This is a genomic window from Pseudomonas sp. CCNWLW23, from assembly GCF_037095675.1.
GTDB classification, from domain to species: Bacteria; Pseudomonadota; Gammaproteobacteria; order Pseudomonadales; family Pseudomonadaceae; genus Aquipseudomonas; species Aquipseudomonas atacamensis.
Window position 1 is genome coordinate 57672 of sequence record NZ_JBAWKM010000017.1, and the last position, 57671, is coordinate 115342.

General features: G+C 61.2%; 50 protein-coding genes and 1 pseudogene (2 of these 51 cut by a window edge). 26 read left to right on the forward strand and 25 right to left on the reverse strand.

Annotation, left to right across the window (positions count from 1 at the left end):
- The 6 genes from flgJ to V8J63_RS20315 form a co-directional block, all read right to left on the reverse strand.
- Positions 1-1004, reverse strand: partial view of a flagellar assembly peptidoglycan hydrolase FlgJ gene (flgJ, locus tag V8J63_RS20290; protein ID WP_336464551.1) — the 5' portion only. Its footprint begins 313 nt before the window's first position; only the first 1004 of its 1317 coding nucleotides appear in the window; the start codon lies at positions 1002-1004; its stop codon lies beyond the left edge, outside the window.
- 11 nt (positions 1005-1015) lie between these two features.
- The gene (locus V8J63_RS20295) at positions 1016-2104 is read right to left on the reverse strand and encodes a flagellar basal body P-ring protein FlgI (protein ID WP_024012083.1); all 1089 of its coding nucleotides are present in this window, start codon (positions 2102-2104) and stop codon (positions 1016-1018) included.
- Positions 2105-2131: 27 nt separating this feature from the next.
- Positions 2132-2827: a flagellar basal body L-ring protein FlgH gene (flgH, locus tag V8J63_RS20300; protein ID WP_016771110.1), complete on the reverse strand. Its 696-nt coding sequence runs from the start codon at positions 2825-2827 to the stop codon at positions 2132-2134.
- 51 nt (positions 2828-2878) lie between these two features.
- A complete protein-coding gene (flgG, locus tag V8J63_RS20305; protein ID WP_016771111.1) occupies positions 2879-3664 on the reverse strand; it encodes a flagellar basal-body rod protein FlgG in 786 nt (261 codons plus the stop codon).
- 45 nt (positions 3665-3709) lie between these two features.
- The gene (locus V8J63_RS20310; RefSeq protein WP_016771112.1) at positions 3710-4450 is read right to left on the reverse strand and encodes a flagellar basal body rod protein FlgF; all 741 of its coding nucleotides are present in this window, start codon (positions 4448-4450) and stop codon (positions 3710-3712) included.
- 343 nt (positions 4451-4793) lie between these two features.
- Positions 4794-6356 (reverse strand): sigma-54-dependent transcriptional regulator, encoded by a 1563-nt coding sequence (locus tag V8J63_RS20315; protein WP_336464552.1) that lies wholly within the window; start codon positions 6354-6356, stop codon positions 4794-4796.
- Between the two features lie 392 nt (positions 6357-6748).
- Here V8J63_RS20315 and phhA point away from each other — a divergent pair, with 392 nt between their 5' ends.
- From phhA to V8J63_RS20345, 6 genes are all read left to right on the forward strand, one after another.
- Complete coding sequence (gene phhA / locus V8J63_RS20320) at positions 6749-7540, forward strand: phenylalanine 4-monooxygenase (protein ID WP_016771114.1); 792 nt, start codon at positions 6749-6751, stop codon at positions 7538-7540.
- A gap of 115 nt (positions 7541-7655) precedes the next feature.
- Positions 7656-8012 (forward strand): 4a-hydroxytetrahydrobiopterin dehydratase, encoded by a 357-nt coding sequence (locus V8J63_RS20325; protein WP_016771115.1) that lies wholly within the window; start codon positions 7656-7658, stop codon positions 8010-8012.
- Entirely contained in the window at positions 8012-9205 is a 1194-nt protein-coding gene (locus tag V8J63_RS20330; RefSeq protein WP_336464553.1) for an amino acid aminotransferase, read from the forward strand. The genes V8J63_RS20325 and V8J63_RS20330 overlap by 1 nt, the downstream gene beginning before the upstream one ends.
- 270 nt (positions 9206-9475) lie before the next feature.
- Positions 9476-9607, forward strand: coding sequence for a hypothetical protein (locus V8J63_RS20335; protein WP_016771117.1), 132 nt, complete (start codon positions 9476-9478; stop codon positions 9605-9607).
- Between the two features lie 70 nt (positions 9608-9677).
- Complete coding sequence (locus tag V8J63_RS20340; protein WP_039761215.1) at positions 9678-9860, forward strand: hypothetical protein; 183 nt, start codon at positions 9678-9680, stop codon at positions 9858-9860.
- Positions 9861-9972: 112 nt separating this feature from the next.
- Positions 9973-11160: an MFS transporter gene (locus V8J63_RS20345; RefSeq protein ID WP_336464566.1), complete on the forward strand. Its 1188-nt coding sequence runs from the start codon at positions 9973-9975 to the stop codon at positions 11158-11160.
- On the opposite strand, the gene arfB is transcribed toward V8J63_RS20345, so the two are convergent.
- Both arfB and V8J63_RS20355 read right to left on the reverse strand, forming a co-directional pair.
- A complete protein-coding gene (gene arfB / locus V8J63_RS20350; protein ID WP_016771119.1) occupies positions 11157-11570 on the reverse strand; it encodes an alternative ribosome rescue aminoacyl-tRNA hydrolase ArfB in 414 nt (137 codons plus the stop codon). The genes V8J63_RS20345 and arfB overlap by 4 nt on opposite strands.
- A 224-nt stretch (positions 11571-11794) precedes the next feature.
- Complete coding sequence (locus tag V8J63_RS20355) at positions 11795-13207, reverse strand: amino acid permease (RefSeq protein WP_336464554.1); 1413 nt, start codon at positions 13205-13207, stop codon at positions 11795-11797.
- An 893-nt stretch (positions 13208-14100) separates the two neighbouring features.
- Here V8J63_RS20355 and V8J63_RS20360 point away from each other — a divergent pair.
- Positions 14101-14238, forward strand: a complete 138-nt coding sequence (locus V8J63_RS20360) for a hypothetical protein (RefSeq protein ID WP_003222780.1) — start codon at positions 14101-14103, stop codon at positions 14236-14238.
- Positions 14239-14309: 71 nt separating this feature from the next.
- Positions 14310-15275 carry a leucyl aminopeptidase gene (locus V8J63_RS20365; RefSeq protein WP_130887181.1) on the forward strand — a complete coding sequence of 322 codons (966 nt, stop codon included), beginning with the start codon at positions 14310-14312 and terminating at the stop codon, positions 15273-15275.
- A 291-nt stretch (positions 15276-15566) separates the two neighbouring features.
- Here V8J63_RS20365 and rluB read toward each other — a convergent pair whose 3' ends face one another.
- The 6 genes from rluB to V8J63_RS20395 all read right to left on the reverse strand — a co-directional run bounded on the left by rluB (position 15567) and on the right by V8J63_RS20395 (position 20571).
- Positions 15567-16787, reverse strand: coding sequence for a 23S rRNA pseudouridine(2605) synthase RluB (gene rluB, locus V8J63_RS20370; RefSeq protein WP_110645046.1), 1221 nt, complete (start codon positions 16785-16787; stop codon positions 15567-15569).
- A 142-nt stretch (positions 16788-16929) separates the two neighbouring features.
- Entirely contained in the window at positions 16930-17121 is a 192-nt protein-coding gene (locus V8J63_RS20375) for a DUF1289 domain-containing protein (protein WP_073472829.1), read from the reverse strand.
- Between the two features lie 144 nt (positions 17122-17265).
- Positions 17266-18231 (reverse strand): SMC-Scp complex subunit ScpB, encoded by a 966-nt coding sequence (gene scpB, locus V8J63_RS20380; protein ID WP_110602024.1) that lies wholly within the window; start codon positions 18229-18231, stop codon positions 17266-17268.
- An 11-nt stretch (positions 18232-18242) separates the two neighbouring features.
- Positions 18243-18941, reverse strand: coding sequence for a segregation and condensation protein A (locus V8J63_RS20385; RefSeq protein ID WP_172828192.1), 699 nt, complete (start codon positions 18939-18941; stop codon positions 18243-18245).
- 123 nt (positions 18942-19064) lie between these two features.
- Positions 19065-19694 (reverse strand): L-threonylcarbamoyladenylate synthase, encoded by a 630-nt coding sequence (locus tag V8J63_RS20390; protein ID WP_016771124.1) that lies wholly within the window; start codon positions 19692-19694, stop codon positions 19065-19067.
- A gap of 13 nt (positions 19695-19707) precedes the next feature.
- Positions 19708-20571 (reverse strand): PHP domain-containing protein, encoded by an 864-nt coding sequence (locus V8J63_RS20395; protein ID WP_016771125.1) that lies wholly within the window; start codon positions 20569-20571, stop codon positions 19708-19710.
- A gap of 87 nt (positions 20572-20658) precedes the next feature.
- Here V8J63_RS20395 and V8J63_RS20400 point away from each other — a divergent pair, with 87 nt between their 5' ends.
- From V8J63_RS20400 to V8J63_RS20415, 4 genes are all read left to right on the forward strand, one after another.
- Positions 20659-21255: a septation protein A gene (locus V8J63_RS20400; protein ID WP_024012071.1), complete on the forward strand. Its 597-nt coding sequence runs from the start codon at positions 20659-20661 to the stop codon at positions 21253-21255.
- A 1-nt stretch (position 21256) separates the two neighbouring features.
- Positions 21257-21556, forward strand: a complete 300-nt coding sequence (locus tag V8J63_RS20405; RefSeq protein ID WP_016771127.1) for a YciI family protein — start codon at positions 21257-21259, stop codon at positions 21554-21556.
- Between the two features lie 326 nt (positions 21557-21882).
- Positions 21883-22293 (forward strand): translation initiation factor 2, encoded by a 411-nt coding sequence (locus tag V8J63_RS20410; protein WP_016771128.1) that lies wholly within the window; start codon positions 21883-21885, stop codon positions 22291-22293.
- A gap of 7 nt (positions 22294-22300) precedes the next feature.
- Entirely contained in the window at positions 22301-22978 is a 678-nt protein-coding gene (locus V8J63_RS20415; RefSeq protein WP_016771129.1) for a response regulator transcription factor, read from the forward strand.
- Positions 22979-23127: 149 nt separating this feature from the next.
- Here V8J63_RS20415 and V8J63_RS20420 read toward each other — a convergent pair whose 3' ends face one another.
- Entirely contained in the window at positions 23128-23601 is a 474-nt protein-coding gene (locus tag V8J63_RS20420) for a hypothetical protein (protein WP_207808742.1), read from the reverse strand.
- 265 nt (positions 23602-23866) lie between these two features.
- On the opposite strand from V8J63_RS20420, the gene V8J63_RS20425 reads away from it, so the two are divergent.
- Both V8J63_RS20425 and V8J63_RS20430 read left to right on the forward strand, forming a co-directional pair.
- Positions 23867-24319 carry a Spy/CpxP family protein refolding chaperone gene (locus V8J63_RS20425; RefSeq protein ID WP_042607494.1) on the forward strand — a complete coding sequence of 151 codons (453 nt, stop codon included), beginning with the start codon at positions 23867-23869 and terminating at the stop codon, positions 24317-24319.
- A 176-nt stretch (positions 24320-24495) separates the two neighbouring features.
- Positions 24496-25836: a sensor histidine kinase gene (locus V8J63_RS20430; protein ID WP_130926721.1), complete on the forward strand. Its 1341-nt coding sequence runs from the start codon at positions 24496-24498 to the stop codon at positions 25834-25836.
- Positions 25837-26051: 215 nt separating this feature from the next.
- On the opposite strand, the gene V8J63_RS20435 is transcribed toward V8J63_RS20430, so the two are convergent.
- On the reverse strand, positions 26052-26618 hold the full coding sequence (locus V8J63_RS20435; protein WP_122505904.1) for a nitroreductase family protein: 567 nt from the start codon (positions 26616-26618) through the stop codon (positions 26052-26054).
- Between the two features lie 121 nt (positions 26619-26739).
- On the opposite strand from V8J63_RS20435, the gene V8J63_RS20440 reads away from it, so the two are divergent.
- On the forward strand, positions 26740-28194 hold the full coding sequence (locus V8J63_RS20440) for a TrkH family potassium uptake protein (protein ID WP_024012066.1): 1455 nt from the start codon (positions 26740-26742) through the stop codon (positions 28192-28194).
- Here V8J63_RS20440 and V8J63_RS20445 read toward each other — a convergent pair.
- The gene (locus V8J63_RS20445) at positions 28151-29212 is read right to left on the reverse strand and encodes an AraC family transcriptional regulator (protein WP_281119914.1); all 1062 of its coding nucleotides are present in this window, start codon (positions 29210-29212) and stop codon (positions 28151-28153) included. The genes V8J63_RS20440 and V8J63_RS20445 overlap by 44 nt on opposite strands.
- Positions 29213-29377: 165 nt before the next feature.
- Here V8J63_RS20445 and V8J63_RS20450 point away from each other — a divergent pair, with 165 nt between their 5' ends.
- Together V8J63_RS20450 and V8J63_RS20455 are read left to right on the forward strand one after the other, a co-directional pair.
- On the forward strand, positions 29378-29689 hold the full coding sequence (locus V8J63_RS20450; protein WP_336464555.1) for a DUF962 domain-containing protein: 312 nt from the start codon (positions 29378-29380) through the stop codon (positions 29687-29689).
- A 14-nt stretch (positions 29690-29703) separates the two neighbouring features.
- Positions 29704-30294, forward strand: a complete 591-nt coding sequence (locus tag V8J63_RS20455; protein WP_016771136.1) for an HD domain-containing protein — start codon at positions 29704-29706, stop codon at positions 30292-30294.
- Positions 30295-30404: 110 nt separating this feature from the next.
- On the opposite strand, the gene V8J63_RS20460 is transcribed toward V8J63_RS20455, so the two are convergent.
- Positions 30405-31220: a UDP-2,3-diacylglucosamine diphosphatase gene (locus V8J63_RS20460; protein WP_071171397.1), complete on the reverse strand. Its 816-nt coding sequence runs from the start codon at positions 31218-31220 to the stop codon at positions 30405-30407.
- Between the two features lie 135 nt (positions 31221-31355).
- On the opposite strand from V8J63_RS20460, the gene V8J63_RS20465 reads away from it, so the two are divergent.
- Both V8J63_RS20465 and V8J63_RS20470 read left to right on the forward strand, forming a co-directional pair.
- On the forward strand, positions 31356-32120 hold the full coding sequence (locus tag V8J63_RS20465; RefSeq protein ID WP_336464556.1) for an AraC family transcriptional regulator: 765 nt from the start codon (positions 31356-31358) through the stop codon (positions 32118-32120).
- A 72-nt stretch (positions 32121-32192) separates the two neighbouring features.
- Positions 32193-33086, forward strand: a complete 894-nt coding sequence (locus V8J63_RS20470; RefSeq protein ID WP_336464557.1) for a DMT family transporter — start codon at positions 32193-32195, stop codon at positions 33084-33086.
- On the opposite strand, the gene V8J63_RS20475 is transcribed toward V8J63_RS20470, so the two are convergent.
- Positions 33080-33367 (reverse strand): SelT/SelW/SelH family protein, encoded by a 288-nt coding sequence (locus V8J63_RS20475; protein WP_016771139.1) that lies wholly within the window; start codon positions 33365-33367, stop codon positions 33080-33082. The two genes, V8J63_RS20470 and V8J63_RS20475, sit on opposite strands and share 7 nt — an antisense overlap.
- 71 nt (positions 33368-33438) lie before the next feature.
- Between V8J63_RS20475 and V8J63_RS20480 the strand changes: the two are divergent.
- Positions 33439-35621, forward strand: a pseudogene (locus V8J63_RS20480) (patatin-like phospholipase family protein).
- 104 nt (positions 35622-35725) lie between these two features.
- On the opposite strand, the gene V8J63_RS20485 reads toward V8J63_RS20480, so the two are convergent.
- The 3 genes from V8J63_RS20485 to recQ all read right to left on the reverse strand — a co-directional run bounded on the left by V8J63_RS20485 (position 35726) and on the right by recQ (position 40358).
- Positions 35726-37534, reverse strand: coding sequence for a FimV/HubP family polar landmark protein (locus V8J63_RS20485; protein ID WP_336464558.1), 1809 nt, complete (start codon positions 37532-37534; stop codon positions 35726-35728).
- 127 nt (positions 37535-37661) lie between these two features.
- On the reverse strand, positions 37662-38096 hold the full coding sequence (locus V8J63_RS20490; RefSeq protein ID WP_016771142.1) for a MarR family transcriptional regulator: 435 nt from the start codon (positions 38094-38096) through the stop codon (positions 37662-37664).
- A 132-nt stretch (positions 38097-38228) separates the two neighbouring features.
- Positions 38229-40358, reverse strand: coding sequence for a DNA helicase RecQ (gene recQ / locus V8J63_RS20495; RefSeq protein ID WP_024012058.1), 2130 nt, complete (start codon positions 40356-40358; stop codon positions 38229-38231).
- Positions 40359-40770: 412 nt separating this feature from the next.
- On the opposite strand from recQ, the gene V8J63_RS20500 reads away from it, so the two are divergent.
- Both V8J63_RS20500 and V8J63_RS20505 read left to right on the forward strand, forming a co-directional pair.
- Positions 40771-41358, forward strand: a complete 588-nt coding sequence (locus V8J63_RS20500; RefSeq protein ID WP_130887188.1) for a UPF0149 family protein — start codon at positions 40771-40773, stop codon at positions 41356-41358.
- Between the two features lie 10 nt (positions 41359-41368).
- Positions 41369-41764 (forward strand): YbaN family protein, encoded by a 396-nt coding sequence (locus V8J63_RS20505; RefSeq protein ID WP_024012057.1) that lies wholly within the window; start codon positions 41369-41371, stop codon positions 41762-41764.
- Positions 41765-42062: 298 nt separating this feature from the next.
- On the opposite strand, the gene V8J63_RS20510 is transcribed toward V8J63_RS20505, so the two are convergent.
- Positions 42063-49910, reverse strand: coding sequence for a retention module-containing protein (locus tag V8J63_RS20510; protein WP_336464559.1), 7848 nt, complete (start codon positions 49908-49910; stop codon positions 42063-42065).
- Positions 49911-50442: 532 nt separating this feature from the next.
- On the opposite strand from V8J63_RS20510, the gene V8J63_RS20515 reads away from it, so the two are divergent.
- The 3 genes from V8J63_RS20515 (at position 50443) to V8J63_RS20525 (ending at position 55502) form a co-directional block, all read left to right on the forward strand.
- Positions 50443-51801: a TolC family outer membrane protein gene (locus tag V8J63_RS20515; RefSeq protein ID WP_016771146.1), complete on the forward strand. Its 1359-nt coding sequence runs from the start codon at positions 50443-50445 to the stop codon at positions 51799-51801.
- 169 nt (positions 51802-51970) lie between these two features.
- Positions 51971-54130, forward strand: coding sequence for a type I secretion system permease/ATPase (locus V8J63_RS20520; protein ID WP_197892134.1), 2160 nt, complete (start codon positions 51971-51973; stop codon positions 54128-54130).
- A gap of 10 nt (positions 54131-54140) precedes the next feature.
- Complete coding sequence (locus tag V8J63_RS20525; protein WP_039761043.1) at positions 54141-55502, forward strand: HlyD family type I secretion periplasmic adaptor subunit; 1362 nt, start codon at positions 54141-54143, stop codon at positions 55500-55502.
- Positions 55503-55616: 114 nt separating this feature from the next.
- Here V8J63_RS20525 and V8J63_RS20530 read toward each other — a convergent pair whose 3' ends face one another.
- Positions 55617-56213, reverse strand: coding sequence for a tRNA-uridine aminocarboxypropyltransferase (locus tag V8J63_RS20530; RefSeq protein ID WP_130926726.1), 597 nt, complete (start codon positions 56211-56213; stop codon positions 55617-55619).
- Between the two features lie 6 nt (positions 56214-56219).
- Positions 56220-57113, reverse strand: a complete 894-nt coding sequence (locus V8J63_RS20535) for a LysR family transcriptional regulator (RefSeq protein WP_007956593.1) — start codon at positions 57111-57113, stop codon at positions 56220-56222.
- Positions 57114-57508: 395 nt separating this feature from the next.
- Between V8J63_RS20535 and speB the strand changes: the two genes are divergently transcribed.
- Positions 57509-57671: the 5' end (the start) of an agmatinase gene (gene speB / locus V8J63_RS20540; RefSeq protein ID WP_003222717.1), read on the forward strand. The gene runs 788 nt beyond the window's last position; the window shows 163 of its 951 coding nt (coding positions 1-163); it begins with the start codon at positions 57509-57511; the stop codon falls past the right edge of the window.

Genomic DNA, 57671 nt, shown 5'->3' on the forward strand with positions numbered 1-57671 from the left:
TTGCTGCTCGCCTTGATGCCGAACAGGTTGTGGCTGCTGCTGCCATCCTGAGCGCGCATGACCGATTTGCCCCAACCGGTTTCCAGTGCCGCTTGCGCCACCAGGTAACGCGGATCGACGCCGATGCGGTCGGCGGCTTCCTTGGCCATCGGCAGCATGGTGTTGACGAATTCGTCGGCAGAACTGAAGGCCTTCTTCGCCGGTGCCAGCGGAATCTGCGCCATGGCGCGGCCGTAGACCTGCATCTGCCCGCCAGCGGCTTTCTGCTCTTCGGCACGGGCCAGCCAGTCGCCGTTGTACAAAGCGCCGGAGCCTGTGACGGCGGTAGTCGCAGCCCGTTGCGGCAAGGCGTTGGTCGCTGCGGCCGCAGTGCTGGCAGTGGCCACGCTCGGCGCCGACGGCACCAGGCCTGCGAGCAAGCGATCGGCCAGTTTCGGCGGCAATGCCAGACGCCGCTGGTTGATCAGCGCCATGTCGTTGCGATGGGAAATATCGGTCTTGTTCGGCGCATGCACCGAGCGCGATGCCCACAACGGACGCTCGCCGTTGACGCGGGACAGCGGACCGGTGGCGACGGTGCCGGCGGCAATCGGCGTCGGCACGGCGGCGGCCTTGGCCAGCGCTTCCTGCTGCTTGGCGGCGGACGCGGCGGCAGCCTCGCCCGGCGCCATCGGTTTGTTCTTCGACATCTGCCGGATCAGCACATCGGCCAGGCCGATACCACCGCCCTCGCGGGACATGGAAACCGCCAGCTGCTGGTCGTACATTTCCTGATACTGCTTGGCCGCCGGCGTGTTCAGCGGGTTGTCCTGACCAAGCGCTTCGGTGGCCGAGCGCATCGACTTGAGCATTTCGCCGAGGAACAGCGACTCGAATTCCTGCGCAACCTTGCGCATGTTCTCGTCGCTGTTCTTGTCGCCGACCTTCAGCTGGTTCAGACGATTGAGGTCGGAGTAGGAACCCGAATCGCTGCTGCTGACCAGACCGCTTTTGCGCATATCCATGGTGGCCGGCCTCAGATCACGATCAGGTCGGCTTGCAATGCGCCGGCCTGCTTCAAAGCTTCAAGAATCGCCATCAAGTCACCCGGTGCTGCGCCGACCTGGTTTACCGCACGGACGATCTCGTCGAGGGTGGTGCCCGGGCCAAACTTGAACATCGGTTTGGCTTCCTGTTCGGCATTCACCCGCGAGCGCGGTACGACGGCGGTCTGGCCGTTGGACAGCGGGCCTGGCTGGCTGACAATCGGGTCTTCGGTGATGGTCACGGTCAGGCTGCCGTGGGTCACGGCGGCTGGCGACACTTTCACGTTCTGGCCGATGACGATGGTGCCGGTACGCGAGTTGATGATGACTTTTGCCACCGCCTGACCCGGATCGATTTCGAGGTTTTCCAGGATCGACAGGTAGTCGACGCGCTGGCTCGGATCCAGCGGCGCAGTCACGCGCACCGAACCGCCGTCGATGGCTTGGGCGACGCCAGGGCCGAGCATGTCGTTGACCTTGTCGACGATGCGCTTGGCGGTGGTGAAGTCGGAACGGTTGAGGTTCAGCGTCAGGCTGTTGCCCTGGTTGAAACCGCTCGGCACCGCACGTTCCACCGACGCACCGCCAGGGATGCGACCGGCCGACGGAACGTTGACGGTGATCTTCGAACCATCACGGCCTTCAGCGTCGAAACCGCCGACCACGAGGTTGCCCTGAGCGATCGCATAGACGTTGCCGTCGATACCCTTGAGCGGCGTCAGCAGCAAGGTGCCGCCGCGCAGGCTCTTGGAGTTACCGATCGAAGACACGGTGATGTCGACCTGCTGACCAGGTTTGGCAAACGCTGGCAGATCGGCACTCACCGACACCGCCGCGACGTTCTTCAACTGCACGTTGCCCGACCCCGGCGGCACCTTGATGCCGAACTGCGAGAGCATGTTGTTGAAGGTCTGCAGGGTGAACGGGGTCTGCGTCGTCTGGTCACCGGTGCCGTTAAGCCCGACCACCAGGCCGTAACCGATCAACTGGTTGGAGCGCACGCCGGAAATGCTGGCGATGTCTTTCAGCCGCTCGGCGTGGGCGGTGAACGCCGCAGACATCAACAACGCGGCCACCATAAGGCTTTTCAGATTCAACGTAGCCACCTAGAAAGGGAACAGCGGGCTGAGGAAGAAACGGTCGAACCAGCCTGGCTGACTCGTATCGGCAAACGCGCCGGTACCCGAGTAGGTGATGCGCGCATCGGCGACACGGGTCGACGACACGGTGTTGTCGGTCGCGATGTCGTCGGCGCGGACCATGCCGGCGATGCGCACCAGTTCGTCACCGGTGTTGAGCGTCAGCCACTTCTCGCCACGCACGGCGATGATGCCGTTGGGCAGCACGTCGGCCACGGTCACGGTGATCGAACCGGTCAGGCTGTTGCTCTGCCCGGACTTGGCGTCGCCCTTGGTCGAACGGTCGGCGCTGTAGCCAGCGTTCAGGCTCAAGTCGCCACCGCCAATCGGGTTGTTGGTGGTCAGGCTGGAGCCGAACAACGAGGTCAGGCCGATCGAGTTATCGCTGTTCTTGTCCATCTGCGAGTTAGCGTTCTTGCTTGCCTGGGTGCGCTCGTTCAGGGTGATGGTGATGATGTCACCGACCCGGAACGCCTTGCGGTCGCTGTACAGGTTCTGCTCGAAGCCGGCCTGATAGATCGAGCCATTGTTGGCAGCCGCCGGCAACGGTGTGCGCGGCAACACCGGGGCGTAGTAAGGGTCATTGGGCTTGGGCGTCGGGGCGACGCAGCCCGCGAGCGAGACGACCCCACTCAATGCCAGAACAGATACAAAGCGCTTCATGACCCTACCTCACGGTGTTGCTGGCGACCTCAGGCCGCCCCAAAGACTGGATTACAGATTCTGCGTTACGAACGAGAGCATCTGGTCGGCGGTGGAGATCACCTTGGAGTTCATCTCGTAGGCGCGTTGAGTGGTGATCATGTTGACCATCTCTTCAACGGTGCTGACGTTCGAGGTTTCCAGGGTGTTCTGCAGCGTGGTACCGAAACCGTTCAGGCCCGGGGTGCCGATCTGTGGCGCGCCGGAAGCAGCGGTTTCCAGGAACAGGTTGTTGCCCACGGCTTGCAGGCCGGCCGGGTTGATGAAGTCGGCGGTCTGCAGGTTGCCGATCACTTGCGAGGCCGGGTTGCCGGCGATGGTGATCGACACGGTGCCGTCACGGCCGACGGTGAAGGTCTGCGCATCGTTCGGGATGATGATCGCCGGTTCCAGAGCGAAACCGCTGGCATTGACGATCTGGCCATTGGAATCGAGGTGGAAAGTACCGTCACGGGTGTAGGACGTGGTGCCGTCCGGCTGCAGGATCTGGAAGAAACCGCGACCGTCGATGGCCATGTCCAGCGGCTGCTCGGTGGTTTGCAGGCTGCCGGCGGTGAAGTTTTTCTGGGTGCCGACAATGCGCACACCGGTACCCACTTGCAGACCCGACGGCAGTTCGCTGTCCTGGGTCGACTGGGCACCTGGCTGACGCTTGATCTGATAGAGCAAGTCCTGGAACTCGGCACGGTCACGTTTGAAACCCGTGGTCGAGACGTTCGCCAGGTTGTTGGAAATGGTGGTCAGGTTGGTGTCCTGGGCGGACAGACCGGTTTTGGCAACCCATAGAGCCGGAAGCATTCGATTCTCCTCGTGCGCCTGTTTTACGGCGCGACGTTCTGATAATTAGCTGATCTGCAAGACCCGAGCCATGGCCTGGTCGTCGTCTTTGGCGGTGTTCATCATCTTGACGTGCAACTCGAACTGCTTGGCCAGCGCCAGCACCGAAGTCATTTCTTCCACGGCATTGACGTTGCTCGACTCGAGGAAACCCGAGACCAGTTTGACGTTGGCGTCGGCTTGCGCCGGCTGGCCGTCCTTGGTGTAAATCGAACCGTCGAGGCCTTTGTTCATGTTCTTGATGTCCGGATTGACCAGCTTGATCCGGTCGACTTCGGCCATGACGCGCGGACCTTCGCCCATTGCGCGAATGCTGATGGTGCCGTCTTCACCGACTTCGACCTGCTGCTCGGGCGGCACGGCGATCGGGCCGCCATTACCGATCACCGGCATGCCGTTGCCGGCGCGCAATACGCCGAGGGCGTCGATGTTGAGGCTGCCGGTGCGCACGTAGCTTTCACCACCGCTGGGGTTTTGCACGGCGATGAAACCGTTGCCGGATACCGCGACGTCGAGTTCACGACCGGTCTGCACCAGCGAGCCCGGCGTGAAGTCGGTGGCGGGACGTTCGCTCATGGCAAACGCACGCGCCGGAAAGCTGTCACCGAACACCGGCATCGAACGCGCCTGCTCGAGGTCGCGCTGGAAGCCGTTGGTGGAGATGTTCGCCAGGTTGTTGGCATGCGCCCGCTGCGCCAGTGCGTTCTGGCTGGCGCCGGTCATTGCCACATAAAGGTACTTGTCCACTGTGTTTCCTCTGCATGCCGGACGTTTGCCGCCCACCGCTGTACTGCTCAGCCATAAGCAATTTGCAGACCAACTTTTTATTGGCGGGCGAAGGCCCGGTAAACAGGGGGCTTGAGGGGATCGGAGGGGGAATCTCAAATGGGTCGAAGACGAAAAACCGGCGGTGTCATGCCGGTTAGTGGCAATCCTGAGTTCGGCGGGGATGGAGATCCTGTGGCGAGGGGATTTATCCCCGTTCGGCTGCGCAGCAGTCGCCAAGCCTGCAAATGAGGTCGCTGTGAAGGAAAAGCGGGGCGGCTTCGCCGCCCATCGGGGATAAATCCCCTCGCCACAAAGGCTCTATTTAGCTTTCGGAGGTTTTGCCAACCTCATACTCACGCAACTTGTTGGCAATCGTCGTGTGCGAAACCCCCAGCCGCTTGCCCAACTGCCGACTGCTGGGATGCTCGGAATACAAGCGCTCCAGCACCGCTTTCTCGAAACGCCCGACGATCTCGTCCAGACTGCCGTCGAGAGAAAAATCGCCAAGCGGCTGACGCACGCCGTAATCGGGCAGGCGAATATGTTCGGCCTTGACCGTGCCGCCGTCGCACAGGGAAACCGCCTGGAACAGCACGTTTTCCAACTGCCGCACGTTGCCCGGCCAGTGGTAATGGCTGAGGCGATCCATCGCCGCCGGGGCCAGTTTCGGCAGCGGACAGCCGATCTGCCGACTGGCCTGATCGAGGAAATGTTCGACCAGCGGCGTCAAACCGTCGAGGCATTCGCGCAGCGGCGGAATGTGCAGCGACAACACGTTCAAGCGGTGATAGAGATCCTGACGAAACTCGCCGCGCGCGCACAATTCGGACAAGTCCACCTGGGTCGCGCAGATCACCCGCACATCGAGATAGACCTCTTCATCACTGCCGACGCGACGGAAGCAACCGTCCTGAAGAAAGCGCAGCAATTTGACCTGCAAGCGCGGGCTCATCTCGCCGACGCCATCGAGAAACAGCGTGCCGCCAGCGGTCAACTCCAGCAGGCCAAGCTTGCCCTCAGCGCGAGCGCCTTCGAAAGCGCCGGGGCCGTAGCCGAACAGTTCGGTCTCGGCCATCGACTCCGGCAACCCGGCGCAGTTGAGCGCCATAAACGGTGACTGTCCACGCGGGCTGGCGAGATGGCAGGCGCGCGCGAGCAGTTCCTTGCCGGTGCCGGTTTCGCCTTCTATTAATAGCGGTGCATCCAGCGGCGCCATGCGTCGCGCTTCGCGGACCACAGCGGCCATGACTTTCGAGCTCTGGAAAATACTGTCGAAACCGCGCAGCTCTTGCTTGCGCACATTGTAGATACGCTCGCCGACGCGGTCGGCGCGGTGCAGCGTCAGTACGGCGCCGGCCATGGCCTCGCTGTCATCGTGCTCCGATTGCAGCGGCGCGATGTCGGCGAGAAAGATGTCGCCCTTGACCTTGACGCGCATGCCGTTGATCCGCGATTTGTTGGCGCGCACCAGTTCGGGCAGGTCGAAATCCTCGGCGTAGCGCGACAGCGGAATCCCCGGCACCTCATCGACGCGCACGCCGAGCAACTGCGCTGCCGCGCGGTTGGCCGCAACGATCGAGCCGCCCATGTCGATCGACAACACCGGAAACTCCAGCGCGCCGAGCAGTGCGTTCAATTCCATGTGCCGGCGTTCACTGGGCATCAGCCCGACGCGCTTGACCCCAAACACCCCGCCGATCGCCTCGAACTTGGGGCGCAACGCCTGGAACTGGATGTTGATCAGGTTCGGGCAGTGCAGATAGATCGCATTGCCATGCTCACCGCCAACTTCACCGCGGGCAACGTTGATCCCGTACGCCACCAGCAGATTGAGAATGTCGCGCAGGATGCCGATGCGGTTCTGGCAGTGGACTTTGATGCGCATAGAAAAAGGCCCGACAGGTTTGAGAGGTAAACACATTTCTCTGTGGGAGCGAGCCTGCTCGCGAAGGCGCCAGCACATCCAGTATCGATGTGTCATACAGACCGCTTTCGCGAGCAGGCTCGCTCCCACAGGGTTTGGTGGCGCGCCCGAGGCAGAGTTTCTGTCGAGGCACGCAGATAGTTGTCAAGATTATGTGACAGCCCCTGCCCTTTTCAAACCCGCCAATCACCGTAAATGCGCATTACCCGACACAGCGTAACGATAACTTTACGAAACAAGCAGAATTTTCCTACGCATTCACCGCTCAACATGCTGCGCAGGTTCGCGCTCTGGGGTATTCCTTTAGCCATCGCTGGACATAACAAAAACGAATTTCCTAGCAGGAGAGCAGCATGAAGCAGACGCAATACGTGGCTCGCGAGCCCGATGCGCAAGGTTTTATCGACTACCCCGCCGAAGAACATGCGGTGTGGAACACGCTGATCACTCGCCAGTTGAAGGTGATTGAAGGTCGCGCGTGCCAGGAATACCTGGACGGTATCGAAAAACTCGGTCTGCCCCACGACCGCATCCCGCAACTGGCCGAGATCAACAAAGTCCTCGGCGAGACCACCGGCTGGCAAGTTGCCCGGGTGCCGGCGCTGATTCCTTTCCAGACCTTCTTCGAGTTGCTTGCCAGCAAGCAATTCCCCGTCGCCACCTTCATACGTACCCGCGAAGAACTCGACTATCTGCAAGAGCCGGACATTTTTCACGAGATCTTCGGCCACTGCCCGTTGCTGACCAACCCGTACTTCGCTGAATTCACCCACACCTACGGCAAGCTTGGCCTGCAAGCGACCAAGGAAGAACGCGTGTATCTGGCGCGGCTGTACTGGATGACCATCGAATTCGGTCTGGTCGACACCCCGCAGGGCAAGCGCATCTACGGTGGCGGAATTCTGTCCTCGCCGAAAGAAACCGTTTACTGCCTGTCGGACGAGCCCGAGCATCAGCTCTTCGATCCGCTGGAAGCCATGCGCACGCCGTATCGCATCGACATCCTGCAACCGCTGTACTTCGTCCTGCCCAATCTCAAGCGCCTGTTCGATGTGGCCCATGAAGACATCATGGCCATGGTTCGCCAAGGCATGCAGCTGGGCTTGCACGCGCCGAAATTTCCGCCGAAACCCAAAGCCGCCTGAACCGCGACTTTTGCTGACAATTGCGTCTGTCCGTCGCCGCCACTTTGCTTTAGCGTGACGGCATTGGCGGCACACGCGCTTTAATAAAAAACATACTCGTTTTCAGGAATACACCATGTCGACTTTGAACCAAGCCCACTGCGAAGCCTGCCGCGCCGATGCGCCACAAGTCAGCGACGAAGAACTGCCGATCCTGATCAAGCAGATCCCTGACTGGAACATCGAAGTACGCGACGGCATCATGCAGCTGGAAAAAGTTTTCCTGTTCAAGAACTTCAAGCACGCGCTGGCGTTCACCAACGCCGTCGGCGAAATCTCCGAGGCCGAAGGTCACCACCCGGGCCTGCTGACCGAGTGGGGCAAAGTCACCGTGACCTGGTGGAGCCATTCGATCAAAGGCCTGCACCGCAACGACTTCATCATGGCTGCGCGCACTGACGAAGTGGCCAAGACCGCAGAAGGACGCAAGTAATGCACTTCGACGCCATCGGCCGGATCCCCGGCGACCCGATTCTCGGTTTGATGGAGGCCTATGCGCAGGATGCCAATCCGCGCAAGTTCGACCTTGGCGTTGGCGTCTACAAGGATGCCCAGGGCCTGACGCCAATCCCCGAGGCGGTGAAAATCGCCGAGGCGCGACTGGTCGAAAGCCAGGACACCAAGACCTACATCGGTGGCCACGGCAATCCGCTGTTCGGCAAGGTCATCAACGAACTGGTGCTCGGTAGCGACTCGGCATTGATCGCCGAACAACGCGCCGGCGCCACCCAGACCCCGGGCGGTACCGGTGCCCTGCGTCTGGCGGCGGACTTCATTGCGCAATGCCTGCCGGGCAAAGGCGTGTGGTTGAGCAACCCGACCTGGCCGATCCACGAAACCATTTTCGCCGCCGCCAAGGTCAAGGTCAGCCACTACCCGTACGTCGGCAATGACAACCGCCTCGACGTCGAAGCGATGCTCGCCGTGCTCAGGGAAGTGCCGAAGGGCGACGTGGTGCTGCTGCATGCGTGCTGCCACAACCCGACCGGTTTCGACCTGAGCCATGACGACTGGAAGCGCGTGCTTGAAGTGGTGCGCAGCCGCGATTTGCTGCCGCTGATCGACTTTGCTTATCAGGGTTTTGGCGATGGTCTGGAGCAGGACGCGTGGTCGACCCGGTTGTTCGCGGCGCAAGTGCCGGAGCTGCTGATCACCAGTTCCTGCTCGAAGAACTTCGGCCTGTATCGAGACCGTACCGGTGCGCTGATCGTCTGCGCGACCAGCGCCGACAAGCTCACCGACATCCGCAGCCAACTGGCCAACATCGCCCGCAATCTGTGGTCGACGCCGCCGGATCACGGCGCGGCAGTGGTCGCGACCATCCTTGCCGATCCAGAGCTGAAAGCGCGCTGGGCCGATGAAGTGGAAGCGATGCGCTTGCGTATCGCGCAGTTGCGCAGCGGTCTGGTCGAAGCGCTGGAACCCCACGGTTTGCGCGAGCGTTTTGCCCACATCGGCGTGCAACGCGGGATGTTCTCCTACACCGGCCTGTCGCCGGAACAGGTGAAAACCCTGCGCGAGCGGCACAGCGTGTACATGGTCAGCTCGGGCCGGGCCAACGTCGCCGGCATTGACGCCACCCGCCTCGCATCGCTTGCGGACGCCATCGCCGACGCCTGCAAATAATCCCCCCGCCCGACTGATCGTTCCCACGCTCTGCGTGGGAATGCAGCCCGGGACGCTCCGCGTCCCAACAGCGGACGCAGAGCGTCCATTGAGGCATTCCCACGCAGAGCGTGGGAACGATCAGCAAACCCAGCTCTTGCCTCCCTGCGGCCATCTGTCGCATTAATTTGAATTAAAAGTCTGATTGTCATTTTTCCTGCTGTATCCTGCGCAGGCTTTGTAAAGCGCGGAGCACCTGATCTATCAACAGACTTAGCGAGGAGCGCACCCATGCACGAGATTCCCAATCTCCCCTTCCCAAGCCTGCACGTACCTGAGCAGACGACCCCGCAACACGCCGGTGCTGAAAAGCCCGAGCCGCAAGAAGCCGCTGACAGCCGCAAAGCCGACAGCGAAGAGTAAGACCCGCCGTACAGACCGTGTGGAAAGCGCTAACATGCGCTTTCCACACTGCCTGAAACCCGAGCCCGCCATGACCGACGAATTCTCCGAAAGCCAAGCTGCCGTGCTGATCGGCGCCACCGAGAAAATGATCGAGATCTGGAATCGCCTCTCGCCCGAGAAGCAAGCTGCCCTGCTCGAACGTTTCGGCAGCGAAGAAAACGCCCTCGCCGCCCTCGTCACCACGCAACTGGTCGCCCCGGCGAAATCCTGAAAGCGCCGCCCGGCAAATAGTTTTACTTTTCCCCGCCCCTGAACGGTTCACGCCGGTATCATGAGCAGCCTATCTAATCTGCTGCTCCCGTGGATCGTTACCCATGTCGTCTATATCCGAGCCCCAGCGTCCGCTGGCGGTTACGCTGCAAGTAGTCTCCATCGTCCTCTTCACCTTCATCGGTTATCTGAACATCGGCATCCCGCTGGCCGTGCTGCCGGGCTACGTCCACAGTGACCTCGGTTTCGGCGCGGTGATCGCCGGGCTGGTGATCAGCGTGCAATACCTTGCCACCCTGCTCAGCCGCCCGTACGCGGGCAAGATTATCGACAACCAGGGCAGCAAACGCGCGGTGATGATCGGCCTCGCTGGCTGTGGCTTGAGCGGTGTGTTCATGCTGATTTCCGCGTGGACGCCGAACCTGCCACTGCTGAGCCTGATCAGCCTGTTGATCGGCCGCCTGGTGTTGGGCAGCGCCGAGAGTCTGGTCGGTTCCGGCTCAATTGGCTGGGGCATCGGCAGGGTTGGCGCGGCGAATACGGCGAAAGTGATTTCCTGGAACGGCATCGCCAGTTACGGCGCCCTGGCGATCGGTGCGCCGTTCGGTGTCTGGCTGGTGAGCCGGCTGGGGCTGTGGAGCATGGGCGTGAGCATCATCCTTCTCGCTCTGCTCGGTCTGGCGCTGGCTTGGCCAAAAACCGCTGCGCCGATTGTTGCCGGCGAACGTCTGCCGTTCATGCATGTGCTGGGCAAAGTTTTCCCCCACGGCTGCGGACTGGCGCTGGGCTCGATCGGTTTTGGCACCATCGCCACGTTCATTACCCTGTATTACGCGACCCAGCACTGGGACAACGCGGTGCTGTGCCTGAGCCTGTTCGGCGCCAGCTTCATCGGCGCGCGGCTGCTGTTCGGCAATCTGATCAACAGCCTCGGCGGCTTCCGCGTGGCGATTGCCTGTCTGTCGGTGGAAACGTTGGGACTGTTGCTGTTGTGGATTGCTCCGGATGCGCATTGGGCACTGGCCGGTGCGGCGCTGAGCGGTTTCGGCTTCTCGCTGGTGTTCCCGGCGCTGGGCGTGGAAGCAGTGAATCTGGTGCCGGCCTCCAGCCGTGGCGCGGCGGTCGGTGCCTATTCGCTGTTCATTGATTTGTCGCTGGGGATCACCGGGCCGCTGGCCGGGGCGATTGCGGCGGGGTTCGGTTTTGCTTCGATCTTTCTGTTCGCAGCCTTCGCGGCGTTGAGCGGCCTTGGCTTGAGTGTCTATCTGTACAAGCACACGGCGAAGTATCGCGAGGTTTAGAAGTCCACCTTGCCGCGCCCGGCCTTGATGCTGCCGCGCTTGGTTTTCGACTCCAGCCGACGCTTCTTCGAACCGAGGGTCGGCTTGGTCGGGCGGCGTTTCTTTTCCACTTTGGTGGCGCTGAGAATCAGCTCGACCAGCCGCTCCAGCGCATCGGCGCGGTTGGCTTCCTGGGTTCGGTATTGCTGCGCCTTGATAATCAGCACGCCGTCGCTGGTGATACGACTGTCTCGCAGCGCCAGCAGGCGTTCCTTGTAGAACTCCGGCAACGACGAGTTGGGAATGTCGAAGCGCAAGTGCATGGCGCTGGAGACCTTGTTGACGTTCTGCCCTCCGGCGCCTTGCGCGCGGATGGCGGTCAATTCGATCTCGGCATCCGGCAGATGCACATTGTTGGAAATCACCAGCATGGAAAAGCGTCCGTAATCAGAGGGTGCAGGATAACCTGATTCACTCAACCTCTGTGGGAGCGAGCCTGCTCGCGAAGGCGGTGTGTCAGTCGATGCAGATGTTTCTGATGGACCGCTTTCGCGAGCAGGCTCGCTCCCACAGGGTTCGGTGTGATGCCAGATTTTTCCATTTCAAAACAACAAACCCGGCACTCTGGCCGGGTTTGTCGTTTCTGCCTGCGAGGTTATTTCGCTGTTGCAGCCACCACCGGCTGCACACTGCGCTTGTTCTTGATCAGATAGCAGACCCACATGAACACCACCCACACCGGAATCGCATACACCGAGATCTGAATCCCCGGGATCAGCAGCATCACGCCGAGGATGAACACCACGAACGCCAGGCAGACGAAGTTGCCGTACGGATACCACAGCGCCTTGAACAGCGGCGTCTGTTTGGTCTGGTCCATGTGCTGGCGGAACTTGAAGTGCGAGTAGCTGATCATCGCCCAGTTGATCACCAGCGTCGCAACCACCAGCGACATCAGCAGTTCCAGCGCATGCTGCGGGATCAGATAGTTGAGCAACACGGCAACCAGCGTCACTGCTGCCGACGCCAGAATCGAACGCACCGGCACGCCGCGCTTGTCGATCTTCGCCAGGCCTTTCGGCGCATCGCCCTGCTCGGCCATGCCCAGCAGCATGCGGCTGTTGCAGTAGGTGCCGCTGTTGTATACCGACAGCGCGGCGGTCAGCACGACGAAGTTGAGGATGTGCGCGGCGGTGTTGCTGCCGAGCATCGAGAACACTTGTACGAACGGGCTGCCGCTGTAGGAATCGCCCGACGCATTGAGAGTTTCCAGCAGGCTGTCCCAAGGAGTCAGCGACAGCAGGATCACCAGTGCACCGATGTAGAAAATCAGGATGCGGTAGATCACCTGGTTGATCGCTTTCGGGATCACGGTTTTTGGCTTGTCGGCTTCAGCGGCGGTGAAACCGAGCATTTCCAGACCGCCGAAGGAGAACATGATGATCGCCATGGCCATCACCAGACCGCTCACCCCGTTGGGAAAGAAACCGCCGTGGGACCACAGGTTGCTCACCGACGCCTGCGGGCCGCCGTGGCCGCTGACCAGCAGGTAGCTGCCCAAGGCGATCATGCCAACGATGGCCACAACCTTGATGATCGCAAACCAGAATTCAGCTTCACCGAAGACTTTGACGTTGGCCAGGTTGATCGCGTTGATCAGCACGAAGAATGCAGCAGCGGAGACCCAGGTCGGGATGTCCGGCGCCCAGTAATGGATGTACTTGCCAACCGCTGTCAGCTCGGACATGCCCACCAGAATGTACAGAATCCAGCAGTTCCAGCCAGACAGGAACCCGGCGAAACCGCCCCAGTATTTGTGCGCGAAATGACTGAAGGAACCGGCCACCGGCTCTTCGACGATCATTTCGCCGAGCTGGCGCATGATCATGAAGGCGATGAAGCCGCAGATGGCGTAGCCGAGGATCATCGACGGCCCGGCGGATTTCAGTACCCCGGCAGAACCGAGGAACAATCCGGTACCGATCGCGCCACCGAGGGCGATCAGTTGAATATGGCGATTTTTCAGGCCGCGTTTAAGCTCGCCTGATTGCGAGGGTTGTCCACTCATGAAAAAGGTCTCACGCAAGGTTTGATGATGTTCAGTAGACGTTGCTGCAAGGTTGCGATTTCAGGCAGCCCCGATCAAACCCCAGCGCAGGCACCAGGAGTTCAGCTCATTTACAACGGTCATGCGTCACCTGTTTGTTTTTATCTGTGACGAAATCGAACCCGGCACGCTTGTGGCGCGGCGGAGTGAACAAGGCGGATAGCCTCGAGATTTTTGCGATTACGCAGAGGGTCACAGTTAAAACGCGGCGCATTGTACACCGCTAACCCCCTGCTGCCAGACCCGCCTGATCAGCGTGTCGGTTGCCGGGATTGCATGTGTCCGCCTCGACAGTCTCGAGCGGCTGCAAAATGTGAGTCAGGCCTTTGCAGGCCATCGACGGGGACGAGGAGAAAACCGTCCCACGGGGAGAAGTGGAAATCAGTCGCGGCGTACATTGCGCCTCCTTCTTGTTATTCGCCTGCACGACAGGCATGGGGCGCATAACACCCTGCCTGAAGGCTGGAAACAAGCGCGCCAGAGCCCTGCGTGGCGCACGCTCCGTCGGCTTACGGAAGCTTTTCCTTACAACGGATGGCGAGACGTGAAATCACCGGGTTGGCGGGCCAATATCGTCAGGTTTTCTTTACAATGCGTAACGAATATTTTCCGAATCAGAAATCTCTGCAGGACGTCTGCATATTGACGGTCGCTAGCTTGCTATCAATTTCACCAACCTAGTTTTTTGTTTTCAAATAAGAAAATCCATCCTGAAAAACAGAACAAAAAGTCTATTTAAAAATTAAATGGATAAATTTTTGCATTCACAAAAACGCTCAACTAGGTTCTTCACGTCTCACCGGCCACCTCGACCGGTCAGTCATAAACCGTGAAAATTCTCTAGGAGATCGACCATGCAAGCACTGGAAAAAGACCTGGATACCGAACTGCAACTGGACGAATGGTTTGAAGCGCCAACCCATGAGGCCGCTGTGGAGATGATGCAAGCCGACGCGGTGGTTCCGTTCGGCACGGCGATGTGGCCTCTGTAAGACATCCCGGGCAGGCACGGTCCGGCCGGTCGTGCCTGCCGCTTCATTTCCCGGTCAGTCAGGGAGGATTCATGGACAAGCCCCGCGCCATCTCGCATTTCCTTTACTACCTCGAACATCACCCAGCCCTCGCCGGCCTCGACTCGGCGAAGGTCATGCTCGGCCATACTGCCGACTACGAAGCCCTGACCGGCGCCATTGCCGAACAGGCCGGTGAACATCCGCGCTTCCAGTTCAGCGCCCGGCGCCTGGACCTGGAAAGTACCGCAACGCTGTCCGAGGCAATTGCCGACAGCGATCTGTACATTTTCTTCTACGACTCTTCCACCCTGCCCAACCCGCGCCCCGACGGCCCGGAATTCGTTCGTGCGCTGCAAGCGGTCATGGCGGAAAACTGGAAGAAGTCGCTGCTGTTCAAGGACTACGGCGACTATTTCTACGACACCTTCAGCATCACCCCGCAACGCATCGCCGGGCTCAACAGTCACTTGATCCAGCGCATGTCCCAGGCGACCACGCTGAGTTTCAAGGATGACCACGGCTCATGGTTCGAAACGCCGATGAGCAGCATCAAGAAGTGGACCGACATCAATGGCGTCGGCAACTTCGACCTCGCCCCCGGCGAAATTGCCACCCACAGCGAAGCCATCAATGGCCATGTGAAATTCAAGGGCACCTTCCTCAGCACCATCCCCTTCGCGCGCAAGTACGGCGTGCTGGAATCGCCGCTGGAATTGTGGATCGAGAACTCGACCATCAGCCGCATCGCCACCGACGTGCCGGGGCTGGAACATGATTTCAACAAGTACCTGGATGCCAACCCGTCGAACCGGCGAATTGAGGAGTTGGGGATTGGCACAAACGAAGGCGTCAAGGATCTGTATGCGCGCAATGCCGGGTTCGAGGAGCGGCATTGTGGGCTGCATCTCGGACTGGGCGGTGGCGCCAAGGGCAGTCATCACCTGGACCTGATCTTTTCTGGCGGGGTGTTGGCGCTGGATGACAAACCAGTCTTCGACGGACGATTCGTGTTTTAAGCGACTGGCCCCTTCGCGAGCAGGCTCGCTCCCACAGGGGATTTATGTAAGCCGCAGATGATCGTTCCCACGCTCCGCGTGGGAATGCAGCCCGGGACGCTCCGCGTCCCTTCCAAAGCCGAACGCGGAGCGTCCGTTGAGGCATTCCCACGCAGAGCGTGGGAACGATCGGTGTCAGCACAGACTTTCGCCCAGACAAAAAAAACGCCAACCCTGAGGTTGGCGTTTTTGCTTCAGCTTGTAGCTTGTAGCTTGTAGCTTGTAGCTTGCAGCTAGTAACTCACAGCTGCCTTATTCCGGCTTCTTGCGTCCAAAACCCGGACGCTGCCCGGAACCGGCCGGTGCGCCGCGACGCTTGCCCGAGGGCTTGTCGCCGTCGACCAGTTTGATCCCCGGACGCTTCGGCGCCGGTTTGGCCGGGCGCTTGTTGCTGGTGTCGGCTGGACGATCCGCCACTGGCGTACCGCGACCGGCCGGTGCACGACTTTCGCCACGCTCAGTACGGCCATTGGCCGGACGCGGTGCGCGCTCGCCGTCACGGGCAACCGGCTTGCGACCTGGACGCTCGCCTTCGATCTGCGGCTCACGGCTCGGGCGCGGTGCGGTTGGTGCGCCAGCGGCTGGACGCAGGGTACGCACGCGCTCGGTCTTGGCCATCGGCCGCGACGATTTGCGCTGCATGCGTTCGAGCTTGTCCTTGCTCTTGGCGTTCAGCTGCGGCATTGCCACCGGGGTCAGGCCGACTTCGGCGCTGAGCACGTCGACTTCGTACTGGCTCATTTCGCGCCAGCGGCCCATCGGCAGGTCGGAGTTGAGGAACACCGGACCGAAACGCACACGCTTCAGACGGCTGACCACCAGACCCTGCGATTCCCACAGACGACGCACTTCACGGTTGCGCCCTTCCATGACCACGCAGTGGTACCAGTGGTTGAAGCCTTCACCGCCCGGCGCCTGTTGAATGTCGGTGAAACGCGCCGGACCGTCTTCCAGCACCACGCCGGCCTTGAGGCGTTCGATCATCTCGTCATCGACTTCACCGCGTACACGCACGGCGTACTCGCGGTCCATCTCGTAGGACGGGTGCATCAGGCGGTTGGCCAGCTCACCGTCAGTGGTGAACATCAGCAGACCGGTGGTGTTGATGTCGAGACGGCCGATGTTGATCCAGCGGCCTTCTTTCGGACGCGGCAGCTTGTCGAACACGGTCGGACGGCCTTCCGGGTCGTCACGGGTGCATATTTCGCCGTCAGGCTTGTTGTACATGATCACGCGGCGCACCGATTCGGCGGCCTCTTCGCGCTTGATCACCTTGCCATCGATGGTAATGGCGTCGTGCATGTCGACGCGCAGGCCGAGGGTGGCGTCTTTGCCATTGACCTTGATCCGGCCCTGGCTGATCCAGGATTCCACGTCACGGCGCGAGCCGACGCCGATACGGGCGAGGACCTTCTGCAGCTTTTCGCCTGCTGGGCCGATTTCCTGGTCGTCTTTCTGATTGATGTCACTCATCTGGGCACCTCCCGGTGTGGTCTGTTCAGGCGGCGCCTGAAGTATTGAAAACTGGGTCCAGGCCGAAGGGATCGGCGAAGGGTCGCGAATCATACGCGGATGTGCGCCATCGCGCATCAGAGACTAGCTGATCGATTGCCGGTTATTTCTTTTTCCGCCGACCGGCACCACCGAGTTTGATCAGACGCAGCGCGGCTTCGGCCAGCACGGTACGCTTGTCGTCCTTGTCGAGTTTCTTCCAGGCCTTGATCTCGCGCTTGCTGCGACCGCAACCCAGGCAGATGTCTTCGGAGAATTTGCAAAGGCTGATGCAGGGGTCTTTGGTTGAGCTCATCGCAATCTCCAGAACGACATTTCACCCTGTGGGAGCGAGCCTGCTCGCGAAGGCGCAGTGTCATTCAGTATTGATGTATCTGACACACCGCCTTCGCGAGCAGGCTCGCTCCCACAAGGGTCTTCACTGGTTTCTCAATAGGCGTCAGTCTTCGAACTCGCGCCGTTCGGCTTCGATTGCCTCGGCCAGTGCGCGGGCTTCGGCTTCTTCTTCGCTGAGTTCCGGTTCCGGCTGTTCGAGGGCGGCGACAGCGGCCAGGAGCTTCTCGCGGGCTTCGGCGACACCGAGAATGTCTTCTTCCGGTTCGGCGTCAGGCGCCGCTTCAAGTTCAACTTCAGCTTCAACAACCGGCTCGATGATCTCAGGCTCGGGCACCGGCGCTTCTCCATCCGCCGCATCGCGCAGCAAGTCGTCGAAGTCGGTCTTGATCCCCTCTTCCATGCTGTCCAGCTCCAGCAACAGGGAATGGAAACTGGTTTCTTCCTTTTCCTCCTCCGGCTCGGCGCTGGCGTCGGCCAGTTCCTGCAGACTCTGCGGCACCGGCACGTCGTCGAAGTCGAGCACCGGTTCGGCTTCCATCTCGCGCAGTTCGGCCAGCGGCGGCAGGTCTTCGAGGTTTTTCAGGTTGAAGTGGTCGAGAAACGCCTTGGTCGTGGCGAACATCGCCGGTTTGCCCGGCACGTCGCGATAACCGACGACGCGGATCCACTCACGCTCGAGCAAGGTCTTGACGATGTTGCTGTTGACCGCCACGCCACGCACGTCTTCGATTTCGCCCCGGGTGATCGGCTGGCGATAGGCGATCAACGCGATGGTTTCCAGCAAGGCGCGGGAATAGCGCTGCGGGCGCTCTTCCCAGAGACGGCCGACCCACGGCGAGAACTTCTCGCGGATCTGCAAGCGATAGCCCGACGAGACTTCCTTGAGCTCGAAGGCACGGCCCTCGCAGGATTTGCCGAGCAGGGTCAGGGCTTTCTTGAAGACCGCCGGCTCCGGCCGCTCGCCTTCTTCAAACAGTTCATACAGGCGCTCAAGGGATTGCGGCTTTCCCGAGGCCAACAGAAAGGCTTCAAGCAGGGACGCCAGCTCGCGGGGTTCAGTCAGGTTCATACAGGGACTCGTTATTCGGCTCGGGCTCGCACGTGGATCGCGGCGAACGGCTCATTCTGCACCAGCTCGACCAAGGATTCCTTGACCAGTTCAAGGATCGCCATAAAAGTCACCACCACACCCAGGCGACCTTCTTCAGCGGTGAACAACTCGACAAACGGCACAAAACCGCCGCCCTTGAGCCGTTCCAGCACATCGCTCATGCGCTCGCGGGTGGACAGCGCTTCACGGCTGACCTGGTGGCTTTCGAACATGTCGCCACGGCGCAGCACCTCGGCCATGCACATCAGAATCTCTTCCAGCGCGACGTCGGGCAACAGCTTGCGCGCCCGCGCTTCCGGGGCGTCGAGCTTGGGCACGATCACATCGCGACCGACCCGGCTCAGACCATCAATACCTTCGGCAGCGGCCTTGAAGCGCTCGTATTCCTGCAAGCGGCGGATCAGTTCGGCGCGCGGGTCGTCTTCTTCATCTTCGACGGTTTCGGCGCGCGGCAGAAGCATGCGCGATTTGATCTCGGCGAGCATCGCCGCCATCACCAGATATTCGGCGGCCAGCTCCAGACGCACCGACTGCATCAACTCGACGTAGCCCATGTACTGGCGGGTGATTTCCGCCACCGGGATGTCGAGGATATTGATGTTCTGTTTGCGGATCAGATACAGCAGCAGGTCGAGCGGGCCTTCGAAGGCTTCAAGAAAGACTTCCAGCGCATCGGGCGGGATGTACAGGTCCAGCGGCATTTCCATGACCGCCTGACCATAGACCATTGCGAACGGCAGTTCCTGCTGGGCGCCGGCCTGGGGATCGACCACGGTTTCCACTGCGGACATTCAGGCCTCGACCATGAACGGCGTCGGATCGCCGCAACCAACGCGGACCACTTCCGGGTCGTCGCCGGTCAGGTCAATCACCGTTGAGGCCTTGATGCCGCCAAAACCGCCGTCGATGATCAGATCGACCTGATGCTCAAGCAACTGGCGCATTTCGTAGGGATCGCTGAGCGGGTCTTCATCGCCGGGCATGATCAGCGTCACGCTCATCAGCGGCTCGCCGAGTTCGGCCAGCAGCGCCAGCGCGATCGGATGGCTTGGCACGCGCAGGCCGATGGTGCGTTTTTTCGGATGCAGCAACAGGCGCGGCACTTCGCGGGTGGCGTTGAGAATAAAGGTGTAAGGGCCGGGTAGATGCGCCTTGAGAATGCGGAAGGTGCCGGTGTCGATCTTGGCGTAATTGCCCAGTTGCGACAGGTCGCTGCAGATCAGCGCGAAGTTGTGCTTTTCATCGAGCTGACGCAGACGTCGCACACGCTCGATGGCGGTCTTGTCGCCAATCTGGCAACCAATGGCGTAGGACGAGTCCGTGGGATAAATCACCACCCCGCCCTTGCGGATGATCTCGACCGCCTGTTTGATCAGGCGCGCTTGCGGGTTTTCCGGATGTATCTGGAAAAATTGACTCACATTCTCTACCTGTTCAGACGGCGGCAATATCTGTGTCATGTTTGAACCGACACCACAGGGGTGGAAGGTCCTCGGGAACCGGCCGGTACTGGCCGATCTCGGACCAGCCGCCAGGGCCATGGAAGTCACTGCCGGCGCTGACCAGCAGACCGAACTCACGGGCAAGGATCGCCAGGCTGCCCACCTGTTCTGCGGGCTGATGGCCATTGACCACCTCGATAGCATGCCCGCCTGCTTGAATATAGTCGGCAATCAGCTTTCGGCGCTTGCTACGGGTGAAATCGTAGTGCCATGGATGCGCCAGGCTGACCCAGGCACCGGCGGCGCGCAGGGTGGCGACGGTGTCTTCCAGGGTCGGCCAGTGCAGCTTGACGTCGCCGAGCTTGCCGGCGCCGAGCCATTTGCGAAACGCCTCGGCGCGATCCTTTACATAACCTTCACGCACCATCCAGTCGGCGAAATGCGGCCGGGCCGGCGCGTTGCCGCTGTCGCCCAGTTCCTGCTGGATCTGCCGGGCGCCGTCGAGGGCACCGGGCATCCCCTTGAGGGCGAGCTTGCGGCTTATTTCTTCCGACCGCAGCCAGCGGCCATCGTGCAATTTGGCGATCGCTTCAACCAACGGCGCGGCGTTGACGTCGAAACCGTAGCCCAATACGTGAATGGTCGCCCCGCCCCAGGTGCAGGACAATTCGACGCCGTTGACCAGTTGCATGCCTAACTCGGTGGCGGCAGTACGCGCCTCGGCGAGCCCCTCCAGAGTGTCGTGGTCGGTCAACGCCAGGACTCGCACGCCGTTTTCGAACGCTCGCGCAACCAGAACCGCAGGCGCCAGGGCGCCATCGGAGGCCGTGCTGTGGCAGTGCAAATCAACATTCACGGGGAGTTGTAACCTCAAATCAGCTGGCGCTATCGCGCGCCCATATGTTTGTTATTATGCCGCCACATCCAGCTTCTGGCTCTTACTGTGAAACAATTCATCGATTTCATCCCGCTTCTGCTGTTCTTCATCGTTTACAAACTTGATCCACGGGTCGTCGACATTGCCGGCCAGCAAGTGACCGTAGGCGGTATCTACAGCGCCACGGCGATGCTGATCATCAGCTCGCTGGTGGTGTACGGCGCGCTGTTCATCAAGCAGCGCAAGCTGGAAAAGAGCCAATGGCTGACGCTGATCGCCTGCCTGGTATTCGGCAGCCTGACGCTGGCCTTCCACAGCGAAACCTTCCTGAAATGGAAAGCGCCGGTGGTCAACTGGCTGTTCGCTGCGGCGTTCATCGGTAGCCACTTCATCGGCGATCGCCTGCTGATCAAGCGCATCATGGGCCACGCGCTGACCTTGCCAGACCCGGTCTGGACCCGCCTGAACATCGCCTGGATCGCGTTCTTCCTGTTCTGCGGCGCAGCCAACCTGTTCGTCGCCTTCACCTTCCAGAGCATCTGGGTCGACTTCAAGGTGTTCGGCAGCCTGGGCATGACCGTGCTGTTCCTGGTCGCACAGGGCGTTTACCTGTCGCGCCATCTGCATGACACCGATACCACAACGCCAAAAACCGAGGACTGACATGCTCTACGCCATCATTGCCACCGACGTTGCCAACTCGCTGGAAGCTCGCCTGTCCGCGCGCCCGGCGCATCTGGAACGCCTGCAAGCGCTCAAGGGCGAAGGCCGCATCGTGCTGGCCGGCCCGCACCCGGCCGTCGACAGCAATGATCCGGGCGCAGCGGGTTTCACCGGCAGCCTGATCGTCGCCGAGTTCGACTCCCTGAGCGCCGCACAGGCCTGGGCCGATGCCGATCCGTACATTGCCGCCGGCGTTTACGCCAATGTGATCGTCAAACCGTTCAAGCAAGTCCTGCCTTAATCCCGCTATTGAAATGCCGAAGGGATTCATGTGGCGAGGGGATTCATCCCCGCTGGGTGGCGAAGCCGCCCCAAACCCCATCCAACGCGGTGTGTCTGACACACCGCATGCTCCCATTTCAGGACTGCTACGCAGCCCAACGGGGCGGTGCGACGTTTCGCTAAACCCCTCGCCACAGAATATTCATCAGCCACAAATTATTTGTCAGCCACCAACATCACCTCCTGCGCACTGAACCTTCTTGCTTCTCACCCATCTCAATCGCTCATTATTCTCGTTTGCCTGCCGACAACCTGCCCAATATCCATTTGGAAACAGGTGTCGCGATGCGCAAGGGTCCGTTGTGTCTGATGTTGCTCACGTTGTCGATCATGGCCCCCGCCCATGGTGAGGAAACCACCGAAAGCGGCAGCTCCACACCATTGTCATTGAGCGCCGGCAGCCAGATCACCGAGCTGCAACAGCGGCTCAAGGCCAGTGAGCAGCAGCGCGAAGAACTGAACAAACAACTGCAAAATGCCGACAACACTCGCGAAAGCGCCCAGCTCGCCCGGCTGCGCCAGGAGAACCAGCGTCTGAAGCTGCAACTCAAGGAAGCCCAGGCCAGCCCGCTGCCGCGTTTGCTGACCGATCAACAGCAGTGGTTCGTCACTGGCGCCGGGGTAGCGCTATTGGCGCTGCTCTGCGGTATCTTTGCCAGTGGTGCAAGCCGAAAACGTCGGCAATGGCTAAATTGAGTGAGTCATGAGCGAGCTGTTACTGATTGATGATGACCAGGAGTTATGCGAACTCCTGAGTAGCTGGTTGAGCCAGGAAGGCTTCCAGGTGCGCGCCTGCCACGACGGCCAGAGCGCCCGCAAGGCGTTGGCCGAAACCGCCCCGGCGGCGGTGGTGCTGGACGTGATGCTGCCCGACGGCAGCGGTCTGGAACTGCTCAAGCAATTGCGCAACGACCACGCCGACCTGCCGGTGCTGATGCTGTCAGCGCGTGGCGAACCGCTGGACCGCATCCTCGGCCTCGAACTGGGCGCCGACGATTACCTGGCCAAACCCTGCGACCCCCGCGAACTGACCGCGCGCCTGCGCGCCGTGTTGCGCCGCAGCCATCCGGCCGCCGTATCGACGCAGCTCGAGCTGGGTGATCTGAGTTTCAGCCCAGTGCGCGGCGTGGTCAGCATCGACGAAAAAGAACTGACCCTGACCGTCTCCGAAAGCCGCCTGCTCGAAGCCCTGCTCAAACAGCCGGGCGAGCCGCTGGACAAACAGGAACTGGCGCAACTGGCCCTCGGCCGCAAGCTGACCCTGTACGACCGCAGCCTCGACATGCACGTCAGCAACCTGCGCAAAAAAATCGGCCCCCACCCCGACGGCCGCCCACGCATCGTTGCGCTGCGTAGCCGTGGTTACTACTACAGTTTATAAGACCTGCGCCGTGTAGAAGTGAGCCTGCTCGCGATGGCGGTGTGTCAGTCAACACACTCTTGTGCCATCGCGAGCAGCCTCACTCCAGAGGGGATCTGATCTTTTCCACGCTCTGTATGGGAATGCAGCCATCGGTGGCTTTGCAGCGGTTAATCGGGCATCGAACGAATAATGTCGGCCAAATCGTCCTTGGTTATCTCGTTGGCCTTAATGGCAGCGGCAATGTCTTTTTTGGAAAGTGGGAAACGCTTGAAAATTTCTTGCAAAGTATTCGCATCAACATTTGCCAGCCAGAGCGGATCAATGAAAGAACCGCCGTACTCAGGCTTCATCGGTACTTCTTCGTGGGCAATCGTACCCTTATGGTTGAGATACAGCACATAACGATCATGCCCTTCAGGAAAGCTCTTATCGTGATATAGCGTAGTACCCTGCGGCAGCACGTAGTAATTCTCGTTGCCGTTTGGACCCTCGATCAGCAACGGTTCCTTAGTTTTGATCATCTTCATATCGTGCCCCTGCGAACCATGATCAAAAATCAGGAATGCCAAAAAAATCGCATTGACCGATAAAGCTGCCATCAGCCATGGGCCGAGTTGCCTGGTAAACGTTTTATTAGTCATAGGGAAGCTCGGTATTCGCTTTGTTAAGGCACGCAGCCGTTGTTCTTTCGCTGAGCGACAATGTCGTCTAAATGAGTGATCACAGCCTCGGCCCGTGCATTATCCAAAAGATCGCAGCCTTCAGCATCACCTGCACTGGATATGTGTAAGGCCGGGCACGAAGCGTCTTTACCGAAGCTTTACGCTGCGCTGACCGCCGCTGACCTTGATCTGCGTAATCTGCACTCATCCGGAACGTACCGGGAACGAGACAAGGAGATACACCATGCGCAAGACTCTTATCGCTCTGATGTTCGCTGCCGCTCTGCCAACCGTGGCCATGGCCATGCCGCAGGATGGCGGTCCGCTGGGTGGTCCGCTGGATGGCCCGCGCCACGGCGGTCAGATGCACGGCGGCATGCACGGCAAAGGCCCGTACAGCCAGCTCGACCTGACCCGCGAACAGCGCGAGCAGATTCGCAAGATCATGGGCGAGCAGATGCACGAGCGTAAGCAGGTGGTCGACAAGTACCTGGAGAAACTCTCGCCGGCCGACCAGAAAGCCATGAAGGACGAGATAGCGGCCAACCACAAGAAAGCCGAGTCCGATGTCCGTGCACTGCTTAAGCCCGAGCAACAGAAGCAGTTCGACGAGATCCAGAAGAAACGCGCCGAACGCCGCGCCGAATGGGCCGAGTTCAAGGCCTGGAAAGCGCAGCAGGCACAAAAGGCGCAATAATGGCTTAACCCTGGGCCCGACGACTTACCTCGTCGGGCCTGTTCCATTCAAATCGAATGTGGGAGCGAGCCTGCTCGCGAAGGCGGTGTATCAACCAGCGATGGTTTGACTGACACTACGTCTTCGCGAGCAGGCTCGCTCCCACATTTGAACGGTGTGATTTTCGAGGATTTTCTGTGCGTTCACTGTTCTGGCGGATTCTTGCGAGCTTCTGGCTGGCCATCGCTCTGGTAGCCGGGCTGTCGATTCTGCTCGGGCACATGCTCAATCAGGACGCGTGGATTCTCAGCCGCCATCCCGGCCTCAACACGCTGGCGGCAGAATGGACGCAGACTTACGAAACCCAAGGCGAAGAAGCCGCGCAGGACATCCTCGAACAACGCAAACGCCAGTATCACATCGACGTTCAGGTGCTCAACGAAACCGGCGATCCGGTGGTGCGTGGCACTTTCCCGCGCCGCGCCGCAGCATTCGAAGCGCGCCAGAACAACGATGACCGCCGCTTGCCGTGGCGGCGTCTGACCGACGAAATCACCAGCGAAAAAACCGGTGATACCTACCTGTTCATCTACCGCATCCCGCACCCCGAACTCGACGCCTGGCACCGCGAAAGCCTGCTCTGGCCGCTGAGTGCGCTGGGCATCGCGCTGGTGGTGTTGACGCTATTCAGTTTGCTCGTGACTTTCTCCATCACCCGCCCACTGAGTCGCTTGCGCGGCGCGGTGCATGATCTGGGGCAGACCACATATCAGCAGAACAGTCTGGCGAAACTGGCCAACCGCCGTGACGAATTCGGCGTGCTGGCCACCGATTTCAACCGCATGGGCGCGCGCCTGCAAAGCCTGATCGGCAGTCAGCGCCAGTTGCTGCGCGATGTCTCCCATGAACTGCGCTCACCACTGGCGCGCCTGCGCATCGCGCTGGCTTTGGCCGAGCGTGCCAACCCTGAAGAGCGCGAAAAACTGTGGCCACGCCTGACCCGCGAATGCGACCGGCTGGAGGCGTTGATCAGTGAAATTCTGGTGCTGGCGCGAGTCGATGCCGACAACGCCAGCGCTGAAGAAGTGGACCTGAATGCGTTGCTCGCCACGCTGCAAAAGGATGCGCAGCTCAGCTCCCCCGAGCAGCCCGTGCGCCTGCAAGCCGAGCCGCAGTTGAATCTCAAAGGCTGGCCAACGATGATCGAGCGCGCCGTGGACAATCTGCTACGCAACGCCCAGCGCTTCAACCCGAGCGATCAGCCGATCGACTTGCAGGCAGCGCGGCAGGGTGAGCGGATTGTCATCAGCGTGCGCGACCACGGGCCGGGGGTGCAGACCGAACATCTGAGTCAGTTGGGCGAGCCGTTCTACCGGGCGCCGGGGCAGACCGCTGCCGGGCATGGCCTTGGGCTGGCGATTGCCAAACGCGCGGCGGAACGGCATGGCGGCACGCTGACGCTGGCCAATCATCCGCAGGGCGGCTTTGTGGCGAGTCTGGAATTGCCGTTGGTACCGGGAGTCGTGGTCCAGCCCTGAAAAAGCCCCTCACCCCAACCCTCTCCCGGAGGGAGAGGGGGCCGACCGAGTTGTCTGCCGTTGTGCATCGACCTTATGGATTCGCAGAAACTAGACGTCCGGTATCCCGACGCTGGATTCAGCGAAGGACGCTCAGGTCGGTGTAATTCCAAAGCATCCCCCCAATCAGTCCCCTCTCCCTCTGGGAGAGGGTTAGGGTGAGGGGCTTTTGATCTTCAGGCCTTACCGGGCCAGGCGCTGACGAACTCAGCCAGATCAACCTTCTCCGCCACGCGCGGCTCTTTCTGCGGCGTGCCGAGATAGAGAAACGCGATCACCTCCTCGCCTTCCACCAGCCCCAAGCCTTCGGCCACATGCTTTGAGTACGCCAGATCCCCGGTGCGCCACACTGCGCCAATCCCCTGCGCATACGCCGCCAGCAGAATCCCGTGGGCAGCACAGCCGGCCGTGAGCAGTTGCTCGGCCTTCGGGTATTTCACGTGTTCCTGCAATTTCGCGATGACCACAACCACCAGCGGCGCGCGCAGTGGGCCGTTGCGGGCCTTGTCGATCATCGCTTCGGTGACTTCGCCGCTCTGCTGGCGGGCCGCCTCGGCCAGCAACTCGCCCATTTGCTCACGCGCTGCGCCTTCGACGGTCAAAAAGCGGTACGGCTGCAAGTGCCCGTGATCCGGGGCACGCAAGGCCGCGGCGAACAGGGCTTCGCGCTGCTCGGCAGTGGGGGCCGGTTCGACCAGTCGGGGAACGGAAACACGGTTGAGCAACGCGTCGAGAGCCTGCATCGGCCACCTCCTTTGAAAAATGTGCGGCTATTCTAGCTTCATCTGCGCAGCGCCTGCCGGTTTACATGCCTTGCCCCACAGGTAGAATGGCGCCCTTCTCCCATCAGCCCGAGCGGATTTCATGGCGTTGCCGACCTTACGGATCATTGGTTTTATCATCGGCATCTTCCTGATCACCCTGGCTGTGGCCATGGTCGTGCCGATGGCCACGCTGGTGATTTTCGAGCGCACCAGCGACCTGCCGTCGTTCCTCTGGGCGAGCATGATCACCTTTGTCGCCGGCCTCGCCCTGGTGATACCCGGCAGACCGGAACACATTCACCTGCGCCCGCGCGACATGTACCTGCTGACGGTCAGCAGCTGGCTGGTGGTGTGCATTTTCGCCGCGCTGCCGTTTCTGCTGACCCAGCACATCAGCTACACCGACTCGTTCTTCGAAAGCATGTCCGGCATCACCGCCACCGGTTCCACCGTGCTCAACGGCCTGGACAACATGTCGCCGGGGATTCTGATGTGGCGGTCGCTGCTGCACTGGATCGGCGGCATCGGCTTCATCGGCATGGCGGTGGCGATTCTGCCGCTGCTGCGCATCGGTGGCATGCGCCTGTTCCAGACCGAATCCTCGGACCGCTCGGAAAAGGTCATGCCGCGTTCGCACATGGTGGCGCGGTTGATTGTGGCGGCCTACGTCGGCATCACCATTCTCGGCAGCCTGGCGTTCTGGTGGGCCGGGATGAGCCCGTTCGATGCGATCAACCACGCGATGTCGGCGATTTCCACCGGTGGTTTCTCGACCTCCGACCAGTCGCTGGCGAAGTGGACGCAACCGGCAGTTCATTGGGTGGCGATTGTCATCATGATTCTCGGCAGCCTGCCGTTCACCCTCTACGTGGCGACGCTGCGCGGCAACCGCCGTGCGTTGATCAGGGATCAACAGGTGCAGGGTTTGCTGGCGATGTTGCTGGTGACCTGGCTGGTGCTCGGCACCTGGTACTGGTGGACCACCAAGCTGCATTGGCTGGAAGCGCTGCGGCATGTGGCGCTGAACGTGACCTCGGTAGTCACTACCACCGGTTTCGCCCTCGGCGACTACAGCCTGTGGGGCAACTTCTCGCTGATGCTGTTTTTCTATCTGGGTTTTGTCGGCGGTTGCTCAGGTTCGACGGCGGGCGGCATCAAGATTTTCCGTTTCCAGGTCGCCTACATCCTGCTCAAGGCCAACCTCAATCAGCTGATCCACCCGCGCGCGGTGATCAAGCAGAAGTACAACGGTCACCGCCTCGACGAAGAAATTGTCCGTTCGATCCTGACCTTCTCGTTCTTCTTCGCCATCACCATCTGCGTGATCGCCCTGCTGCTGTCGCTGCTCGGGGTCGACTGGATGACCGCGCTGACCGGCGCCGCCAGCACCGTGTCCGGCGTCGGCCCGGGTCTGGGCGAAACCATCGGCCCGGCCGGCAACTTCGCCACCCTGCCGGATGCGGCGAAATGGATTCTGTCGTTCGGCATGCTGCTCGGCCGACTGGAGATCATTACGGTGTTTGTGCTGTGTATTCCGGCGTTCTGGCGTCATTGACTGCGTCCGGCACCTGCGTCAGGCGCAAGCGGTACTCGCCGGGCGTGGTGTCGAACCAGCGGCGAAACGCGCGAAAGAAGTTGCTCGGGTCGGCAAAGCCCAGCAGGTAGGCGATTTCCAGCAAGGTCATGCTCGGTTGCGCCAGATATTGCTCGGCCAGCTCGCGCCGGGTGTCGTCGAGCAACTGCTGAAAACTGGTGCCCTCCTCCTGCAAGCGCCGCTGCAAAGTGCGCTGCGACAGGTGCAGCGTCTGCGCCACGGTGTCACGCTTGGGCTCGCCCTGGGGCAATAAACGACACAGCACCTGCCGTGCCCGGTGCGTCACGCGACTTTCGGAAAACCGCGCCAGATATTCCCCGGCAAAGCGATCATGCAACAGCGCCATGGCTTCGTTGGCGGTCGGCAGCGGCGCCTCCATATCGGCACGTTCGAAGATCAACGCATCGTAAGGCGCGTTGAACACCAGCGGCGCGTGAAAGGCTTCTTTATAAGGTTGCAGGTTTGTCGGCTGATCGCCCTGAACCAACACTTTGACCGGGTGCAGCGGGCGCCCGGTCAACCAGCCGCACAGCGCCAACGCGCAGGCCAGTGACGCTTCGGCACTCTGCCGGGTCGGCGGCAGATGATCGCCGTGCACGGTGAGAATCAGCGCGTAACCTTCATCGAGCAGGCGAAAGCTCAGGTCAGCGCTTTCGGCAATGATGCGTTGATAGCGCACCAGACGCTGGAAACCTTCGGCCAGCGTGTTGCTCGACATCAGCGCGTAGCCGGCGACATGAAACGAGGCCGGGCGCACCACTTTGCCCATGTTCAGGCCGATCGCCGGGTTGCCGGACACCTCGACCGCGCGCTGCCAGAGCCGGGTCATGGAATCCTGCGGGAAACGCGCATCCGGATCTTCCAGGGCAGTGAAATCCAGCCCCAGTTGCCTGAACAGAACCCGGCAATCCAGGCCGTCCATCTCCAGTGCTTTGACAATCCCCATCGCCCAGCTTGCAGAAGTCGTTCGTTCGCTCATGGTTGTTATTCTTTTACATGACGGGCTGCAGATAACCGCCCTATTTGCGAAGGATACTAAAGTGGCGCCGATTGTCACTGGCCCACGCCAATGATCACTCTAGACTCAAATAAGCTGCCCGACGCACAACTTGTCGCCAGAACAATCACCACAGAGAGCGCGGTCGTGGAAAACATCAAGCAGTTCAACAGCTTCGCCGAGTTCTACCCTTATTACCTCGCCGAACACAGCAACAGCACCTGCCGTCGTCTGCATTTCATCGGCACTTCTCTGGTCATCTTCATCCTCGCCCTGAGCATCGCCAAAGGCGAGTGGCTGCTGTTGCTCGCGCTGCCTCTGGCCGGTTACAGCTTTGCCTGGATCGGCCATTTCTTTTTCGAGAAAAACCGCCCGGCGACGTTTCAGCATCCGCTGTACAGCCTGCTCGGCGATTTCGTCATGTACCGCGACATGATTCTCGGTCGCGTGGCGTTCTGAATGAGGGTCTGCCAATGAATGCCCATGCTCGCTTCACCCATATGAAGGACGGCACCGAAGAAGACTGGGCGATTATCGCCGCCGATTTCAGTGCCTATGCCAGACAGCTGCCGTCGAGGATCCTCGCGCATCTGAAGCTGCTTGAGGGCGACTTCGGCGGTTTCCCGGTGGATCGCCTGACCCACTCGTTGCAAACCGCGACCCGCGCCTTTCGTGACGGGCGTGACGAGGAATACGTGGTCTGCGCGCTGTTGCACGACATTGGCGACACCCTCGGTTCCTACAACCATCCGGACATTGCCGCAGCGATTCTCAAGCCGTTCGTGAGTGCGGAGAATCTGTGGATGGTGGAGAAGCACGGGATCTTTCAGGGCTATTACTTCTTTCATCACCTGGGCATGGACCGGCACTTGCGCGAGCAATTCAAGGACCATCCGCAGTTCCAGGCCACTGCCGAATTTTGCGCCAAGTACGACGCGGCGGCGTTTGATCCGGCGTACGACACGCTGCCGCTGAGTTTCTTCGAGCCGATGATGGAAAGGCTGTTTGCGCAGCCGAAGAACTCGATTTACAAGGCTGCGATGCAAGAACACAGCCCGGCCTGAGAACACATGTGGGAGCGAGCCTGCTCGCGAAAGCGCTGTATCAGGCACATAAGTTTTGTCTGACACTACGCCTTCGCGAGCAGGCTCGCTCCCACAGGGTTCTCTTTTGCTCAGGCGATTTCGGCAACTTTGGCAGCTTTCAATTGCGCCTCCCGCGCCTGGGCATCCGCCAGCCGATACAACTCGATCGTGCCGTCCCAATGCTCGATCAACGCGGTGCACGATTCGACCCAGTCGCCGCAATTGAGGTAGTCCACCTCCCCCACCTTGCGAATCTCGGCATGGTGAATATGCCCGCACACCACGCCATGCAGTTCGCGCTTCACGCACTCGTGGGCGATGGCTTCTTCAAAGTCGCTGATGAAACTGACGGCGGTCTTGACCTTGTGTTTCAGGTAGGCCGACAGCGACCAGTAACCGTAGCCATACCGGGCACGCCAGTGATTGAGCCAGCGGTTGAGGGTCAGGGTGAATTCATAGGCCGAGTCGCCGAGAAACGCCAGCCAGCGGTGATAACGGGTGATCACATCGAACTGATCGCCGTGAATCACCAGCAAATGCCGGCCGTCCGCCGTAACGTGCACCGCTTCGTCGACCAACTGGATATTGCCCAGAATCAGTTTCGAATAGCGCCGCAGGAATTCGTCGTGGTTGCCGGTGACGTAGATTACCTCGGTGCCGCGCTTGCTCATGGTCAGCAGGCGGCGGATGACGTTGGTGTGGGCTTGCGGCCAGTACATGCCGCTGCGCAGTTTCCAGCCATCGATGATGTCACCGACCAGATAAACCTTGTCGGCGTGGTAGCCCTTGAGAAATTGCGACAAGTGCTCGGCCTGGCAATCCCGCGTGCCCAGGTGCACATCGGAGATCCACAGGGTTCGCACCCGTTGTTTGCGACTGGGTCTGGCGAGCTCGGCGCTGGTCATGGGCAACCCTCTGCGATGTTTTCGCCAGCTTGCGCGCGCCGGGTTAATCGACCGTGACAGACTTGAGTCAGTCGTGTGACAACGCATCCGGCGTACGGCGGTGTAGACTGACGGCCACCTCGGAGACAACCTGCCATGCGACCGATCCTCACCCTGCGCCAGTACACCCACGACCTGATTGTGCACAGCCACGAGCACGCGCAGTTGGTGTTCGGTCTGTCCGGTGCGCTGGATTTCGAGGTCGAGGGCTGTGGCAGCCAAGTGCGTCAGCAGAGTGTTGTGGTGGTTCCGTCCGGCGCTCATCATGCCTGCGACAGTCCCCAAGGCAGCAGCTGCCTGGTGCTCGACATCCCTGAAGGGCAATGGGTGCAGGACTCGCTGGGCGCGCATGCCGAGGCCAGTCGGCGCTTGCTCGATCATCCGGGGCGGCTGTCGCTGGACTCGGGGCAGAGCCAATTGGTCAACTGGCTGGCGAACAGTCCGGTCAGCGATCCGTTGATCGCGCAGCAAGGCGCAGTGTTGCTGCTGGCCAGTCTCAATCACGCGCAACCTGCCGAACTCCGCGCGCGTCGCTTGCCCTACGCCGCGCTGGATGCGCACATCGAGCAATACGCCGGCTATCCGCTGCAAGTGGCCGACCTGGCGCGCGTGGCCGGGTTGTCCAGTGCGCGCCTGCACGCTCGGTTCATGGCCGAACGCGGACAGACGCCGATGGATTACATCCGCAGTCGACGCCTGCATCTCGCGGTGCAACTGCTGCGCGACACTGCATTGCCGATTGGTGAAGTAGCCAGTCGCGTCGGGTACAGCTCGCAAAGTGCGTTCTCGGCCGCAGTCCTACGTGAGTTCGGCTCCTCGCCCGGACATCTTCGGCGCGATTCCTGCGACAAAAGACGATAGCCTGCCGACAGACTTGCAGGCCGAGACGCGGTTCAATGGCCCCATGAAGTTGAACCTGAAAAAAGGAATGCAATGACTCCGCGTACCGCCCTCGGCGCTCTGCATATTGGCGCTTTGATGTTTGGCCTGACCGGTGTGTTCGGCAAACTCGCTGCCGCCTCCCCTGTTGTGATCGTCTTTGGACGTGCGACTTTTGCCGTGCTCGCCCTGGCATTTTTCGCCCGTTTCGCCAGCCAGCATGGTTGGCAGAAACTTCAGGCCGTGGACTGGCGGCGCCTCGCCCTCAGCGGCGTGTTGCTGGCTGGGCACTGGGTGAGTTTTTTCGTATCGGTGAAGATCGCCGGGGTGGCCATCGCCACCTTGGGCTTTGCCAGTTTCCCGGCGTTTACGGTGATTCTCGAAGGACTGATTTTCCGCGAACGCATCCGTGCCAATGAAATCGTCCTGGTGGTATTGGTCAGCATCGGTCTGGTGCTAGTGACGCCCGCATTCGATCTGGGCAGCGGCGCGACCGTCGGCTTGCTTTGGGCCGTACTGTCCGGCCTGCTGTTTTCCCTGCTGTCGCTGACCAACCGCGCCAGTTCCGGGCGCATCCCGGCGGTGCAGGCAGCGTTGTGCCAGAACGTCGTCGTGGCGTTGTGTCTGTTGCCGGTCGCGGCGCCGCAGTTGAGTCAGGTCCGAGCGCTGGACTGGTTGTGGATCGCGCTGCTCGGAGTGTTCTGCACGGGCGTGGCGCACAGCCTGTTCGTCGCCAGTCTGGCGGTGATCAAGGCACGCACGGCGGCAGTGGTGTTCGCCATGGAGCCGGTCTACGGCATCACCCTCGCCTGGCTGCTGTTCAGTGAAACCCCGACCCTGCGGATGCTCATCGGTGGCGCGTTGATCATCGTCGCGATTGTGGTGTCGGCGCGGATGTCAGGCGGCAGCGACAAGAAAACCGTCGCCGCCGAGGCCGCCTCTCACTGAGTGCGGTCGTTGTGGCCGAGGTCGCGGTCAGGATCTATCTGATCGCGCACTCGCTGTTTCAATACCTTGGCTTCGGGAAAACCACCGTCGGCCTTGCGCTCCCAGATCTGCACACCCGCACAAGTGATGTGAAACACCCCGCCGGTGCCCGGCACCAATGACACTTTGCCCAGGTCGTCCGCAAAGGTGCTGAGCAGTTCCTGAGCCAGCCACGCCGCGCGCAGCAGCCACTGGCATTGGGTGCAATAAGTGATGACAACTTCGGCTTTGGCGACGGTCATGATCGCTGAAACTCCTGAGACAGAGGGCGCCGCTATAATAGCCGGCTTTACCGCTTGCCCCGAGACTCACAATGCGCCGTTTGCTGCTCTGCCTGCTGCTTGGTTTCCTTCCCCTGCTGGTTCTCGCCAGTGAGGCGCCACGACCGAAAGTCGGCCTGGTGCTGTCCGGCGGTGCTGCGCGCGGGCTGGCGCACATCGGCGTGCTCAAGGCGCTGGAAGAACAAGGCATCAGGATCGATGCGATTGCCGGCACCAGCATGGGCGCGGTGGTCGGTGGGCTGTACGCCTCGGGCTACAAGATCGACGAACTGGAAAAACTCGCCCTGAGCATTGACTGGCAAGCGGCGCTTTCCGACGCGCCGCCGCGTGAGGACGTGCCATTTCGCCGCAAACAGGACGACCGCGATTTTCTGGTCAAACAGAAACTGAGCTTTCGCGACGACGGCAGTCTCGGCCTGCCATTGGGGGTGATTCAGGGCCAGAACCTTGCGCTGCTGCTGGAAAGCCTGTTGGCCCACACCAGCGACACCCGCGACTTCGACAAATTGCCGATCCCGTTTCGCGCGGTGACCACCGACATCGCCAATGGCGAAAAAGTGGTGTTTCGCAAGGGCCACCTGCCGCAGGTGATTCGCGCGAGCATGTCGATCCCCGCAGTGTTCGCCCCGGTCGAGCTCGACGGGCGCCTGCTGGTGGACGGCGGCATGACCGACAACATTCCACTGGATGTCGCGCGGGAAATGGGCGTCGACATCGCCATCGTCGTCGATATCGGCACACCGCTGCGCAATCGCAAGCAACTGACCACGGTGGTCGATGTGCTCAATCAGTCGATCACCCTGATGACCCGGCGCAATTCCGAAGAACAACTGGCGAGTCTGCACGCCAATGACGTATTGATCCAGCCTGCGCTGGCCGCGTTCGGCGTGACCGATTTCGGCAAGGCTCAGGAGATGATCGACGCCGGTTACCGCGCCACGCGGATCCTCGATGCGCGCCTGGCGCAGCTGAAGCCGACTCAAACCCAGGACGCGGAATTGAACGCCGCTCGCCAGCCTGGTCAGCGCACGCCGATCATTACCGCGATCCGGATCGAAAACGATTCGAAAGTCGATGATGACGTGATTACATCCGCCAACCGATCGGCGCGCCGCTGGACCTGGGCCGCCTGCATTCGGACATGGGCACGCTGTACGGCCTCGATTACTTCGATCAAGTGCGTTACCGCGTGGTACACAAAGGCCAGGATCACACCCTGGTCATCAGCGCCAGCGGCAAACGCAGCGGCACCGATTATCTGCGGGTCGGCCTCAATCTGTCGGACGACATGCGCGGCGACAGCGCTTTCAACCTCGGCGCCAGTTACCGCGTCAACGGCATTAACCGCCTCGGCGCGGAATGGCTGACCCGCGCGCAGATCGGCGACAAGCAGGAGCTGTACAGCGAGTTCTATCAGCCGCTGGACGTCGGCTCGCGTTACTTCGTCGCACCCTACGGGTCGTTCGAGGCGCAGAACGTTGACTCGGTGCTGGATAACGATCCGATCGCCCAGTATCGCGTCGAGCGCTACGGCTTCGGCCTCAATCTTGGGCGGCAGATCGGCAACAACGGTGAAGTGCGACTCGGCGTCGGCCAGGCCTGGGGCAAAGCTGATGTGCGCATCGGTGATCAGGATCTGCCGAGCGAGAGTTTCAACGAAGGCTTCTATACCGTGAAGTATTCCTACGACTCGCTGGACAACGTCTACTTTCCGCACGAAGGCAAGGACGTCAGCCTGACGTTTGCCCAGTTCGAACCGGGCCTGGGTTCAGACAATCGCTATCGCCAGTGGGAACTGAATTTCGACAAGGCCATGAGCCATGGCCCCGACACGCTGATTCTCGGCGGGCGCTACGGTCGCACCCTGGACGATGCCAATGTGGTGACCTCAAGCTTCCTGCTCGGCGGCGCGCGGCAGTTGTCGGGGTTCCGTGAGGACGCGCTGTCCGGGCAGAATGTCAGCCTGATGCGCGCTGTGTACTACCGCCGCCTCACGCCGCGCTCGTACCTCCCGCTGGACTTCCCGCTGTACGCGGGGGCCTCGCTGGAACGCGGTCGGGCGTGGAACAACGACAATGAATTCGACAGCGGCTACATCAATGCCGCGAGCGTGTTTATCGGCTTCGATACGCCGCTGGGGCCGTTGAACTTCACGTATGGGTTGAATGATGCGGATGAGCAGGCGGTTTACCTGAATCTGGGGCAGACGTTCTGACGCCTTCGCGAGCAGGCTCGCTCCCCACAGGGAAAGCACATTCCATTGTGGGAGCGAGCCTGCTCGCGAAAGCGGTCTCGGATGAACACGAAATCCGTTGGTGCTCAGCGAATCCCCGCCAACAACGTCCTTGCTGTCTGCTTCAACGGCTCATCCCCTTCCCTGAGCAATTCATTGAGCAGCGCGATTGCACTGTCGATGTCGCCGTCGTCGATGCAGGTTTGTGCCTGTTCGAGCTTGCCGGCGGTCTCGGGGTCGGTCTCGGTGGACTCGGGTAATTGCAGATCCAGTGGTTCCAGCACCAGCGACGGCTCGGGATCGCCGAACTCATTGAGAAAGTCATCGTCGAGCGGCTGGGCGTCGGGTTCGGGGATCCATTCGAGTTCGGCTTCTTCGGCAGATGCAGCCTGTGGCAGTTCGAAATCGACAGGTAACACCGACAGGCTGGTGCCCAGCTCTGGATCATCAATCGGCGGTGCGGCGGCATCAGTGCGGCTATCGTTCAGATCCCAATTTGAATCCATCGACAGCTCGCCCAGATTCAATTCGAAATCATCCTCGAGAGCGCTGGGCGACGCTGCAAGCGGCGCGGCTGCGGTCGCTGCCGAGGCCACGGGCAGTTCGGGCGCGATTGGCGTTGCTGCAAATGCCGCCGGTGCGGCGCCTGCCAGTTTTGCATGGCGAGCGCGGATTTCAATCAGTTCACGGTCATCGACGCCAAGCGCACGCAGGCGGTTTTCCTGCTGTTCAAAAGCGCCGCTGTCACCCTGGCGCCCAAGAACCTCCAGCAACTGCAGACCAAGATCAGTGCGTTCAGGCTCCTTGTGCAAGGCATCGCGCAGCAGCCCGGCCGCTTCGCTGAGTCGGCCGTAGGCCAGATAGATGCCCACAGCCTCCAGCACGTCGCCGGCACCGGGCTCGTCACGATGATCAGCGGCCGCGTGCGCACCGACAGATTGTCGAAGCTCGGGCTCGCCGACTTCTTCTTCGGCGCTCACGGGCAATAGCGGCAGCGGCGTGCCGTCTGCTGTCGAACGTTGCTGACGGCGGCGTATGAGCAACGCAGCCAGCACGCCCAGCAGCAATATCAGTCCGCCAAGCAGCGGCCAGTTCACGCCATCGTCTGCCGCCTCGACCGGGGCTGAAACAGCGGCCGAAACCGGAGCGACCACGGGCGGTGGCGGTGCTTTCTGCACTTCGGCCAGACGGGTTTGCAACTCCTCGATCTGCTTCTTGCCGTCGGCTATTTGCACTTGCTGCTCTTGCAGCCTGAGGTTCTGTTCGTCGAGGGTCTTTTGCAGTTGCTGGGTGAGCAGCACGCTGGCGGCCAGTTGCTCGGCCTGCGCGTCGTTGGCAGGTGCCGACGGCGTTGGCGGCACAGGCGCCGCAGTGCGTTTGCCCTGGGCAGCCTGGGGCGGTGCGGTAACCGGTTCGACGGTTGGAAATTCAGAGGATTGCGGGCGCGGATCCGGCTCGTCGGTGGCGGGCACAATGCCCGGCGAACCCGGCGGGTCGATCAGCACCGTGTACTCGCGCAGCAGACGGCCGTTGGGCTGATCGAGCTGCACGAGGAAATTCAGGAAAGGTTCGTTGACCGGTTTGCCGGACGTCACCCGGATCATCTGGCGGCTGCCGCGCAGGATCGGAGTGAATTTGAGGTCATTGAGAAAGAACACCCGCTCGACGCCGGCCCGACCGAATTCATCCGCCGAAGCCAGGCTGGCCGAGAGATCGTTTTGCGTCAACGTGCCGACATCGACCAGCGCGATGTCGGCCTTGAACGGCTGATTGAGGGCTGAGTAAACAGTGATTTCGCCCAACCCCAACGCCATCGACCAGGTCGAATAGCTGAATACGCCAGCGAGCAGCAGCCATTTGGCGCCCCCGCGCAGCACGTGCCGACTTGCGAGCATGAGCATCCCTTAAATAAGCAAAACCGGTTTCTATGCGTTCGCACATCCGGTACGAACACGATATTGCCCAGTAGTTCTTATAGTCGGCTCAGCGCGATCTCTCAAAAAATCACTGGCGGGATGTGCCTCAAGATTTTTCCAGGTTGGCCAGAATGTGCCCGTGTACGCGCATACACACCTTCAAATCCGCCTCGTCGACGCCCTCGAACAATTCGTGGCGCAGCTGCGTGGCAATGGTCTCGATCTGTTCGATCAGGGGCAGCGCAGGTGCGCAGAGCACGATTTTTTTCGCCCGACGGTCTTCCATCACTGACTGGCGTTGCACCAGTCCCTGGTTCTCCAGACTATCGAGCAAGCGCGCCAGGGTCGGGCCTTCAACGCCGACACTCTGCGCCAGTTCACGTTGGGTCGGTGCCTCTTCAAAACGCGCCAGATGCAGCAGCACCAGCCAGCGCGCCTGCGACAGGCCCAGCCCGGCGAGACGACGATCCAGTTCGGCACGCCAGCCACGGGACATCTGGGCCAGTTGCATACCAAAGCGATGTTGATCGGTTAACGGCATAAAACACTCACGGTTAGACTGAAAATACGGAAAATCTAATTATTAGTCAGCTAAGCATGGGCGGCAGTTATAGGCAAGAGTCGCTCTGTACTGAATCGTTACAACTGCACGGGGCTTGGCGCATACGTCTTTTCACATCTCGAATTCAGACTGCAAAGCCGCCCGCACGCAATACAGCACGCCTTCCGGCACACGCCCGGCAAACAGCTCAGCCACTTCAGCGACGGACGGCAACTCGCCCTCCCCGTCGAGAAACGCGTCCTGCACTTCGCCCATCAATTCCTCAGGCAAATCCAGCGCCTGCTCCAGCGACAATTGTTGCTTGCCGATGGCTTCGGCGAGCATGGCGTAGACGTTCTTCTCCGAGCATTGCAACTGCCCGGCGATCTGCAGCGGGGTCATGCCGGCGCGGGCCAGGGTGATCAGCTCGTGACGGACATCGGCGACCACCTTCGGCGCCTCCGCCTCGCCGCCGAGTACTTCGAGGAAGGCTTCGCCGTAACGTTCCAGCTTGCGTGCGCCGACGCCGCTGACCCGGGCCATTTCCGCCAGCGAGGTTGGCTGGCTGCGGAGCATTTCCAATAGCGTCGAGTCGGGGAAGATGACATATGGCGGCACGCCGTGTTCTTCGGCGAGTTTGCGCCGTAGTGCGCGCAAGGCTTCCCACTGTTCGCGTTCCTCGCCGCGCACCAGTTGGCTGGCCTGGCTCTTGCTGCCCGTTTTGGCAGTGACTTGCGGTTTCAGGTCGCGGCGCAGTTCCAGCTTCACTTCGCCTTTGAGCAGCGGCCGGCAACTGTCATTCAAGCGCAGACCGCCATAACCCTCGTGATCGACATCGGCCAATCCACGCGCCACCAACTGGCGAAACAGCGAGCGCCACTCGCTCTCGCTCAACGCCTTGCCAACGCCGAACACCGACAAATGCTGATGGCCGAAGCTGCGCACCTTTTCGTTGTCCTTGCCCAGCAACACATCGACCAGATGACCGACGCCATAACGCTGGCCGGTGCGGAAAATCGCCGACAATGCCTGACGTGCAGGCTCGGTGGCGTCCCAGGTCTGCACGCCGTCGACACAGTTGTCGCAATGCCCGCACGGTTCGGGCATGTCTTCGTCGAAATAGGCCAGTAACGCCTGCCGGCGGCAGCGGGTTTCTTCGCACAGCGAGAGCATGGCGTCGAGCTTGTGCTGCTCCAGACGCTTGTGCCGCTCGTCGCCTTCGGAGTTCTGCAGCATCTGCTTGAGCATCACCACATCTTGCAGACCGTAAGCCATCCACGCATCCGCCGGCAGCCCGTCACGGCCGCCGCGCCCGGTTTCCTGGTAATACGCTTCGAGGGATTTAGGCAGATCAAGGTGCGCGACAAAGCGTACGTTGGGCTTGTCGATGCCCATGCCGAACGCCACGGTCGCAACCATGATCAGGCCTTCCTCATTGAGGAAGCGCTTCTGGTGATAGGCGCGCAGATCGTTGGGCAGACCGGCGTGATACGGCAGCGCCGGAAAACCCTGTTCGCTGAGGAACGCCGCAACTTCTTCAACCTTCTTGCGCGACAGGCAATAAACGATGCCGGCATCGCTGCGCCGTTCGGCGAGGAAGGCCAGTAACTGCTTGCGCGGCTGCTCTTTCGGGACGATGCGGTAAAAAATATTCGGACGGTCGAAGCTCGACAGGAAGCGCTCGGCATTCTGCAGGTGCAGGCGATCGACAATTTCTTCGCGGGTGCGCTTGTCGGCGGTCGCGGTGAGGGCAATGCGCGGAACGTTGGGAAACAGCTCTGCCAATTGACCCAGTTGCAGGTATTCGCGGCGGAAATCGTGGCCCCATTGCGATACGCAATGCGCTTCGTCGATGGCGAACAAAGCGATTTCCAGGCTTTGCAGGAACGCCAGCATGCGCGGCTGCACCAAGCGCTCGGGCGCCAAATAGAGCATTTTCACTTCGCCGCGTTTGATCCGCAGAGCGAGGTCGCGCTGCTGCTCGGCACTCAGCGTGGAGTTCAGCGCAGCGGCGGCGACGCCCAGTTCTTCGAGGGTGGCGACCTGATCGTCCATCAGTGCGATCAGCGGTGATACCACTACCGCCAGACCTTCACGCAACAGCGCTGGCACCTGGAAGCACAACGACTTGCCGCCACCAGTAGGCATCAGCACCAGCGCATCACCGCCGCTGGCCACGCGCTCAATGATCGCACCCTGACGGCCACGGAAACTGTCGTAGCCGAAGATGTCCTTGAGGACGCGTTGAGCCTGTTCGAGCATAAAAACTCCAAAAATCTACCGATACATCCCTGCTCAGGCTGGTTCAGAGCAGCCTCGGCTGCTTAAACAAAACGTAAGAACACATTGCATGACCAGCGCAGCGCCGGCAGGGATCGCAAAACGCGGCAGTATACCCGAGGCCTTCGCCGCAGAGGGTGCCGCTGAGAAGACTCACTCTGCAATTGACATCACACCGAACCCTGTGGGAGCGGGCTTGCCCGCGAAGAGGCCGGCACTGACAACTTCTTCATCGACTGACACACCGCCATCGCGGGCAAGCCCGCTCCCACAGGTTTTGCGTCCGACCCGGCATTTGCGTGCGTCCGTGCGGGCAAATCTGCCAAGCGGCTGGCTAGAGCGCGCAAGAAGGCCTAGAATTCCCGCATTGTTTATTCCCCAAGGTAGCCCCGTAATGTCCTTCGCTGAGCAACTGACCCGCCTGCAAGTCTTCCTCGACGCCGACGAGCTGCACGACGAGGCGCTGGATTACGTCGCCGCCCACGGTTACCTGACCGCGCTGTCGATCTGCTCCGAAGACGTTCCGGAGCGCGAGTGGATCGACGCGCTGTTCGCCGAAGAGCCGCATTACATCGACGAAGCCCAGCGTGCCGAAATCGAAGCCACGCTGATCGGCCTCAAGGCGCACATCGCTCGCCAACTGGCCTCGGATGAAGAATTCGAATTGCCGTGCGAACTGGATCTGGGCGAAGAGCCGGACGACTCCGAACTGCGCGGCTGGTGCATCGGTTTCATGGAGGGCGTGTTCCTGCGTGAAGCGGCCTGGTTCGAAACCGCCGAAGAAGAAGTCAGCGAAATGCTCCTGCCGATCATGGTCGGTTCCGGCCTGTTCGACGAGCAGCCTGAGTTCGAAGACATCGCCAAGGACGCCAACCTGATGGACGACATGATCGTTCAGATCCCGGAAGCCCTGACCGCGCTGTACCTGCTGTGCCAGGCCCCCGACGAAAAACCGGCGATCCTCAAGCCTCGTCACCACTAAGACCCGGCCTATGGACAACCCCATAGGCAACCGCCCCCTGATGTTGCGCTACGTCCTGCTGGCCATCGGCTGGCTCAGCGTCGCATTGGGGGTGATCGGCATCTTCCTGCCGGTCCTGCCCACCACCCCCTTCCTCCTGCTCGCCGCGGCCTGCTTCGCGCGCAGCTCTCCGCGCTTCTATCGCTGGCTGGTCGAACACCCGCGCCTCGGGCCATGGATTCGCGACTACCTCGAAGGCAACGGCATCCCGCTCAAAGGCAAGGTCTACGCGATCGGGCTGATGTGGGTGAGCATTCTGTTCTCGTGCTATCTGGTGCCGCTGGTTTGGGCGCGGGGGTTCATGTTGACCAGTGCGGTGCTGGTGACGGTTTATATTTTGCGGCAGAAGACGTTGCGTAAAACTTGATACCTCCCAGTTGATCATGCTTGGCGAACTGGCAGTGAGTCGGGTGCTGGATAATCTGGAGTTGCCGGGGTGATGTTGGTCTGCTGAGTTACTTGGTGATCAACCCGGCCTCTTCGCGAGCAAGCTCGCTCCCACAATTGATCCTGGTCGGACACATATTCTGCATCCACTGAAGAACCCTGTGGGAGCGGGCTTGCCCGCGAAGGCGGACTCACAGCCAACACATCTGTACATACAGACAAAACCCGCCGCCCCCGAAACAACCGGGGCGGCGGGTTTTGTCGTTTCAGACCTCAGGTCAGACCGTATCCACTTTCAACGAATGATCATTGAGCATGCCGCTGATGATCGTTGCCGTGTCATGCCCCCCAGCCACCATGCCGCCCGCCCCCGGTGTCACGCCGTAATGGCTGGCGAGGTTGACGCCGGCCAGGTCGATGGTCTGGTTCGGCGTGCCGCCGGCCATGGCGCTGACGTCGATGCTGGTCATCACCGAGGCGCCGCTGCCGCTGACGGTGAAGTGCAGATAGTCGTCCAGCGACGCGGTGCTGGCGTTTTCGCCTTGCAGCAGTTGCGACAGGTCGAGTTTGTCGGTGCCGGGGGTGAAGTCGGTGATCAGGTCGTGACCGCTGTTGCCCTTGAGCCATTGGAAGGTGTCAGCCCCTGCCCCGCCTGTCAGCGTATTGTTGCCCATGCCACCGATCAGCAAGTCATCGCCAGCGCCGCCATTGAGGAAGTCGTTGCCGAGGCCGCCGTTGATCACGTTGTTGTTGCCGTCGCCGGTGAGGCTGTCGTTGAAGTTCGAGCCGAGCAGGTTTTCGATGCCGGTCAAGGTGTCAGTACCGGCGCCGAGGGTGTTCTGCGCACCGAGCAGGCCGAGATTGACGGTGACGGCGGCCGTGGCGTGGGCGTAGCTGGCGGTGTCGCTGCCAGTGCCGCCGTCGAGCAGGTCGTTGCCGGCGCCGCTGTAGAGCAAATCGTTACCGCCGTCGCCGTGCATTTCGTTGTTGCCGGAGCCTGCGCTGAGCACGTCGTTGCCTTCGCCGGCGTTGATCACATTGTTGCCACTGTCCGCTACCAACACATCGTCGCCAGCAGTGCCGGTCAGGGTGTGGCCGTCCTGATAGCTGATGCTGACGTTGGCCGTGTCGCTGCCGCCGTGGTTGTCGTTGGCGGTGTAGGTGCCGTGGTAGTCCGGCGTGATGTCGTGGGCCCCCGCATAGTTGAGGGTCATGGTCAGTTGGTAGTTTTCCGCCGCGTTCGGGTTGCCGCCACCATTTCCAATGTTGGTGATGTGGATCTGGTAGACGCCGTCCGCCGAGGCGCTGAGAGTCTGGCCGTCCGCCAGCGCCATCCAGGCACCGCCGTTGAGCGAATACTCCATGCTGATCTTACCGGCACCCAGATTGTGATCCAGATTGAGGGTTTCGCCCTGACGTAGATTGACGGTGATGCGATATTCATCGTTGGCATTGCTGTTGCTCACCATGCCCAGATAACCGCTGACCACCAGCACGGCGGTCATGGTCGCGGCATTGGCGCTGAAGGCGCTGCGCACGTTGGCCAGGTTCTGGTTGGCCGCATTATTGTTCTGCCCAGTGAAACCGATCAGGCCGGTACCGGTGAAGTCCGCCGCTTTCGAAACCCAACCGGTGTTGAAGCTGGTTGGCGTGGCGTTGAGGGTGTCGCCGTTCGGATCGCTGTCATTGGCCAGCAGCAGCTCACCCGGCACCACGATGTTGCCCGAGAGCACGTTGGTGATGACGTGATCGTCCATCGCCACTGGCGGCGCGTTGGGGATCACTTTCACCGTCAGGGTGGAGCTGGCCAGATCGCCGTCGTTGTCGCTGACGGTGAAGCCGATGTTTTCGGTGATGACCACGGCGGTGGTTTTCTGCGAGGTGTAGCTGTATTCGCCGGTATCGAGGTTGACCACCAGCGTGCCGCTGTTGTTGGTGGCGATACTGACGCTGTTGTTGGCGGTATTGAAAGTGCCGTGGTTGGCGCCGCCGCTCGCGGTCAACGAACCCTGGCCACTGAGGGCTTTCGGATCGTAGGTGTAGGTGGTGCCGTCGACCACGATCGACTTGATGAAACCGCCATCGGCACCGAACGAGCCGCCCTCGCCCAGCAGCGAACCGGTGACCGGCGCGCCCTGCACGGTGCCGGAGAGCACCGAGTTGAGCTGGTTGAGATCGGTGACCACCACCGCATTGGTGTTGGTGTGGTTGATGCCGTCGTAGGCCAGCGGATCGAGGTTGGCGTTGCTCACGCCACTGCCCAGACCAATGGCGTAGTTCTTGATGTTGTTGGCGTCGAGGAAGTTTTTCAGCGCGGCCTCGTCAGCCGTGCCGATGTCGCCCTCGTTGGGCTTGCCGTCGGAGAAGAAGTAGCCGACGTTCTGTGCCCCGGTGAGTTTGCCGGAGGTGTCGAACGCGGTCTGCATCACCGCCACGGCGGCATCGTAGTTGGTGCCGCCGCCGGCGTTGAGGCCGGCGAGCAATGTCTTGGCAGTAGCGACATCGACCCACACCGTGGTGCGGTCGGCGGCATTGCTGCTGAACGTCACCAACTGCACTTTCACATCGCCCAGATCATCGTACTTGTCGAGCAAGGCGCCAATGGCCTGCTTGGCCAGTGCCAGCCGCGACAGGCCCGGCACGCCAGAGGGATCGGCCATGCTGCCGGAGATGTCGAGGACGATGAGGATGTTGGAATCAATCTCCACTGCGGTTACCGAGCGATCCGAGGCAACGGCTTTCGGTATGTCGTCGACGATGTTGACCACGAGGGTGCTGGTGGTGCTGTTGCCCAGCGCATCGGTGGCTTTGTAGGTGAACGTTTCGCTGAGGGTGTTCGGCCCGTCGTTGGCGCTCGGGGCGGTTTTCGGTGCCGACGTCAGCGTGTAGGTGTAGGTGCCATCAGCGTTGAGCAGCAGTTGCCCGTAGCTGCCGGTGGCGTTGCCGACCAGGGTGTACGTGATCGCGCCGCTGCCGCCACTGACCGAACCGACCAGCGTGCCGCTGGCGGTTTCGCCGGTGTTGCCCGGTTCGCTGCCGGTGACTGTGCCGGGGGCGAGATCCTGGCCATCCTTGTTCAGGTCGAGGGCTTTTTCGTAGACCGTGACATCCTGATCCACCGAGGCGACCAGTTTGCTGTCGGCGACATTGATGGTCAGCGTTGTGGTGCTTTCGTCGCCATCGCTGTCACGGATGGTGTAGGTGAACGTGTCGGTCGCGCCCGGCGGGCTCACCGAGTTCGGGTTGCTGTGGTAAACCGCGTTGCCCGCCGCGTCGAGGGTCAGGTAGCCGTAGTTGCCGTTGATGTTGCTGTTGAGCCCGCCGCTGGCTGACGTCGCGGTGTTGCTGCCGGCGCGCACGCCGACCACCGTGGCGGCGCCGTCGGCACCGCTGAGGTCATTGCCGAGCACACTGACATTGACCGTGCCGCCCTCCGCTACCGAGCCGGTATCGGCGTTGGCAGTCGGCAGATCGTCGACGATGTTGACGTTGATCTGACCGCTGGCGGTACTGCCATCGGTATCAGTGGCGATCACGTCGAAGCTCTCGCTGAGGCTGTTGGCACCGTTGGCGTTCGGATGGGCTTCGTTGTCGACCAGGGTGTAGCTGTAACTGACCACGCCGGAGGCCGGATCGTAACCGGTGATGGTGAAGGTGCTGCCCAGTGGCGAGACCACCGATTGCGGCAAACCGGCGGCGACGCCATTGCTGATCACCGCAATGCCGCCGACCGTGAGGGTTTGCAGGCCATCAAGCGCAGTCACGGTGAAGCTGCCGCTCTGGGTCAGCGCCGAAGTGTTGGGGCTGCTGCCGTCGCTGAGGTTTTTCTCGTAGACGGTGATTTCGCCGCCCTTCACATCGAGGCCGTCGAGGCACACCGGATCGTCGTTGTTATGGATGTTCAGCACCAGGTTGGCGGTGCTGGTGTCGCCGTCCGCGTCGGTGATGGTGTAGGCGAAGGTTTCCGTGCCGTTGCCGCCGCCGTGGAGGTTTTTGAAGTCGGCGTCATTGGCGTCCAGCGTGTAGGTGTAAGTGCCGTTGGCGTTGAGCACCAGCGTGCCGTAAGTGCCAGTGAAAGTACCGGCGGTTACCGGGCCGCTGGCGACGCGGTCGGCGCCCTGCACATCGTTATCGAGGACGTTGCCGGTCAGGGTCAACTGGTCTTCGGTCGCGTTGGTCGCGTTGCTGTCATTCAGTGCTTTCGGCACGTCATCGACGATGCTCACGACGATTGTGCTGGTGACGACGTTGCCGAGAGAGTCGGTCGCCTGATAGGTGAAGGTCTCGCTCAGGCTGTTGGCGCCGTCGTCAGCGTGCGGCGTAGTGGTAGCCGGCGAAGTCAGGGTGTAGGTGTAAGTGCCATTGGCGTTGAGGACGATCTGCCCGTAATTGCCGGTGGCGCTGCCGACCAGTGCATAACTGATCGCGCCGACCGCACCGGTGACCGAGCCGACCAGGGTGCCGGAAGCGGTTTCGCCAGTGCTGTTCGGATCGCTGCCGACCACACTGCCCGCTGCCAGATCCTGGCCATCCTTGTTCAGGTCGAGGGCTTTTTCGTAGACGGTGACGTCAGTGTCGCTGACCGCTTTCAGGCAGCTGTTATAGACGTCGATGGTGATCGTCGTGGTGCTTTCATCACCGTCGGCATCGCGCACGGTGTAGGTGAACACATCCACCGCACCCGGACCGTTCACCGCGTTGGGATTGCTGTGATAAACGGCGTTGCCGTTGGCATCAAGCGTGAGGTAGCCGTAGGTGCCGTTGATCTGCGAATTGAGTCCGCCGATGGCCGAAGTCGAGGTGTCGGCACCGGCACGCACGCCGACCACTGCGCCGGTAATCGCCGGGCCATCCGCGCCGCCGACATCGTTGTTGAGTACGTTGCCGCTGACGGTGCCACCCTCCGCCACCGAAGCCGCGTCCGCATGCGCGGTGGGCAAATCATCGACGATATTGACGTTGATCTGGCCGCTGGCGGTACTGCCATCAGTGTCCGTCGCGACGACGTCGAAGTTCTCAGTGAGGCTGTTGGCGCCGTTGGCGGTTGGATGGGCTTCGTTGTCGGCCAGGGTGTAGCTGAAGCTGACCACGCCGGTCGCCGGGTCATAACCGCTGATGGTCAAGGTGCTGCCCAGCGGGGTGACGATTGATTGCGGGAAGCCTGCGGCCGCGCCATTGGTGATCACGGCAATGCCACCGACTGTGAGGGTCTGCAGACCATCGAGAGCGCTGACGGTGAAAGTGCCGTTCTGGGTCAGCGCCGGGGTGTTGGGGCTGGTGCCGTCGCTGAGGTTTTTTTCGTAGACGGTAAGTTCGCCGCCGTTGACGTCGAGGCCATTGAGCAGCACCGGATCGTCATTGTTGTGGATATTCAGTACGAGATTGGCAGTGCTGGTATCGCCGTCGGCATCGGTGATGGTGTAGGCGAAGGTTTCGGTGCCGTTACCGCCGCCGGTCAAGGCTTTGAAGTCGGCATCGCTGGTATTCAGCGTGTAGGTGTAAGTGCCGTCGGCGTTCAGAACCAAAGTTCCGAACGTGCCAGTGAAAGTGCCGGGCGTGACTGGACCCGTTGGGACGCGGTCGGCGCCTTGCACGTCGTTGGTCAGGACGTTGCCGGTCAGGGTCAGTTGGCTTTCCGAGGCGGTACCGTTGCTGTCGTCGTTGGCTTTCGGCAGGTCATCGACGATGTTCACGTCGAGGGTACCGGTGGCGGTGGTGCCGTTGTCATCGACTACCGTGACCGCGAACTGCTCAGGCAGATTATTCGCGCCGTTGGCGTTCGGATGCGTTTCGTTGTCAGCCAGGGTGTAGCTGTAACTGACCACGCCGGTTGCAGCGTTGAACCCGGTAATGGTCAGCGTGCTGCCCAGTGGCGTGGTGATCGATTGCGGGAAGCCTGCGGCAACGCCATTGGTCACCACGGCGATGCCGCCGACGGTCAGCGTGGTGACGCCGTCCAGTGCAGTGATGGTGAACGTGCCGTTCTGCGTCAGCGCGCCAGTGTCCGGGGCGCTGCCGTCGCCGAGATTTTTCTCGTAAACCGTCAACTCGCCACCGGCGACGTTCAGGCCGTCGATGGTGACTGGATCGTCGTTGTTGTGGATCTGCAGAACCAGATTGGCAGTGCTGCTATCGCCGTCGGCGTCAGTGATGGTGTAGGCGAACGTTTCGGTGCCGTTGCCGCCGCCGGTCAAGGCTTTGAAATCGGCATCGCTGGTGTTCAGGGTGTAGGTGTAGGTGCCGTCGGCGTTTAGAACCAAGGTGCCGTAGGTACCGGTGAATGTACCGGCAGTGACTGGACCGGTGGGTACGCGGTCGGCACCTTGCACGTCGTTGGTCAGGACGTTGCCGGTCAGGGTCAGTTGGCTTTCTGACGCGGTACCGTTGCTGTCGTCGATAGCTTTCGGCAGGTCATCGACGATGTTCACGTCGAGGGTGCCGGTGGCGGTGGTGCCGTTGTCATCGACCACCGTGACTGCGAACTGCTCAGGCAGATTATTCGCGCCGTTGGCGTTCGGATGCGCTTCGTTGTCGGCCAGGGTGTAGCTGTAACTGACCACGCCGGTTGCAGCGTTGAACCCGGTAATGGTCAGCGTGCTGCCCAGTGGCGTGGTGATCGATTGCGGGAAGCCTGCGGCAACGCCATTGGTCACCACGGCGATGCCGCCGACGGTCAGCGTGGTGACGCCGTCCAGTGCAGTGATGGTGAACATGCCGTTTTGCGTCAGCGCGCCAGTGTCCGGAGCGCTGCCGTCGCTGAGGTTTTTTTCGTAGATCGTCAACTCGCCACCGGCGACGTTCAGGCCGTCGATGATTACCGGATCGTCGTTGTTGTGAATCTGCAGAACCAGATTGGCAGTGCTGGTATCGCCGTCGGCATCAGTGATGGTGTAGGCGAAGGTCTCTGTGCCGTTGCCACCGCCGGTCAAGGCTTTGAAATCGGCATCGCTGGTATTGAGCGTGTAGGTGTAGGTGCCGTCGGCGTTCAGCACCAACGTGCCGTAAGTACCGGTGAAAGTACCCGGCGTGACCGGTCCGGTGGGTACGCGGTCAGCACCTTGTATGTCGTTGGTGAGGACGTTGCCGGTCAGGGTCAGCAAGGTTTCCGAGGCAATGCCGTTGGCGTCGTCAAACGCTTTGGGCACGTCGTCGGTGATATTCACGTCCAGCGTGCCAGTGGCGCTGTCGCCATTGCTGTCGGTGGCGATCACGGTGAACTGTTCGCTGAGATTGTTCACGCCGTCGCCGGCCGCGTGGGTTTCGTTGCCGTTGAGGGTGTAGCTGTAGCTGACCGTGCCGGTCGCCGCGTTGTAACCGGTGATGGTCAGGGTGTTGCCCAGTTGCGTGGTGATCGACTGGGGAAAGCCGATCGGCACGCCGCCAACAATCACGTTGATGCCGCCGATGCTCAGGCTGTTCAAACCATCCGCTGCCGAGACCGTGAAGCTGCCACTTTGCGTCAGCGCGCCTGGATTGGCCGCTGTACCGTCAGGCAGATTGGCTTCATTGAGGTTGAGTTCGCCATCCGCCCCATTGAGGCCGTTGAGGATGACCGGGTTGTTCACTGGTGGCGCTGGCACCACGACCGGCGCTGGCGTGTCGTCGCCATTGTCGATGTCCGCGTCGCGACGATACTCGGGAAATTCGGGAATACCGTTGAAGCCAGCGGTGGGGAAACCAATGATCGGATCGACTCGGCCGCCGACTTCGGTGAGCAGAACGAAACTGTGCCCGCCGCCCAGTTCACCGGTGTTGCCGGTGGGCGCGTTGGGGCCGGCAGCGGTGGCTTCGGCGGTTTTGCTCGGGTCTTCACCGGCGGCGATGGCTTGCTGGATTTGCTCGACATCGGTCAGTTGCGCCTGGCTTGGGGTCTGCGCTTCGTCGACGTTCACCGGCACAGCCTGGTCGGCCAGCAATTGCCCGGTCATGGTGATGCTGCTGCCGCGGCCGAGGGTCAATTCCTCGCCGTTTTGCAGTTTCACTGCCACCGCGCCTTCCGCGCCGGTGATCAGTTGATCGCCAGCGTACAAACGATCGCCTTCGAACAGCGGACGCTTGATGCCGTCGCTCGCCTGAGCGAACACCTGACCAATGACTTTTGTGACCGTACCGATGAGCGTTGCCATGTGAAATCCTCCGCTGCCGACCACCGTCGGCACTGGTTCGCGAAGCAGCCCATGGCTCAATCGGGTTGCCGTGGGCGACGCTCGCACCCTCGACAGTTCGTTTCGCAGGCCCGGTTTGAGGTGAATTGTCAGCGCTATCAAGCACTTGCCAACCCTGTTCAATCCATCGACCCACTAGCGCTACGTAACGGTGGTGAATCACCCGAGTGACAAAAATCTGTCGCTCATTCCCCGCTACGCGTCCCTCCCCTTCAGCAGTACTTCGCAGTGTCTCGCAAAGTGAATGGAACTTTCCTCAAGCCTTTTCGAGCTCCCTAAAGCGCATAAAACAAAGGCTTTCGAGCTGAACAATGTGCTGCTTTTGAAAAACCGCATAAGTTTTTTTTGGAATAAACCTTATGAAAATTTTTTCTTAGCTACGCTCTAGGATGTTCTTAGCTCTGTTGTTACAAGAGTGAAACGCTTACACCCTAAATTTACGTCAAATATTTGGCGACGGTAACACAACATTGAGATCCAGGGAGATGCACCCATGCGCGTTTTAACCCCCCTCTGCAGCGCGGTTTTGCTGGCCATGGCTTGCACTTCCCAAGCCCAGGCGATGAACCTCACCGAGGCGATTCAAAGCACCATCGCCACCCACCCGGAGCTGGCTTCGCGCGTGGACGCCCGCCTGTCTGCGGATGAGCAGGTGAAAGTGGCCAAGGGCGGGTTTTATCCGTCGGTCGATCTGAACGCTGCCTACGGGCGCGGCTACAGCGACAACACCAACACTCGCGCCTTCGGTAATCACAACACCGAAATCCTCAATTACACCCAGTCGGAGCTGCGCTTGCGGCAGATGATCTTCGACGGCTTCAACACCGCCAACGAGGTCGAGCGCACCAAGGGCGTGTCCAACTCGCGCGCCTACTACGCGCAAGGCACCGCGCAGGATCTGGCCCTGCGCACCATCGAGGTCTACCTCGAAGTGCTCAAGCGTCGGGAACTGGTGACGCTGGCGAAGAACAACCTGCAGGCGCACTTGCGCGTAAACGATCAGATCGGCCTGCGCACGGAGCGCGGCATCGGCAGCACCGCCGACTCCGATCAATCGGTTGCCCGTCGTGCACTGGCGCAGAACAACCTCGACACCGCCGAAGTCGATCTGGCCGACGCCGAATCGAATTTCTACAGCGTGGTCGGACGCATGCCCGATGAGCTGGAAACCCCGGCCTCGACTCGCGGTGAGATGCCGCCGGACCTGCGTGAAGCGCAGCAGAGCATGGTCGACAACAACCCGTACCTGAAATCGGCCCAGGCTGACGTGCAGTCCGCCGAGAGCCAGTACGAAGTGGCCAAGTCGCCGTTCTACCCGCGCTTCGACGCGGAAGCGGCAGTGGGCGCGAACAACAACGTGCAGGGCGACGAAGGCCACGACAACGAATGGCGTGTCGGTGTGGTGATGAACTACAACCTGTTCCGTGGCGGCAGCGACAAGGCACGTCTGGCCGCGAATGCCCACGACATCAACCAGGCGATGGACATCCGCAACAACGCCCTGCGTCAGCTCAACGAGAACATTCGCCTGGCCTGGAACGCCATGGAGAACGCCAAGAAGCAGACGCCGACCGCTCGCGAATACGCCGAAACCACCAAACGCGTGCGCGCCGCTTATCAGGACCAGTTCGGCCTCGGCCAACGCACCCTGCTCGACCTGCTCGACAGCGAAAACGAGCTGTACAACGCCAACCGTCGCTACACCGAAATCCGCTACACCGAGGAATACTCGATGTACCGCGTGCTGGCGAACATGGGCCAGTTGCTGAGCAAGCAACGCGTGGTGCTGCCGGCTGATGCGATTGCCACGACCGAAGTGAAAAACCAGGCGCGCCTGCCCGAGTTGAAATAGATCCTGCAGGACCTGCCGAAGGCTGCGATCTCTGATCGTTCCCACGCTCTGCGTGGGAATGCAGCCCGTGACGCTCCGCGTCACTGGACGCAAAGCGTCCCTAGAGGCATTCCCACGCAGAGCGTGGGAACGATCCGATAACCGAGCCCGTTCAACAGAGGCAATCACTATGACCAGCATGGAACCCGGCGCCACCGGGGTCGATCCGCGCCTGAGCTTCGACGACCCGTTACTCGACGGTCTGCTGATCCTCTGCAAACTGCATGGCGCCACGGTCAGTCGTGCCAGCCTGAGCGCCGGGCTGCCTCTGAACAAACAACGCCTGAGCCTCGATCTGCTGCCCCGTGCAGCCGCGCGGGCCGGATTACAGGCGCGCTTGTTGCGCCGTGAATTGAAAGACATTTCACCGCTGAACCTGCCGATCCTGCTGCTGCTCAACGACGGCCGCACTGCCGTGCTGCGGCGCTTTGGCGAGGACGGCAAAGCCCTGCTGCTGCCCAGCGAAGCCGACGGCGGCGAGCAATGGGTCAGCCGCGAAGAACTCAACGAGCACTACAGCGGCCAGGCCTTGTTCGCCCGTCCGCGCCACGAACTCGAAGACCTGCGCGCGCCGCTGGTGCCACGGGTAAACGCGTGGTTTCGCGACACTCTCAAACTGTCGAAATGGCTGTACAGCGATGCGATTCTCGCCAGTTTTCTGATCAACCTGCTCGGCCTGATGGTGCCGCTGTTCGTCATGCAGACCTACGATCGCGTGGTGCCCAATCAGGCGACCTCGACGCTGTGGGTGCTGTCGATCGGTTTGCTGATCGGCACCGGTTTTGAATTGGTGCTGCGCGTGGTGCGTGCGCACCTGCTCGACACCGCCGGCAAGAAAACCGATGTGATCCTCTCGGCAACGTTGTTCGAGCGCATCACCGGCATGTCGATGAAAGCGCGGCCGGCGACCATCGGCGGCTTTGCCCAGAGCATTCACGACTTTCAGGGCCTGCGTGAGTTTCTCACCGCCGTGACCCTGACCAGCCTGATCGACTTGCCCTTCGTGGTGTTGATGCTGGTAGTGATCGGCCTGCTCGGCGGCTGGCTGGTGGTGATTCCGCTGCTGGCGTTTCCGATCACCATCATCTTCGCCATGGCGATTCAGGTGCGCCTGCGTGACACCGTGCAGAAAAGCCTGAGCCTCGGCGCCGAGCGTCAGGCAGTGCTGATCGAAACCCTTGGCGGTCTGGAAACCCTCAAGGCCTGCGGCGCCGAAAGCGAGCGTCAGCACAAATGGGAAAGCACCCACGGCGCCCTCACCCGCCTCGACAGCCATGCGCGCAACCTGTCGGCGCTGGCCACCAACGGCACGCTGTTCATCCAGCAGTTTTCCGGGATGGCGACGATTGTTGCCGGGGTCTACAGCATCATTGCCGGCAACCTCAGTGTCGGCGCGCTGGTTGCCACCTACATGCTTGGCAGTCGTGTGCTCGCCCCGCTCGGGCAGATCGCCGGGCTGATCACCCGCTACCAGCAAGCGCAACTGACCATGAAAAGCACCGACGCGCTGATGGCCCTGCCGCAGGAACGCGACGGCAAACAACGGCCACTGGAACGCACGCAGCTGCAAGGAGCACTGGACGTCAGCGGCGTGACATTCCACTACAACGGCCAAAATGCGCCGGCGCTGAGCGAGGTCAGCTTCAGCCTGAAAGCCGGCGAGCGGGTCGGCATCATCGGCCGCAGCGGTTCCGGCAAAAGTACGTTGGCGCGATTGGTGATGGGTTTCTACGAAGCGGAACAAGGCCAGTTACTGCTCGACGGCCTCGACCTGCGCCAACTGGACGTGGCTGACCTGCGCCAGCAGATCGGTTATGTCGCCCACGACCTGCCGCTGCTGGCCGGCAGCCTGCGCGACAACCTGACCCTGGGCGCGCGTTACATCAGCGATTCACGCATGCTCGAAGTCGCCGAACTGACTGGCGTCACCGAGCTGGCCCGACAACACCCGCAAGGCTTCGACCGACCGGTGGGCGAACGCGGACAGCTGCTATCCGGCGGCCAACGCCAGGCGGTGTTGCTGGCGCGCGCGTTACTGCTCGATCCGCCGATCATGCTGCTCGACGAACCCACCAGCGCCATGGACAACAGCAGTGAAGATGCGCTGCGGCAGAAACTGCATGGCTGGGTGCAAGGCAAAACCCTGCTGCTGGTGACTCACCGCACCTCAATGCTGAGCCTGGTGGACCGGTTGCTGGTGCTGGACAACGGCCGGGTCGTCGCTGACGGCCCGAAGGAAGCAGTCATCGAAGCGCTGCGCAAGGGCCGTGTCGGCTCGGCGGCGGTCTAGGAGTTACGCCATGCCTGCTTCCTCCGATAGCAACAAGCGCGGCTACTTCGACAGCTTCGGCAAAAGCGCCGAAGCCGAGTTCATGCCGGAAACCGCCGGCGCAGCATTGCAGGATTCGCCGCGCAAATCGCGGATCACCGTGTGGCTGGCGGCAGCGCTGCTGATCGCCGCCCTGGTCTGGGCCAAATTCGCCGTGCTCGAAGAAGTGACCATGGGCGAAGGCAAGGCGATCCCGTCGAGCAAAGTCCAGGTGATCCAGAATCTCGAGGGCGGCATTGTCACCGAGATATTCGTTCGCGAAGGCCAGATGGTCGGCAAGGGCGACACCCTGCTGCGTCTGGATGACACGCGCTTTCGCTCGAACAAGGGCGAGAGCGAGGCCGACCGTTACGCGCTGACCGCACAGGTTGAACGGCTGTCAGCGGAGGCCGAGGGACGCCCCTTCAAACTCTCCGCCGAAGTGATCGCCAAGGCGCCGCAAGTCGCCGAGGACGAACGCTCGCTGTACGAGCAACGCCAACGCCGACTGGCCAGCGAGCAGCGCACCCTCAGCGAACAGCTGCGGCAGAAAACCCAGGAACTGGCGGAGTTTCGCTCCAAGCAAGGCCAGTTCAGTTCCAGCCTGGCGTTGCTGCAGCAAGAGATGAACATGTCCGAACCGCTGGTCAAAACCGGCGCGGTGTCACCGGTGGAAATCCTCCGCCTCAGGCGCAGCGCGGTGGAGATCCGTGGTTCGCTGAACGCCACCACGCTAGCTATTCCCCGGGCCGAATCGGCCATCGCCGAGATCCGCAGCAAGATCGACGAATCCGAGCAGACCTTCCGTTCCGAGGCCGCCAAAGAGCTGAATGAGAAACGCACCGACCTGTCGAAAATCACCGCGTCGAGCATCGCCATCGACGATCGCGTCAGCCGCACTACGGTGACGTCGCCGGTACGCGGGGTGATCAAGCAGATGAAGGTCAACACCATCGGCGGCGTGGTCCAGCCGGGCAGCGACATGGTCGAAATCGTGCCGCTGGAAGACAACCTGCTGATCGAAGCCAAGGTCCGCCCGCAAGACGTCGCGTTCCTGCATCCGGGCCAGAAAGCCATGGTCAAGTTCAGTGCCTACGACTACACGATTTACGGCGGGCTGAGCGCCAAGCTCGAACTGATCGGCGCCGATACGATCACCGATGACAAGGGCAACAGCTTCTATCTGATTCAGGTGCGCACCGACAAGAATCACTTGGGCGGCGACGTGAAACCACTGCTGATCATCCCGGGGATGGTAGCGACGGTGGACATTATTACCGGTGAGAAAAGCGTCTTGGATTACCTGCTCAAACCGGTGTTGAAAGCGCGGACCGAGGCGATGCGTGAGCGTTAGCCAATGATCGTTCCCACGCTCCGCGTGGGAATGCCGCCCGGGACGCTCCGCGTCCCTTCACGACGTTGACGCAGAGCGTCACTGGATGCATTCCCACGCAGAGCGTGGGAACGATCATCTGTCGCCATGGTTACGCTGGAAAACCTCCTCCCCCATCGCCGCAATCTGCCCTTCGATCAGCGCTTCAAACGGCTGGAGCAACGGCGCAAACGTCGTCGGCGCTTCGAGGGTTTCCAGCGCCTGCACGATCGCCTCGATCGTCGATAGCGCCCCCGGCCCCGGTGCCTTGCGCAAGCGATAGCGCGACACGCCGCCCTCGGTCAGGGTCACCCGTGGCAGTGCTGCCAGCAGCGGATTGAGGTGCAACATCTTGCGCGCCTTGCGCCAGGTGCCGTCCGGGACGACCAGCAAAATTGGCTGATCATTCGGTGCGTAAGCCTGCAGCGGCTGCGCATCCTCAGCCGGGAACAACAAGCGCGCGTGATAGCCCGGCCGGTTCAACAGTTTCGGCAAATCTTCGAATACCTCGCCGACAATCAGCTCGGCATTGCTCAGCCCCAGCGCCGCCAGCCGCGCGGTATTGAGCGCGTGACTGACCTCGCTCGGATGCTGCAGCAGCAATACTCGGGTGCGGCTATCGAGGTGCGGAATCAATGGGCACAGGCAATGGGTCTGGGGGCGCAGGCAGCGCGGGCATTGGGCTCGGGACATGATGGGTTACGCCTGATTCAATTGCGCTTTGAGCAAATCGCGGAAAGTCTGGATCAGCGGCTCGCGGCTGCGGCCCCTGCGCATGATCATCGAAAACGGCGCCTGATAACCGAAGGTCGCCGGCAGCAGAACGCGCAGATCGCCCTTGTCGGCCCAGGCCTGCGCGTAGTGTTCCGGCAGGTAACCGATGTAGGCGCCGGAGAGCACCAGAATCAGCTGCGCTTCCATACTTTCCACGGTCGCGGCGCTGTGTTTGAAACCGTGCCGGGCCAGTTCCGCCTGACTCCAGTAACCGCGCCCGACCATCCGTTGCTGAGTGATGACCTGCTCGGGAATGCGCCGCTCGTTGAACAGTGGATGGCGACTGCTGCAATACAGCCAGTGCTGCTCGCGGTACAGCGGCATGTAGACCAGACCGCTCATGCGCGTGGAAAACGCACCGATGGCCAGATCGAGGCGATTGTCCTGCACGCCGAGCTGCAATTCATAAGGACTCATCACCGACAGGTGCAAATGCACCGCCGGGTGTTCCTGGCTGTAGGCGCCGATGGCTTCGGCGAACGGCAGGGCCTTGTCGCTGACCGTGGAATCGATCACCCCGAGATTGAGCGTGCCGCGCAGTTCGCCCTTGAGCGCGGCGGCGTATTGCTCGAAGCCTTCAAGCTCGGCGAGCAGGCGCAGGGTTTCCTGATGGAACAGCTCGCCCTTGCTGGTCAGGCTGAAGCCACCGCGCCCGCGATGGCACAGCACCAGACCGAGCGCGGCTTCGAGCTGGCTCATGTAAGTGCTGATCGCCGAGGTCGACAGGTTGAGTTCCTGCTGTGCATTGGCAAAACCCTGATGACGCACGACGCTGACGAAGATGCGCAGGAGTTTCAGGTCGGGTAAAGCGTTGGCCATGTCTACTCCGGGCTTTGCAACTATGTGTCTGTGGGAAAAGCCCCTCACCCCAGCCCTCTCCCCGAGGGAGAGGGAGCTGATCTCCATGGCTTTCAAATCCTGAGTTCAACTCGATTTTTCAGGTCGATGCAGATTCCGCCAAAAACTCGGTCGGCCCCCTCTCCCTTGGGAGAGGGCTGGGGTGAGGGCAACAATCTTCAGCCCTACACTTCATTCGAACCCACCAAAGTCTAATCCCACCTCTCCCATTAGTTTAGAAAAATCTGAACTAAGTTTTTGCCCGTAGCGATTCTTTCCCGTCACTACATTTCGCATGATCGGCCCCACAGCGGCGTCCGAACCTGTGCTCAACGGCGCGCCGGCATAAATAAAACAAAGACGATGAGGCCCTACCCGTGGACAAGATTCTTCACCAACCACTGGGCGGCAATGAAATGCCGCGCTTCGGCGGCATCGCCACCATGCTCCGACTTCCCCATGTACCGACCGCTGCCGGCCTCGACGCTGCCTTCGTTGGCGTGCCGCTGGACATCGGCACTTCGCTGCGCCCCGGCACGC

Bases quoted from the DNA above. Each gene is read 5' to 3' on its own strand.
- V8J63_RS20295 (WP_024012083.1), bottom strand. From the start codon at position 2,104: ATGGTGGCCGCGTTGTTGATGTCTGCGGCGTTCACCGCCCACGCCGAG.
- flgH (WP_016771110.1), bottom strand. From the start codon at position 2,827: ATGAAGCGCTTTGTATCTGTTCTGGCATTGAGTGGGGTCGTCTCGCTC.
- flgG (WP_016771111.1), bottom strand. From the start codon at position 3,664: ATGCTTCCGGCTCTATGGGTTGCCAAAACCGGTCTGTCCGCCCAGGAC.
- V8J63_RS20315 (WP_336464552.1), bottom strand. From the start codon at position 6,356: ATGCGCATCAAAGTCCACTGCCAGAACCGCATCGGCATCCTGCGCGAC.
- phhA (WP_016771114.1), top strand. From the start codon at position 6,749: ATGAAGCAGACGCAATACGTGGCTCGCGAGCCCGATGCGCAAGGTTTT.
- V8J63_RS20325 (WP_016771115.1), top strand. From the start codon at position 7,656: ATGTCGACTTTGAACCAAGCCCACTGCGAAGCCTGCCGCGCCGATGCG.
- V8J63_RS20330 (WP_336464553.1), top strand. From the start codon at position 8,012: ATGCACTTCGACGCCATCGGCCGGATCCCCGGCGACCCGATTCTCGGT.
- V8J63_RS20335 (WP_016771117.1), top strand. From the start codon at position 9,476: ATGCACGAGATTCCCAATCTCCCCTTCCCAAGCCTGCACGTACCTGAG.
- V8J63_RS20340 (WP_039761215.1), top strand. From the start codon at position 9,678: ATGACCGACGAATTCTCCGAAAGCCAAGCTGCCGTGCTGATCGGCGCC.
- arfB (WP_016771119.1), bottom strand. From the start codon at position 11,570: ATGCTGGTGATTTCCAACAATGTGCATCTGCCGGATGCCGAGATCGAA.
- V8J63_RS20355 (WP_336464554.1), bottom strand. From the start codon at position 13,207: ATGAGTGGACAACCCTCGCAATCAGGCGAGCTTAAACGCGGCCTGAAA.
- V8J63_RS20360 (WP_003222780.1), top strand. From the start codon at position 14,101: ATGCAAGCACTGGAAAAAGACCTGGATACCGAACTGCAACTGGACGAA.
- V8J63_RS20365 (WP_130887181.1), top strand. From the start codon at position 14,310: ATGGACAAGCCCCGCGCCATCTCGCATTTCCTTTACTACCTCGAACAT.
- rluB (WP_110645046.1), bottom strand. From the start codon at position 16,787: ATGAGTGACATCAATCAGAAAGACGACCAGGAAATCGGCCCAGCAGGC.
- V8J63_RS20375 (WP_073472829.1), bottom strand. From the start codon at position 17,121: ATGAGCTCAACCAAAGACCCCTGCATCAGCCTTTGCAAATTCTCCGAA.
- scpB (WP_110602024.1), bottom strand. From the start codon at position 18,231: ATGAACCTGACTGAACCCCGCGAGCTGGCGTCCCTGCTTGAAGCCTTT.
- V8J63_RS20405 (WP_016771127.1), top strand. From the start codon at position 21,257: ATGCTCTACGCCATCATTGCCACCGACGTTGCCAACTCGCTGGAAGCT.
- V8J63_RS20410 (WP_016771128.1), top strand. From the start codon at position 21,883: ATGCGCAAGGGTCCGTTGTGTCTGATGTTGCTCACGTTGTCGATCATG.
- V8J63_RS20415 (WP_016771129.1), top strand. From the start codon at position 22,301: ATGAGCGAGCTGTTACTGATTGATGATGACCAGGAGTTATGCGAACTC.
- V8J63_RS20420 (WP_207808742.1), bottom strand. From the start codon at position 23,601: ATGACTAATAAAACGTTTACCAGGCAACTCGGCCCATGGCTGATGGCA.
- V8J63_RS20425 (WP_042607494.1), top strand. From the start codon at position 23,867: ATGCGCAAGACTCTTATCGCTCTGATGTTCGCTGCCGCTCTGCCAACC.
- V8J63_RS20435 (WP_122505904.1), bottom strand. From the start codon at position 26,618: ATGCAGGCTCTCGACGCGTTGCTCAACCGTGTTTCCGTTCCCCGACTG.
- V8J63_RS20440 (WP_024012066.1), top strand. From the start codon at position 26,740: ATGGCGTTGCCGACCTTACGGATCATTGGTTTTATCATCGGCATCTTC.
- V8J63_RS20445 (WP_281119914.1), bottom strand. From the start codon at position 29,212: ATGAGCGAACGAACGACTTCTGCAAGCTGGGCGATGGGGATTGTCAAA.
- V8J63_RS20455 (WP_016771136.1), top strand. From the start codon at position 29,704: ATGAATGCCCATGCTCGCTTCACCCATATGAAGGACGGCACCGAAGAA.
- V8J63_RS20460 (WP_071171397.1), bottom strand. From the start codon at position 31,220: ATGACCAGCGCCGAGCTCGCCAGACCCAGTCGCAAACAACGGGTGCGA.
- V8J63_RS20465 (WP_336464556.1), top strand. From the start codon at position 31,356: ATGCGACCGATCCTCACCCTGCGCCAGTACACCCACGACCTGATTGTG.
- V8J63_RS20470 (WP_336464557.1), top strand. From the start codon at position 32,193: ATGACTCCGCGTACCGCCCTCGGCGCTCTGCATATTGGCGCTTTGATG.
- V8J63_RS20475 (WP_016771139.1), bottom strand. From the start codon at position 33,367: ATGACCGTCGCCAAAGCCGAAGTTGTCATCACTTATTGCACCCAATGC.
- V8J63_RS20485 (WP_336464558.1), bottom strand. From the start codon at position 37,534: ATGCTCGCAAGTCGGCACGTGCTGCGCGGGGGCGCCAAATGGCTGCTG.
- V8J63_RS20490 (WP_016771142.1), bottom strand. From the start codon at position 38,096: ATGCCGTTAACCGATCAACATCGCTTTGGTATGCAACTGGCCCAGATG.
- recQ (WP_024012058.1), bottom strand. From the start codon at position 40,358: ATGCTCGAACAGGCTCAACGCGTCCTCAAGGACATCTTCGGCTACGAC.
- V8J63_RS20500 (WP_130887188.1), top strand. From the start codon at position 40,771: ATGTCCTTCGCTGAGCAACTGACCCGCCTGCAAGTCTTCCTCGACGCC.
- V8J63_RS20505 (WP_024012057.1), top strand. From the start codon at position 41,369: ATGGACAACCCCATAGGCAACCGCCCCCTGATGTTGCGCTACGTCCTG.
- V8J63_RS20510 (WP_336464559.1), bottom strand. From the start codon at position 49,910: ATGGCAACGCTCATCGGTACGGTCACAAAAGTCATTGGTCAGGTGTTC.
- V8J63_RS20515 (WP_016771146.1), top strand. From the start codon at position 50,443: ATGCGCGTTTTAACCCCCCTCTGCAGCGCGGTTTTGCTGGCCATGGCT.
- V8J63_RS20520 (WP_197892134.1), top strand. From the start codon at position 51,971: ATGACCAGCATGGAACCCGGCGCCACCGGGGTCGATCCGCGCCTGAGC.
- V8J63_RS20525 (WP_039761043.1), top strand. From the start codon at position 54,141: ATGCCTGCTTCCTCCGATAGCAACAAGCGCGGCTACTTCGACAGCTTC.
- V8J63_RS20530 (WP_130926726.1), bottom strand. From the start codon at position 56,213: ATGTCCCGAGCCCAATGCCCGCGCTGCCTGCGCCCCCAGACCCATTGC.
- V8J63_RS20535 (WP_007956593.1), bottom strand. From the start codon at position 57,113: ATGGCCAACGCTTTACCCGACCTGAAACTCCTGCGCATCTTCGTCAGC.